51 protein-coding genes and 3 tRNA genes (1 of these 54 running past the window's edge) are annotated in these 57,671 nt (G+C 50.3%); 44 read left to right on the forward strand and 10 right to left on the reverse strand.

The features are described from left to right. The first annotated feature begins 482 nt into the window (after positions 1–482). Complete coding sequence (locus tag Hfont_RS10995; protein WP_112992471.1) at positions 483–4,370, forward strand: EAL domain-containing protein; 3,888 nt, start codon at positions 483–485, stop codon at positions 4,368–4,370. Between the two features lie 262 nt (positions 4,371–4,632). Here Hfont_RS10995 and Hfont_RS11000 read toward each other — a convergent pair whose 3' ends face one another. Further along, positions 4,633–6,036 carry a tyrosine-type recombinase/integrase gene (locus Hfont_RS11000; protein ID WP_112992472.1) on the reverse strand — a complete coding sequence of 468 codons (1,404 nt, stop codon included), beginning with the start codon at positions 6,034–6,036 and terminating at the stop codon, positions 4,633–4,635. Between the two features lie 543 nt (positions 6,037–6,579). On the opposite strand from Hfont_RS11000, the gene Hfont_RS11005 reads away from it, so the two are divergent. Together Hfont_RS11005 and oxlT are read left to right on the forward strand one after the other, a co-directional pair. Continuing rightward, positions 6,580–6,894 (forward strand): hypothetical protein, encoded by a 315-nt coding sequence (locus tag Hfont_RS11005; RefSeq protein WP_112992473.1) that lies wholly within the window; start codon positions 6,580–6,582, stop codon positions 6,892–6,894. Between the two features lie 232 nt (positions 6,895–7,126). Beyond that, entirely contained in the window at positions 7,127–8,443 is a 1,317-nt protein-coding gene (gene oxlT / locus Hfont_RS11010) for an oxalate/formate MFS antiporter (RefSeq protein ID WP_112992474.1), read from the forward strand. Between the two features lie 138 nt (positions 8,444–8,581). Here oxlT and bamE read toward each other — a convergent pair whose 3' ends face one another. Then, positions 8,582–9,049 carry an outer membrane protein assembly factor BamE domain-containing protein gene (gene bamE, locus Hfont_RS11015; protein ID WP_241523089.1) on the reverse strand — a complete coding sequence of 156 codons (468 nt, stop codon included), beginning with the start codon at positions 9,047–9,049 and terminating at the stop codon, positions 8,582–8,584. A gap of 193 nt (positions 9,050–9,242) precedes the next feature. Between bamE and rpsO the strand changes: the two genes are divergently transcribed. The 21 genes from rpsO to Hfont_RS11120 all read left to right on the forward strand — a co-directional run bounded on the left by rpsO (position 9,243) and on the right by Hfont_RS11120 (position 29,241). After that, complete coding sequence (gene rpsO, locus Hfont_RS11020) at positions 9,243–9,512, forward strand: 30S ribosomal protein S15 (RefSeq protein WP_112992476.1); 270 nt, start codon at positions 9,243–9,245, stop codon at positions 9,510–9,512. Between the two features lie 222 nt (positions 9,513–9,734). Continuing rightward, complete coding sequence (pnp, locus tag Hfont_RS11025; RefSeq protein ID WP_112992477.1) at positions 9,735–11,867, forward strand: polyribonucleotide nucleotidyltransferase; 2,133 nt, start codon at positions 9,735–9,737, stop codon at positions 11,865–11,867. A 153-nt stretch (positions 11,868–12,020) separates the two neighbouring features. Further along, complete coding sequence (gene tpiA / locus Hfont_RS11030) at positions 12,021–12,767, forward strand: triose-phosphate isomerase (RefSeq protein ID WP_112992478.1); 747 nt, start codon at positions 12,021–12,023, stop codon at positions 12,765–12,767. Positions 12,768–12,830: 63 nt separating this feature from the next. Continuing rightward, complete coding sequence (gene secG, locus Hfont_RS11035; RefSeq protein ID WP_112992479.1) at positions 12,831–13,229, forward strand: preprotein translocase subunit SecG; 399 nt, start codon at positions 12,831–12,833, stop codon at positions 13,227–13,229. Positions 13,230–13,336: 107 nt separating this feature from the next. Next, positions 13,337–13,421: transfer RNA gene (locus Hfont_RS11040), tRNA-Leu, on the forward strand. Between the two features lie 146 nt (positions 13,422–13,567). Next, complete coding sequence (locus Hfont_RS11045) at positions 13,568–13,927, forward strand: NADH-quinone oxidoreductase subunit A (RefSeq protein ID WP_112992480.1); 360 nt, start codon at positions 13,568–13,570, stop codon at positions 13,925–13,927. A gap of 3 nt (positions 13,928–13,930) precedes the next feature. Next, entirely contained in the window at positions 13,931–14,407 is a 477-nt protein-coding gene (locus Hfont_RS11050; RefSeq protein WP_012079319.1) for a NuoB/complex I 20 kDa subunit family protein, read from the forward strand. 17 nt (positions 14,408–14,424) lie between these two features. Further along, positions 14,425–15,021, forward strand: coding sequence for an NADH-quinone oxidoreductase subunit C (locus tag Hfont_RS11055; RefSeq protein WP_112992481.1), 597 nt, complete (start codon positions 14,425–14,427; stop codon positions 15,019–15,021). Continuing rightward, entirely contained in the window at positions 15,021–16,274 is a 1,254-nt protein-coding gene (locus Hfont_RS11060; protein ID WP_112992482.1) for an NADH-quinone oxidoreductase subunit D, read from the forward strand. Before Hfont_RS11055 ends, Hfont_RS11060 begins: the two co-directional genes overlap by 1 nt. Positions 16,275–16,301: 27 nt before the next feature. Further along, positions 16,302–16,781 (forward strand): NADH-quinone oxidoreductase subunit NuoE, encoded by a 480-nt coding sequence (gene nuoE, locus Hfont_RS11065; RefSeq protein ID WP_112992483.1) that lies wholly within the window; start codon positions 16,302–16,304, stop codon positions 16,779–16,781. Continuing rightward, the gene (nuoF, locus tag Hfont_RS11070) at positions 16,778–18,073 is read left to right on the forward strand and encodes an NADH-quinone oxidoreductase subunit NuoF (RefSeq protein ID WP_112992484.1); all 1,296 of its coding nucleotides are present in this window, start codon (positions 16,778–16,780) and stop codon (positions 18,071–18,073) included. Before nuoE ends, nuoF begins: the two co-directional genes overlap by 4 nt. 61 nt (positions 18,074–18,134) lie before the next feature. Continuing rightward, on the forward strand, positions 18,135–20,462 hold the full coding sequence (gene nuoG, locus Hfont_RS11075; protein WP_112992485.1) for an NADH-quinone oxidoreductase subunit NuoG: 2,328 nt from the start codon (positions 18,135–18,137) through the stop codon (positions 20,460–20,462). Further along, positions 20,462–21,535 (forward strand): NADH-quinone oxidoreductase subunit NuoH, encoded by a 1,074-nt coding sequence (nuoH, locus tag Hfont_RS11080; RefSeq protein ID WP_112992486.1) that lies wholly within the window; start codon positions 20,462–20,464, stop codon positions 21,533–21,535. The genes nuoG and nuoH overlap by 1 nt, the downstream gene beginning before the upstream one ends. Positions 21,536–21,567: 32 nt before the next feature. After that, the gene (gene nuoI / locus Hfont_RS11085; RefSeq protein WP_112992487.1) at positions 21,568–22,056 is read left to right on the forward strand and encodes an NADH-quinone oxidoreductase subunit NuoI; all 489 of its coding nucleotides are present in this window, start codon (positions 21,568–21,570) and stop codon (positions 22,054–22,056) included. A gap of 69 nt (positions 22,057–22,125) precedes the next feature. Next, positions 22,126–22,764, forward strand: a complete 639-nt coding sequence (locus Hfont_RS11090) for an NADH-quinone oxidoreductase subunit J (RefSeq protein WP_112992488.1) — start codon at positions 22,126–22,128, stop codon at positions 22,762–22,764. Between the two features lie 10 nt (positions 22,765–22,774). Continuing rightward, positions 22,775–23,083, forward strand: a complete 309-nt coding sequence (gene nuoK / locus Hfont_RS11095; protein WP_112992489.1) for an NADH-quinone oxidoreductase subunit NuoK — start codon at positions 22,775–22,777, stop codon at positions 23,081–23,083. Positions 23,084–23,111: 28 nt separating this feature from the next. After that, positions 23,112–25,208 (forward strand): NADH-quinone oxidoreductase subunit L, encoded by a 2,097-nt coding sequence (gene nuoL / locus Hfont_RS11100; protein WP_112992490.1) that lies wholly within the window; start codon positions 23,112–23,114, stop codon positions 25,206–25,208. A 27-nt stretch (positions 25,209–25,235) separates the two neighbouring features. Continuing rightward, positions 25,236–26,726 carry an NADH-quinone oxidoreductase subunit M gene (locus tag Hfont_RS11105; RefSeq protein WP_112992491.1) on the forward strand — a complete coding sequence of 497 codons (1,491 nt, stop codon included), beginning with the start codon at positions 25,236–25,238 and terminating at the stop codon, positions 26,724–26,726. Positions 26,727–26,774: 48 nt separating this feature from the next. After that, positions 26,775–28,259, forward strand: a complete 1,485-nt coding sequence (nuoN, locus tag Hfont_RS11110) for an NADH-quinone oxidoreductase subunit NuoN (RefSeq protein ID WP_112992492.1) — start codon at positions 26,775–26,777, stop codon at positions 28,257–28,259. 16 nt (positions 28,260–28,275) lie between these two features. Beyond that, positions 28,276–28,581, forward strand: coding sequence for a DUF2818 family protein (locus Hfont_RS11115; RefSeq protein ID WP_112992493.1), 306 nt, complete (start codon positions 28,276–28,278; stop codon positions 28,579–28,581). Positions 28,582–28,686: 105 nt separating this feature from the next. After that, positions 28,687–29,241: an NUDIX domain-containing protein gene (locus Hfont_RS11120; protein WP_112992494.1), complete on the forward strand. Its 555-nt coding sequence runs from the start codon at positions 28,687–28,689 to the stop codon at positions 29,239–29,241. Positions 29,242–29,322: 81 nt separating this feature from the next. On the opposite strand, the gene Hfont_RS11125 is transcribed toward Hfont_RS11120, so the two are convergent. Beyond that, on the reverse strand, positions 29,323–30,951 hold the full coding sequence (locus Hfont_RS11125) for an electron transfer flavoprotein-ubiquinone oxidoreductase (RefSeq protein WP_181666454.1): 1,629 nt from the start codon (positions 30,949–30,951) through the stop codon (positions 29,323–29,325). 231 nt (positions 30,952–31,182) lie between these two features. Here Hfont_RS11125 and Hfont_RS11130 point away from each other — a divergent pair, with 231 nt between their 5' ends. After that, a complete protein-coding gene (locus tag Hfont_RS11130; RefSeq protein WP_112992496.1) occupies positions 31,183–31,959 on the forward strand; it encodes an SDR family oxidoreductase in 777 nt (258 codons plus the stop codon). A gap of 8 nt (positions 31,960–31,967) precedes the next feature. Here the strand turns inward: Hfont_RS11130 and Hfont_RS11135 are convergent, their stop codons facing one another. Next, positions 31,968–32,549, reverse strand: coding sequence for a PAS and helix-turn-helix domain-containing protein (locus Hfont_RS11135; protein WP_162845922.1), 582 nt, complete (start codon positions 32,547–32,549; stop codon positions 31,968–31,970). Positions 32,550–32,694: 145 nt separating this feature from the next. On the opposite strand from Hfont_RS11135, the gene Hfont_RS11140 reads away from it, so the two are divergent. Both Hfont_RS11140 and Hfont_RS11145 read left to right on the forward strand, forming a co-directional pair. Then, on the forward strand, positions 32,695–33,393 hold the full coding sequence (locus Hfont_RS11140; protein WP_112992497.1) for a CoA transferase subunit A: 699 nt from the start codon (positions 32,695–32,697) through the stop codon (positions 33,391–33,393). Positions 33,394–33,466: 73 nt separating this feature from the next. Next, entirely contained in the window at positions 33,467–34,120 is a 654-nt protein-coding gene (locus Hfont_RS11145) for a CoA transferase subunit B (protein WP_112992498.1), read from the forward strand. Between the two features lie 86 nt (positions 34,121–34,206). Here Hfont_RS11145 and Hfont_RS11150 read toward each other — a convergent pair whose 3' ends face one another. Then, complete coding sequence (locus tag Hfont_RS11150; protein ID WP_112992499.1) at positions 34,207–35,001, reverse strand: 3-hydroxybutyrate dehydrogenase; 795 nt, start codon at positions 34,999–35,001, stop codon at positions 34,207–34,209. Between the two features lie 110 nt (positions 35,002–35,111). Here Hfont_RS11150 and Hfont_RS11155 point away from each other — a divergent pair, with 110 nt between their 5' ends. The 17 genes from Hfont_RS11155 (at position 35,112) to Hfont_RS11235 (ending at position 50,784) form a co-directional block, all read left to right on the forward strand. Then, on the forward strand, positions 35,112–35,978 hold the full coding sequence (locus tag Hfont_RS11155) for an alpha/beta fold hydrolase (protein ID WP_112992500.1): 867 nt from the start codon (positions 35,112–35,114) through the stop codon (positions 35,976–35,978). Positions 35,979–36,040: 62 nt separating this feature from the next. Then, complete coding sequence (locus Hfont_RS11160) at positions 36,041–36,391, forward strand: RidA family protein (RefSeq protein WP_112992501.1); 351 nt, start codon at positions 36,041–36,043, stop codon at positions 36,389–36,391. Between the two features lie 7 nt (positions 36,392–36,398). Then, positions 36,399–38,684, forward strand: a complete 2,286-nt coding sequence (locus Hfont_RS11165) for a RelA/SpoT family protein (RefSeq protein ID WP_112992502.1) — start codon at positions 36,399–36,401, stop codon at positions 38,682–38,684. Between the two features lie 121 nt (positions 38,685–38,805). Further along, positions 38,806–38,882, forward strand: a tRNA-Val gene (locus tag Hfont_RS11170). A gap of 220 nt (positions 38,883–39,102) precedes the next feature. Next, positions 39,103–41,010 (forward strand): threonine--tRNA ligase, encoded by a 1,908-nt coding sequence (gene thrS / locus Hfont_RS11175; protein ID WP_112992503.1) that lies wholly within the window; start codon positions 39,103–39,105, stop codon positions 41,008–41,010. 60 nt (positions 41,011–41,070) lie between these two features. Beyond that, positions 41,071–41,592, forward strand: coding sequence for a translation initiation factor IF-3 (gene infC, locus Hfont_RS11180; protein ID WP_112992504.1), 522 nt, complete (start codon positions 41,071–41,073; stop codon positions 41,590–41,592). Between the two features lie 163 nt (positions 41,593–41,755). After that, positions 41,756–41,953 (forward strand): 50S ribosomal protein L35, encoded by a 198-nt coding sequence (rpmI, locus tag Hfont_RS11185; protein ID WP_041296459.1) that lies wholly within the window; start codon positions 41,756–41,758, stop codon positions 41,951–41,953. A 26-nt stretch (positions 41,954–41,979) separates the two neighbouring features. After that, a complete protein-coding gene (rplT, locus tag Hfont_RS11190) occupies positions 41,980–42,339 on the forward strand; it encodes a 50S ribosomal protein L20 (RefSeq protein WP_112992505.1) in 360 nt (119 codons plus the stop codon). A 130-nt stretch (positions 42,340–42,469) separates the two neighbouring features. Next, on the forward strand, positions 42,470–43,486 hold the full coding sequence (gene pheS / locus Hfont_RS11195; RefSeq protein WP_112992506.1) for a phenylalanine--tRNA ligase subunit alpha: 1,017 nt from the start codon (positions 42,470–42,472) through the stop codon (positions 43,484–43,486). A 78-nt stretch (positions 43,487–43,564) separates the two neighbouring features. Then, on the forward strand, positions 43,565–45,994 hold the full coding sequence (gene pheT / locus Hfont_RS11200; protein WP_112992507.1) for a phenylalanine--tRNA ligase subunit beta: 2,430 nt from the start codon (positions 43,565–43,567) through the stop codon (positions 45,992–45,994). Between the two features lie 140 nt (positions 45,995–46,134). Further along, entirely contained in the window at positions 46,135–46,488 is a 354-nt protein-coding gene (locus Hfont_RS11205) for an integration host factor subunit alpha (protein ID WP_479680723.1), read from the forward strand. A 3-nt stretch (positions 46,489–46,491) separates the two neighbouring features. Continuing rightward, entirely contained in the window at positions 46,492–46,881 is a 390-nt protein-coding gene (locus Hfont_RS11210) for a MerR family transcriptional regulator (protein WP_112992509.1), read from the forward strand. A 78-nt stretch (positions 46,882–46,959) separates the two neighbouring features. Then, positions 46,960–47,036: transfer RNA gene (locus Hfont_RS11215), tRNA-Pro, on the forward strand. A gap of 397 nt (positions 47,037–47,433) precedes the next feature. Beyond that, the gene (gene modA, locus Hfont_RS11220) at positions 47,434–48,207 is read left to right on the forward strand and encodes a molybdate ABC transporter substrate-binding protein (protein ID WP_112992510.1); all 774 of its coding nucleotides are present in this window, start codon (positions 47,434–47,436) and stop codon (positions 48,205–48,207) included. 126 nt (positions 48,208–48,333) lie between these two features. Continuing rightward, positions 48,334–48,798: a nitrate reductase associated protein gene (locus Hfont_RS11225; protein WP_112992719.1), complete on the forward strand. Its 465-nt coding sequence runs from the start codon at positions 48,334–48,336 to the stop codon at positions 48,796–48,798. 391 nt (positions 48,799–49,189) lie between these two features. Further along, complete coding sequence (locus Hfont_RS11230; protein ID WP_112992511.1) at positions 49,190–50,323, forward strand: M14 family metallopeptidase; 1,134 nt, start codon at positions 49,190–49,192, stop codon at positions 50,321–50,323. Beyond that, complete coding sequence (locus Hfont_RS11235; protein WP_112992512.1) at positions 50,320–50,784, forward strand: CYTH domain-containing protein; 465 nt, start codon at positions 50,320–50,322, stop codon at positions 50,782–50,784. The genes Hfont_RS11230 and Hfont_RS11235 overlap by 4 nt, the downstream gene beginning before the upstream one ends. A 38-nt stretch (positions 50,785–50,822) precedes the next feature. Here Hfont_RS11235 and Hfont_RS11240 read toward each other — a convergent pair whose 3' ends face one another. The 5 genes from Hfont_RS11240 to Hfont_RS11260 all read right to left on the reverse strand — a co-directional run. Beyond that, positions 50,823–52,073, reverse strand: a complete 1,251-nt coding sequence (locus Hfont_RS11240) for a DUF2863 family protein (protein WP_112992513.1) — start codon at positions 52,071–52,073, stop codon at positions 50,823–50,825. 226 nt (positions 52,074–52,299) lie between these two features. Beyond that, positions 52,300–55,038, reverse strand: coding sequence for an aconitate hydratase AcnA (gene acnA, locus Hfont_RS11245; RefSeq protein WP_112992514.1), 2,739 nt, complete (start codon positions 55,036–55,038; stop codon positions 52,300–52,302). Between the two features lie 116 nt (positions 55,039–55,154). Further along, positions 55,155–55,664, reverse strand: a complete 510-nt coding sequence (locus Hfont_RS11250) for a hypothetical protein (protein WP_112992515.1) — start codon at positions 55,662–55,664, stop codon at positions 55,155–55,157. Positions 55,665–55,728: 64 nt separating this feature from the next. Continuing rightward, positions 55,729–56,694 carry an HpcH/HpaI aldolase/citrate lyase family protein gene (locus Hfont_RS11255; RefSeq protein ID WP_112992516.1) on the reverse strand — a complete coding sequence of 322 codons (966 nt, stop codon included), beginning with the start codon at positions 56,692–56,694 and terminating at the stop codon, positions 55,729–55,731. 83 nt (positions 56,695–56,777) lie between these two features. After that, on the reverse strand, positions 56,778–57,671 hold the 3' portion of the coding sequence (locus Hfont_RS11260; protein WP_112992517.1) for a malate dehydrogenase. 96 nt of this gene lie beyond the right edge of the window; the window shows 894 of its 990 coding nt (coding positions 97–990); the start codon falls outside the window, past its right edge — the gene reads right to left on this strand; its stop codon occupies positions 56,778–56,780.

Raw genomic sequence — 57,671 nt, forward strand, 5'->3', positions numbered from 1 at the left:
CACCCATTGCCATCTCTTGCACAGGAGCCGTTGTCTGCGGACAGACGTAGGCAGCCATTGCTATTCCTGAGGTCAGAACGGTCATGACCAGGAAGCAAGCAATTAAGCGGCAAAAAGATGAAAAGGAATGTCGGCGCATTTGACCTATTTATAAAACCTTTTGCAGTTTAGTGCAATTTATTTATATTCCACTGCTGGTGAATTATTTCGACTTGGTACTTGTCGCTTTACATGATTTGTAAGTAGATAATATACGTATGTATTATTCAGGGGCCTGCGTATGATGATTAAGCAACAGTTGCGTCTACCTACCTAAACTGGAGCGCGTTCACTCACTACTTCCGTTTCACAATTTTGAATCAGAAAACAAGCAAGATGTTGCATGCAGAATTTTTCTCCGAAGTTAGAGTAAGTAATTTACACATTACGGCACGCTCAAATATGATTTTAAAGAAATTCGTGCCAGCCCTCACGGTGCAGCAATGAGCGATACCGAAAAGAGATCGGCAAAAGATGAACTCCGAACAGATCTCGAATTAATTCAGATTGTCGGCCAAGTTGCTCGGATCGGCGGCTGGTCACTTTCCTTGCCGTCCCGAGATTTGTACTGGTCTCCTGAAGTCCGAGCCATTCATGAAGTGCCTCCGGACTACCAGCCTGCTCTCCAAAGTAGTATTGAATTCTATCCGCCTGCATACCAAAACCAAGTTGAAAAATGCGTTGAGGATTGCATCAAAAGCGGTACGCGGTTTGATTTTTCGGTGCCTATCATTACGGCCAAGGGAAGATCAATTTGGGTGCGGGCTATTGGTGAATGTAGACGAAATGAAAATGGAGAAGTTTCTAGACTTGAAGGTGCGTTTCAGGAAATCACAGATGAGTACGAGAAAAATCGTCGCCGCATAGAGAGTGAAGCAACGTTGTCAGCAGTATTTAGTCAATCGTATATGTTTCAGGGATTATTGAATCTCGAAGGCGTGCTAGTTGAGGTCAACGATATCGCAGTTTTTGGTTGCGGCTTTACTCGAGAACAAGTACTAGGGAAGAAATTCTGGGAATGTGGGTGGTGGAATCTAGATATCGAGATTGCGAAAAAAATAGAACAGATAGTGATTCGTGCGCTTCAAGGTGAAAATATCGTTGAAGAAATGGATTACTTTACGGGTAGTGGCGAGCGAAGATTAACTGAATTTTCTGCAGTACCAATTCGTAATTCAGAAGGCAGCATCATGCGAATACTTGCAAGCGGTATTGATGTTACCGCTCGCAAGAACACAGAGCTGGCCTTAAAGCAAAGTCAAGAGCGTTCCAGCTCGATTGCACGAGCAACCAACGACACGATCTGGGACTGGGATCTTCAGACTAACGCAATTTGGTGGAATGATGGCATCGAACGGCTCTTCGGTTTTTCACGAAGCGAAATCGAACCAACCATTGTTTCCTGGATCAGCCGAATTCATCCGGAGGATATTTCTTCCATCGAAGACAGCATCACAAAATTTATTAGTGAGGGTGCAACTGACGAAATCTGGTGTGGCGAATATCGTTTCTCCAAACACGATGGTAGTTATGCCAACGTATACGACCGAGGCTTTGTTCTACGCGATTCTAGCGGCAAAGGTATACGGATGGTTGGAGGGATGGTCGATGTTACGCCGCAAAGAATGGCAGAGGCCGAAACCCGTCGTTTGAACCGTGCGCTAAAAATGCTCAGTGCTTGCAGCGAAAAGTTGATTCGCACAACAAAGGAGCAAACACTTTTAGAAGAAATTTGCAAACTGTGTGCAGAGGTTGGAGACTATGATATGGCGTGGGTCGGCTATGCACAGGATGATGAGGAAAAATCCATTCTACCTGTGGCTCATTATGGTGATATGACTCACATTAGCCGTATAAAATTATCCTGGTCTGCCGAAAAACCAAATGGGCAAGGCCCCGGTGGACGTACTGTGCGCTTAGGCAAGGCAATTGCTGTTAGTGACGTTCGGGAAGATCCGACGTTTGAATTATGGCGCAATAGTATCGTAGCGGTCGGTTTCCTAAGTGCCGTTTTTTTGCCATTGATCAGTCAGGGAAAGGTATTCGGTTTGCTCGGCTTGTATGCAAGCGAGCCGCACAACATCAGCGATGACGAGATGAATATGCTGCAAGAAATGGCAGATAATCTCGCTTTTGGCGTCATGAATATTCGTGTTCGCCAAGAACAACAGCGACTTCAAACGGCTATTTTGAAGATTGCTACCAGTGTTTCAGCGCCCAGCGATACGACATTCTTTCATCAACTGGCCATCAGCATGACGGAAGCTCTTGATGCGCCCATTGGAGTAATCGCTGCGCTGAGCAAAGGTTCTTTTTCAACTGCACGTTCAATCGCACTAGTCATCGACGGCGAAATTGTAGAGAATCAGTCGTTTACGTTTCAATCCACGCCCTGCGAAGCTTCACTAACGCAAGATTGCAAATTGATATCCAGTGATCTAGCAACACTATATCCAAGCGCAACTCAATTTATAGCGATGGGAGCACAAGCCTACGTAGGAATCCCACTCCTTAGTAGCGGCGGAAATCTGTTGGGCCTGATGTTCGTACTTTACAGAGCAGCGTTGTCGGACGCTGAACTCATTGTTTCAACTCTTAAAATATTTGCCGCACGTGCATCAACGGAACTTGAAAGGTTAGAAGCAGATTCTCAGTTGCGTGAGCAGGCGTCCTTACTCGATAAGGCACATGATGCGATTCTTGTGCGTGATTTGGATCACCGTATTCTTTTCTGGAACAAGGGAGCGGAGCGGCTTTATGGTTGGACCGCAGCGGAAGCAGTCGGACAATTTGTGAATCGTCTACTTTATTTAGATGCCAGCTCATTCGATGTCGCAACTCGGAATGTGTTTGAGCAGGATGAATGGAATGGTGAGTTAAAGCATATAGACAGGGAAGGAAAAGAAATTTTTATTGAAGGTCATTGGACTTTGGTGCGGGATGATGAAGGCAAGCCAAAATCCATTTTAGCGATTAACACTGATATCACCCAGCGTAAAGAATCTGAGCGAGAAATTTACTCTTTGGCTTTTTATGACAGCCTTACGGGCTTGCCGAATAGACAGCTTTTGGTCAATCGCCTGCACCAAATTATGCTGGCCGGATCAAGAAGAGAAAATAACTGCGCCATATTTTTTATTGACCTTGATAATTTCAAGGCCATTAATGATACCCAAGGTCATGATGTGGGTGACCAGCTATTGAAGCAAGTTGCAGAACGACTCAGGGGATGTGTGCGAGAGAGTGATACGGTCTCGCGCATTGGTGGCGACGAGTTTGTGGTGGTCTTAAGTGATTTTTCTAATTATTCAGACGATGCTGCCAGACAGGCACAGTCTGTTGCGGACAATATTCTAAGTGCATTTAGTGAGCCTTTCGATCTGCAGGGCTATCTCCATTTAACTACTCCAAGTATCGGTGCCACTCTATTCAAAGACAACTCGATCACTGTTGATGAGTTGCTCAAACGCGCTGATCTAGCGATGTACGAAGCTAAAGCTGCGGGGCGAAACATTATTCGCTTTTATGATCCTGAAATGCAGGCGGCTGTGTCAAGGCGCGTCAAGATCGAAAAAGAACTACGTAGGGCATTGGAGCGTTCAGAATTTGTATTGCACTATCAACCCCAAGTAAATTTATCTACAGGAAAGGTGATTGGAGTAGAGGCTTTGATCCGTTGGCAGCACCCTGAGTTAGGGATGGTTCCTCCGAACTCTTTTATTCCTGTAGCCGAGGAAGTCGGATTGATCGTACCTATGGGTGAATGGGTACTTCGTACTGCTTGCGTCCAAATGAAAGCTTGGCATGATATGGGACTGGGTCAATTACGGATCGCAGTTAATCTATCTGCACGCCAGTTCTCTCATGGATGTATTGTGGAAATGGTTCGCAACACTCTGCAACAAAGCGGTCTTGAAGCTCAATATCTTGATCTGGAACTTACCGAAAGTTTGGTCATGACAGATGTAGAGAGCGCAATCGGAATTTTAGAAGAACTTAGTGGATTAGGCATACAACTTTCCATTGATGATTTTGGAACGGGTTATTCCAGTCTTGCTTATCTGAAGCGCTTTCCCATCGACGTACTTAAGATTGATCGCTCGTTTATTAAAAACATCCCGGAAAATGCTAACGAAGCCACTATCGCGCTTGCCATTATTTCGATGGCACACAGTCTTGGCATGAGAGTGCTGGCAGAGGGTGTAGAAACAGAGGCACAATGTGAATTCTTGGCAAAGAATAAGTGCGATGAAATACAAGGTTTCTTGTTTTCAAAGCCGCTGCCTTCTGAAGAATTAGAGGCCTTGATATTACTAGAATCACAGAAGTGATATCTCCAAATTATCGGCCTCTCATTGTTTGACGAAAGCTGATCAAACCGTACGACCCGAAAATCAGCCATCGCGCGCAGATTGATGCGCGTGTTTTTAAAGGTTTTCGTCGATGGTTGCTGATTTTCTACGTCGGTCTTTAACCTGGCTGAAAACTTGATGCGTGTAAGTGATTGTCTCTGTCTAGGTGGAGACTAACTTAAGATGAATATTCCTAGCGTCTTTGCCGCCACTTTGTGGATGGGCACTGGTTGCCTAAAATCTAAGTCTTCCGCATAACGATGGCGGTATCAGGCGCGGTCAGGATCAAAGCCAGACGGTCGCCGAGCAGTTGCCATGCTTCCCGTTTTTCCGTTGCGTAGTCATAGGTCTGGTACGTCCTGCGCAGTTTGTTCGGTTCGACGTGGTTTAGGCAACGCTCGATAACATCTGGCACTACTCCCAAGCTTTGCATCATGGTCGCGCCGGTTCTGCGAAGGTCATGAGGAACCCAATCCCCAGCAGATAAAATAAGCGCATTGGCTTTCTTGCTGCGGTTCGACATTGGCTTGCCACCTAGTGGTTTTTGACGGTCACGTATCTGCTTTGTAGTGGACTTTATGCAAACGTATGTTTCGTCGTCCTCACGCGGAAAACACCACGCACTTTTACCAGATAGTTGCTTCAATTTTTGGAAGTAGGGCAGGGCGAACGAGGACAGGTAGATGGTATGCGCCATCTTGTTTTTGGCGTTCTCTTTCGGGATTGTCCATATGCCGGCATCAAGATCGATATGTTCCCACCGAGCCTTGGTGACCTCGCCAATGCGACAGCAGGAGGACAGCATGATCCACATGCAAATTTCCGTGCGCTTCAGCAGGCTAGCATCTGGCAGCTTGGCGGCCAGTTCCTTGATTTCGTCAGCAGATAGCGTACGAGTGCGCTCGGCCCCGTCGTAGTCTTCAGACGTGATGCGCTTTGCTTCAAGGTGTTCCACCGGATTATCGTCGATGAGTTTTTTCCATGGCCTACGCTTCTCTGCCCATCGAAACATCTGCTTTAGGTCAGACAGCAGCATAACGGCCATGCGGTTGGAGCCGCGATTGACTACGCCTTCAAGGATGCTGCGTATATCCTTTTCTGTGAGCGATTTAAGTGCCTTGGTACCTATTTTTGGCAATACGTCACGGGCAAACAAACGCCGCAGCTCAGCGCCTTTGTCTTTGCGGTCAGTGGTGATAATCCATTCGTCAAAAAGGTCTTGAGTGGTTAGATTTTCCGCTTCCAGTTGCAGCTTGATCGCCGCCACTGCAGCTTCCCTTTCTTGCTTTTCTCTGGCAAGTCGGACAATCTCGTTTTGTACAAACTCTTTTGGATCTGTACTATTTTTTCGCCAGTCGTTCAATTCGACAGCAATGCGCCGTGCAGTCGCAAGCGTTAGTCGCGCATTGGCTTCTAGTTTATATAGTGTCGTTTCAAATTCCGGCAAGCTGGCGTCGTAATCACCCAGTGCCATATAAACGGATTTAGTACCTACCTTGTAGGTGTACATCCAGACACGCGAAACGCTCCCCGATTGACCCTTGCGAAACCGAAGTGATAACCCGTTGCCGTCCGATTTCGTTTCGTCGCTTTTGGTCGGACGGTACTTTTCAATCGCCGTAGTGGTTAGTTTTTGCGTGGCCATTTGCTGCCTTTATTATTATCTAACCGGAATATTGGTAAGAAATTGGTAAGAAGTTTTACATGGATTGTGCTGTACGTCAATAGACGAGTTTGGACAAAAAATAATGTAACTAATTGAATATTAAAGTAAAAATTATTTATATTTGGATTGTATTGGATGTTAAAAAACATCTTATTTCTTACCTACGAACCAAGGGGTAGTGGGTTCGATTCCTGCCAGCCGCACCAAAACAAGCAGTAAATTAACGGGTTAGCGCCACAAGCGCTAACCCGTTTTTCTTTGTCGAATGCTTTTAGTTAGGTGGCTTTATTTTTGTTGGCTGGTTAATAATCAAGCTGGTCCTCTGTAATCTGATGCGACAAGTCAAAAAACAAGCAAAAATCAGGAAGATATGCTGCGAACGAATATCAGTTAGCTGCAAAATCAATATCTGCTGAACGTGGTTCTGCAAATCGATCTATAATTCATTCATCCCAGTAATTATTCAGGCTGCTCTCTGCTCAAATAATTTGCTTTTGCGCAGTGTTGTCCTCATTACCTCTGATGAAATCGCGTCTTCTCGTTAATGTTTGGCTTGCCTTTGCCCTGCTGTTTGCGCAGCAGTTGGCGTTCGCCGATACGTTAACGAACATCAAGCGCGCGCAGGTTGATTATCAGTGCATGTATGATGATGGCGCTTGTTTCGATGGCGGTGCAGTTTCGCATTTGGTCTTCGACGATTTCGATAATGGTCTGACCACATCCTTCTCCTTACTGGAATTACCTAATCTTGCAATTGAACAGCCTCAAGCTTCGTTCACGCAATTTTTCTCTGCTGTTTCCCCGTATTACTTCTCTCGCGCCCCACCTCTCCTGTAGCAGGCATATGGTGAACGATGCGTGCGCTTGCGCGCATTGATTAGCCTCGCAGGTCAACGTCATCACAAAAACACGATGCACAACGAGTCAATATTCGTTGGATGATTTTGACCACGTCTGGTTAGTCCTACTGTTGCCTGCAGTCACAAATCACATTCGAAACAGATCGGCATGTCCATGACATTGCCTCGATCGTTTCCACGTTTTATGACTTCTTGAGAGGTAGTTAGAAATGAATAACAATCAAACAAGCGCATCGAATATTTCGAACGCAAAAGGTTACAAAAATCGGTGGGTGCAGCTCATCATCGGCATTATCTGTATGGGCCTGGTCGCCAACTTGCAATATGGCTGGACTCTGTTCGTTACGCCTATGGACAATGCGCACCACTGGGGTAAAGCGGCAATTCAACTCGCGTTTTCTATCTTTATCGTGACAGAAACCTGGTTGGTTCCTATCGAGGGCTACCTGGTTGATAAATTCGGCCCACGTCCGGTTGTCGCTGGCGGTGCCATCTGCGCTGGTCTCGGCTGGGTTCTGAACAGCTATGCAACGTCCTTGCCTATGCTGTACACCGCAGCTGTTATCTCGGGTATCGGCGCAGGTTGCGTCTACGGTACTTGCGTTGGTAATGCGTTGAAATGGTTCCCGGATCGTCGTGGTCTGGCTGCCGGCTTGACTGCTGCAGGCTTCGGCGCAGGCGCTGCGATCACCGTGATTCCAATCGCGAACATGATCAAAGAAGCAGGTTACGAACATACCTTCTTCACCTTCGGCATTATTCAAGGCGTAGCGATCTTCATTGCTGCTTTGCTGCTGGTTAAGCCAGTTGTTCCTAAAGGTGTGGTTGTTGCAAGAAATCTCGCAACTAAAGTTGATTACACGACCAAGCAAATGTTGAAAACCCCAGTATTCTGGGTTCTCTACGTGATGTTTGTTCTGGTGTCTTCGGGAGGTTTGATGGCAACGGCTCAACTCGGTCCGATCGCCAATGATTTCGGTATTGCTGCCTTGCCTATGACATTGTTCGGCGCAACCTTGCCACTGTTGACGATGACGCTGTCGATCGACAACGTTGCCAATGGCTTGACCCGTCCTTTGTGCGGTTTTGTTTCAGATAAAATCGGTCGCGAAAACACGATGTTCATCGTTTTCATCGGTGAAGGTTTAGCCTTGTTGGGCTTGATGCAGTTTGGTCATAACCCATATGCATTCATGGTATTTGCCGCCATGGTGTTCCTGTGCTGGGGCGAAATTTTCTCGATTTTCCCAGCAATCTGCGCAGATACCTTCGGTGGTAAATTTGCTGCGGGTAACTCGGGCACGTTGTACACCGCTAAAGGTACTTCTGCTTTGCTGGTTCCGTTTGCATCAGTCCTGGCGGCTGGCGGTAACTGGAATCGCGTGTTCATCGTTGCTGCGATTGTCACTGTGGGCGCAGGTTTGTCAGCCAAGTTCATCCTTGCCCCAATGCGCAAACGCATGATCGAAGACGGTGCAACTAAAGCTGCGGCAATGGAAGCGGGTAACCAACGCGTTGCAGCTTAATAAGATTGGGTTTTGCCCATGAAGTCTCCTGATCTTTCAGGAGACTCAATTTCTGCGAAGTGAGTTACCCCATACGAATGGGATAATCGAAAGGGTTGATGCCACAAGCATCAACCCTTTTTCTGTATGCGCGATGATTTACCAGCCGCCGAAGCCGAATTTTCCGTCACGATCAAAACGCAGGTCCGGCCCGTTTTCCATCTTGTTCACGATGCCATTGTTGTTGAAATGAACATGCATCACCGAATTCCAGACGCCGTTTTCCTTGTAGGGATAAGTCCATACTTCCAGTTGCAGGCGTGGCAAATAAGACGTTTCCGAAGGGTGGCCTATGGCGCGCACGACCTCGGTTTTGGTTGATATGCCTGGCTTAATGGTGGCGAATTTCTCCGTTGTCAGGACTTGCTCGTACGAAATCAGTCGGCCGTCATTGCTGAAGCGCGCCATATCTATGGCTTGCCCCCAGGGATTGCGGGAATATTCCAGCAGATAGCCGTTATTATCAGGAATACGCGCGGTTGGTCGTCCCAGTTTGGCGACAACCGATGCTTCTGGCTCGCCGACGTTGATTGGCGGCGGCATGAGTGAAGCACAGGCACTCAGCATGAGGAGCAATCCCCCTAATAATGCTGTTTGACTATATTTCATGCTGTTTTCCTCAAATAAATGCGCTAAGTGTTTGAATCGTCTCGGTCTTTCCGCTATACTCCGGGACTGGTCAATTTGACCTGTTTTATTAATCGTTGTTCACGGTGTGTGGGGTGAAGACTCTATGCATCGCATGTGAAAGGTAAGTCTCATGTCTCTCGAAAAAGCAAGCAAAGCCGCTATCGTCGCCGATAACGCACGTGGCCAAAATGATACCGGTTCACCGGAAGTGCAAGTCGCTCTGTTGACAGCACGTATCAACGAACTCAACGGTCATTTCAAAGCACACTCGAAGGATCACCATTCCCGTCGCGGTTTGATCATGATGGTCAACCGTCGCAAGAGCCTGTTGTCTTACCTCAAAAGTAAAGACGCGACTCGTTATCGTGATCTGATTGTAAAGCTCGGTCTGCGCAAGTAATTCATTGCGTTATTTTATCCGGCTTGCATAGAAAAATGCCTGCGTCAGTTTTCTGATGCGGGCATTTTGCCTTTTGGTAGTTTGCAGTCTCGTATTTTAGTAATGCATTGCACAGTAATTTTGAGTTGAGTAATAAAGCGAACCATCATCTTGATGGAACGTTTGTGGTGAGGTGAGCGACAGCGCCTGAAAATCTGTCGGTAAAATTAGAAAGGAACACCCGTGTTTAATAAAGTCACTAAAACTTTCCAGTATGGTCAACATACGGTCACGCTTGAAACCGGCGAAATCGCCCGTCAAGCTTCCGGTGCCGTACTCGTCTCGATCGAAGATACGGTCGTACTCGCAACGGTTGTCGCTCGCAAAGATGCAAAACCAGGTCAGGATTTCTTTCCATTGACCGTTGATTATGTAGAAAAAACCTACGCTGCCGGTCGCATCCCAGGCGGTTTCTTCAAACGTGAAGGTCGCCCTTCCGAAAAAGAAACACTGACATCGCGTCTGATCGATCGTCCGATTCGTCCGTTGTTCCCAGAAGGTTATTTGAACGAAGTGCAGATCATCATTCACGTGATGTCGGTCAATCCTGAGATTGATCCGGACATCGCTGCAATGATCGGTGCATCGGCTGCCTTGTCGGTTTCCGGCATTCCATTCGCAGGCCCGCTGGGTGCTGCTCGCGTCGGTTATATCGATGGTCAATACATATTGAACCCGACTTCGTCGCAACTGAAAACATCGCAAATGGATCTGGTCGTTGCCGGTACCGAAACAGCCGTGTTGATGGTTGAGTCTGAAGCACAACAATTGTCCGAAGAAGTCATGCTCGGCGCGGTTGTTTACGGTCACGATCAAATGAAAGCAGTCATCGATGCGATTCACGACTTGGTGCGTGATGGCGGCAAGCCAGAAGTGCAATGGGCGCCTCCAGCAAAGAACGAAGCATTGATCGCACGCGTAGCGCACTTTGCAGAAGCAAAATTGCGCGCTGCTTACCAAACCAAAGACAAGCAGGCACGTACTGCCAAGTTGAAAGATGCGTTTGCAGAAGTCAATGTTGAACTCACTGCGGAAGCTGTTTCGGTCGGTGGCGTTGCACCTGATTCTGCTGAAGTCGGCAACATCCTGTTCGATCTGGAAGCAAAAATCGTTCGTTCGCAGATTCTCGAAGGCGAACCACGTATCGATGGTCGCGACACACGTACCGTGCGTCCAATAACGATCCGTACCGGCGTCTTGCCACGCACTCACGGTTCGGCATTGTTCACTCGTGGTGAAACACAAGCCTTGGTTATCGCAACCTTGGGTACTGCACGCGACGAACAAAAGATCGATGCATTGATGGGCGAATACTCGGATCGCTTCATGCTGCACTACAACATGCCTCCGTTCGCTACTGGTGAAACCGGTCGTGTCGGTACGCCTAAACGTCGCGAAATCGGTCACGGCCGTTTGGCTAAACGTGCTCTGGTTGCTGCATTGCCAGCGCCTGAAGATTTCAGCTACTCGGTACGCCTGGTTTCGGAAATCACAGAATCCAACGGTTCGTCATCAATGGCTTCAGTTTGCGGCGGCTGCCTGGCATTGATCGATGCTGGCGTTCCTATGCAAGGGCACGTGGCTGGTATCGCTATGGGCTTGATCAAGGACGGCGGTAAGTTTGCAGTCTTGAGCGATATCCTCGGTGACGAAGATCATCTCGGCGACATGGACTTTAAAGTGGCTGGTACCGCAAACGGTATTACCGCTTTGCAAATGGATATCAAAATTCAGGGCATCACCAAAGAAATCATGCAGGTCGCTTTGGCGCAAGCTAAAGAAGGCCGTATCCATATCCTCGGCGAAATGGAAAAGGCTGTTCCTAGCGGCACAACTGGTGAATTGTCTGATTTCGCACCACGCCTGATCACCATCAAGATCAATCCGGAAAAAATCCGTGACGTGATCGGCAAAGGCGGCGCAGTCATTCGCGCATTGACCGAAGAAACCGGTACCCAAATCGACATCAGCGATGAAGGCGTGGTCACCATCGCTTCCGTCGACGCAGCTGCCGGCCAGGAAGCAAAACGTCGCATCGAAGAACTGACAGCTTCAGTTGAAGTTGGCAAGGTCTACGAAGGCACGGTTCTGAAATTGCTGGATTTCGGCGCGATTGTTCAAGTCATGCCAGGCAAAGATGGTTTGTTGCACATCAGTCAAATCGCTAACGAACGCGTCAATGCAGTTGCTGATTACTTGAAAGAAGGTCAACAAGTTCGCGTTAAAGTTCTGGAAACAGACGACCGCGGCCGTTTGAAGTTGTCGATGAAAGCTGCAGTATCAGAAGAAAGCCCTGAAGCGGCAGCGCAAGAGTAAGCACTCTGAATCAGGCTTGCCTGAATTTAGTAATAAAAACCGCTCATTGCGCAGGCATTGAGCGGTTTTTTATTGACCTCGGTCAAGCATCTAGTTTGACCGTGTTCGTCGCAAAGAGCTAGAATAGCGGGTTATTAGAATCCTGGGTTTCATATGCGCCGCAAACTCGTCGCAGGCAACTGGAAAATGAATGGCAGTATTGCTGCCAATGCTCTTTTGCTAGCGGAAATTAAAGCCGAGTTTGGCAATGCTGCATGTGATGCTGCAGTATGCGTTCCGGCACCTTATCTTGCACAATGCCAAGCCTTGTTATCGGATAGTGCGATTGCACTTGGTGCGCAAGATTTGTCGATACATGAAGCGGGTGCTTATACCGGCGAAGTGTCGGCAACCATGTTGCTGGAATTTGCTTGTCGCTATGTGATTGTCGGTCACTCGGAACGTCGCGCTTATTTCGGCGAAACTGATGAGCTGGTGGCACAAAAAACAGCGCGGGCCTTACGTGCAGGACTTGTTCCTATCGTCTGTGTTGGTGAAACATTGGCGCAGCGCGAAGCAGGGCAGACAGATGCAATCGTAGGTCAGCAAATCGATGCGGTGTTGTCATTGATTGCAGAAAATGACCTGGCGAAAATAGTGGTGGCATACGAGCCGGTTTGGGCAATTGGAACCGGCAAGACTGCAACGCCAGAAATGGCACAGGAAGTCCATGCCATGTTGCGCAAGCGCTTATCTGCAAAGAATACGCAAGCTGCAACGGAAGTGAAGATTTTGTACGGCGGTAGCATGAAGCCCGAGAATGCGAAAGAGTTGCTCGCCATGCCGGATATCGATGGTGGCTTGATAGGCGGAGCAGCATTGAAAGCAGCGGATTTTCTTTCGATTATCTGCGCAGCGTAAGTGCTAAAAAAGTATTAAGAAGCGCTAAGCTTTATTACGAATTACCTAAGACTGGAAATTGAAATGAATAGTTTGCATACCATCATCGTCGTTGTTCAAGTGCTGTCCGCATTGACTATCATCGGCCTCGTATTGCTGCAACATGGCAAGGGTGCCGATATGGGCGCGTCCTTCGGTTCGGGTGCATCCGGCAGTTTGTTCGGTGCGACTGGATCGTCGAACTTCCTGTCGAAGTTCACGGGTGTTGCAGCAGCTATTTTCTTTGCTGCGACTTTGGGTCTGGCATTTATCAGCAACAAGCCTGCAGAAACCAGTGCCGGCGTGATGGAAAACTTGCCTGTGTCGGCGGTTCCTGGTGCTGAAGCAACTGCGCCGGCAGCATCAACTGCGACGCCTGCAACAGTACCTGCGACACCTGCATCGTCGAGTGGAACTGGCCAATCAAATCAGATTCCGAAGTAAGTACGTGTAATTACGTATGAATGTGCGTATAAGAGCTGTTTTCTTCTTGTTCTTATGCAATTGCGCATTGAATAAATGTTTCAAAGCAGGTTAAAATATTGGTCTTGGCCGACGTGGTGAAATTGGTAGACACGCTATCTTGAGGGGGTAGTGGCGAAAGCTGTGCGAGTTCGAGTCTCGCCGTCGGCACCAAACAAATTAAGGCCAGCTAGGAATGCCTAAGCTGGCTTTTTATCGGAAATTGAAGTTTGAAATTTATCGATAAGCGCATCGTATTTAGTATTTGATTCAACGTATTTTTGCCAGCCAATTAATCGTTCAACTTAAGCCAGCTAATCGTGAACCTCGAAAATTACTTCCCCGTTTTACTCTTTATTCTGGTCGGTATCGGTGTCGGTGTCGCACCGCAGATATTGGGTCGCATTCTCGGTCCGCATAATCCGGACGATCAAAAACTTTCCCCGTACGAGTGTGGTTTCGAGGCATTTGAAGATGCGCGCATGAAGTTCGATGTGCGTTACTATCTCGTCGCCATTTTGTTCATTCTGTTTGACCTTGAGGTGGCGTTTCTTGTCCCTTGGGCGGCGGCAATGCGCGAAGTAGGGATGCTTGGATTTTGGGCAATGATGATTTTCCTTGGAGTGCTGACCATCGGTCTGGTGTTCGAATGGAAAAAAGGCGCGCTGGATTGGGAGTAAGTCATGGCAATTGAAGGCGTATTGAATGAAGGCTTCGTTACGACGACAGCCGATAAACTGATCAACTGGACGCGTACCGGTTCGATGTGGCCGATGACCTTTGGTCTCGCATGCTGTGCAGTAGAAATGATGCACGCAGGTGCTTCGCGTTACGATCTGGATCGCTTTGGTGTGGTTTTCCGTCCGTCGCCGCGTCAGTCTGATGTGATGATTGTTGCTGGTACTTTGTGCAACAAGATGGCGCCGGCTTTGCGTAAAGTCTACGATCAAATGGCAGAGCCTCGTTGGGTAATCTCGATGGGTTCGTGTGCCAATGGTGGTGGTTACTACCATTACTCTTACTCTGTTGTGCGCGGTTGTGATCGCATTGTTCCGGTCGATGTCTATGTTCCGGGTTGTCCTCCAACCGCTGAAGCATTGTTGTACGGGATCATGCAGTTGCAAAACAAGATCCGTCGTACCAACACGATCGCTCGCTAAGAGACTGAATAGTTAATATGACGATCAAACTTGAACTCCTCGAAGCTGCTCTGCGCAACGCGCTGGGCGAACAGCTTCAAAGTCTGTCGCTGGCATTAGGCGAAGCTACCATTGTTGTGAAGTCGCATGACTACCTGTCCGCAATGCGTGTCTTGCGTGATCATGCTGATTTGCGTTTTGAAGAATTGATTGATTTGTGCGGCGTCGATTACTCGACGTATGGCGATGGTGTGTGGGAAGGTCCGCGCTTCGCTGTCGTTTCGCACTTGTTGTCGATCAAGCATAACTGGCGTGTGCGTGTGCGTGTATTCGCGCCGGACGATGAAATGCCTGTCGTTGCATCGATGATCGATATCTGGCCTACAGCTAACTGGTATGAGCGTGAAGCGTTCGACTTCTTCGGCATCCTGTTCGAAGGTCATAACGATTTGCGTCGCATTTTGACCGACTATGGTTTTATCGGTCATCCATTCCGCAAGGATTTCCCAGTCTCCGGTTACGTTGAAATGCGTTACGACCCTGAGCAAAAACGGGTGATTTACCAGCCCGTCACGATCGATCCGCGCGAAATCGTTCCGCGCGTGATCCGTGAAGAACAATACGGGATGAAATAATGGCTGAGATCAAGAACTACACCCTTAACTTCGGTCCACAGCATCCTGCGGCGCATGGTGTGTTGCGCCTGGTTCTGGAGCTGGACGGCGAAGTGATTCAACGTGCCGATCCGCATATTGGATTGTTGCACCGCGCTACTGAAAAACTCGCTGAGCAAAAAACGTATCTGCAATCTGTTCCTTACATGGATCGTCTCGACTACGTGTCGATGATGTGTAACGAACATGCATATGTCATGTCGATTGAGAAGATGCTCAATATCGAAGTGCCTTTGCGTGCGCAGTACATCCGCGTCATGTTCGATGAAATCACCCGTATCCTGAATCACCTGATGTGGCTCGGCGCGCATGCGCTCGACGTTGGTGCGATGGGCGTGTTCCTGTATGCGTTCCGCGAACGTGAAGATTTAATGGATTGCTACGAGGCGGTTTCTGGCGCGCGTATGCATGCTGCTTATTATCGTCCGGGTGGCGTTTATCGCGATCTGCCGGATGCTATGCCGCAGCACAAGGCGTCGATCATCCGCAATGCAAAAGCCATCAGCCAATTGAATGAAAACCGTCAAGGCTCCTTGCTTGATTTCATTGAAGACTTTACCAATCGTTTCCCGACTTATGTCGATGAATACGAAACCTTGTTGACCGATAACCGTATCTGGAAACAACGTTTGGTTGGTATCGGTGTGGTCTCGCCTGAGCGCGCGATGGCGATGGGCTTTACCGGTGCAATGTTGCGTGGTTCAGGCGTCGAATGGGATTTGCGCAAGAAACAACCGTACGAAGTGTACGACCTGATGGATTTTGATATTCCGGTTGGTACCAATGGCGATTGCTACGATCGTTATCTGGTGCGCGTCGAAGAGATGCGTCAGTCGAATCGCATCATCAAGCAGTGCGTTGAATGGCTGCGTAATAATCCGGGTCCTGTGATGACGAACAACCACAAGGTTGCGCCGCCGTCACGCGTGGGCATGAAGTCGAACATGGAAGATTTGATTCATCATTTCAAACTCTTCACTGAAGGTTTCCACGTGCCGGCAGGTGAGGCGTATGCTGCGGTCGAACATCCGAAGGGTGAGTTCGGTGTCTATCTGATTTCCGATGGCGCGAACAAACCTTACCGTATGAAGATTCGTGCACCGGGCTTCCCGCACTTGCAAGGTTTGGACGAGATGGCCAAGGGCCACATGATTGCCGATGCAGTAACCATCATCGGTACGCAAGATATTGTGTTTGGTGAAATTGACCGCTAATCGCGGCTCAATAATTGAGGCATAGACATGCTGTTATCAGAACAAACGTATAAAAGAATCGACCGCGAGGTCGCCAAGTTCCCTGCAGATCAAAAGCAGTCTGCGGTCATGGCCGCACTGCAAATTGCTCAGGATGAAACCCGTTGGCTGCCGCCTGAAGTCATGCAAGATGTTGCTGACTATCTGGGAATGCCGGCGATCGCCGTGCAAGAGGTTGCGACCTTCTACAATATGTACAACACCAAACCGGTCGGCAAGTTCAAGATTTCGGTATGTACAAATCTCCCGTGCCAATTGTCCGGTGGTGAGAAGGCTGCGCATTACCTGAAGCACAAGCTTGGTATCGATTATCGTGAAACGACGACAGATGATTTATTCACGCTGGTTGAAGGTGAATGCATGGGCGCTTGTGGTGATGCGCCTGTCATGCTGGTCAATAACAAACGCATGTGCAGCTTTATGTCGGATGACAAAATCGACGCACTGGTAGAGGAATTGAAGAAATGACCAGTCTGCATAATCGTCATATCAAACCATTGATTTTGGCCGGCCTCACCGGTGATAACTGGGGCCTGGAAGAGTACGTCAAGCGCGGTGGGTATGCATCTCTGAAGCGTATCTTGAGCGAAGGCATGACGTCTGAGCAGGTGATTGCTGAAGTCAAGGCATCGACGCTGCGCGGCCGTGGTGGTGCAGGTTTCCCTAGCGGCTTGAAGTGGAGCTTCATGCCCAAGAATTACGCAGGCCAAAAGTATCTGGTTTGTAATTCCGATGAAGGCGAACCAGGCACATTCAAGGATCGGGATATCCTTCGCTACAATCCGCACGCAGTGATTGAGGGTATGACTATCGCTGCTTATGCAATGGGCGTCAGCGTAGGCTACAACTATATTCATGGCGAAATTTTCGCTGAGTATGATCGCTTTGAAGAAGCGCTTGAGCAGGCACGCGCTGCAGGTTTCCTCGGTGATCGTATTCTGGGTACTGACTACAGCTTCCAGTTGCACGCATTCCATGGTTTTGGCGCTTACATCTGCGGCGAAGAAACCGCTTTGCTGGAATCGCTCGAAGGAAAAAAAGGTCAGCCGCGCTTCAAGCCGCCTTTCCCTGCGAGCTATGGCCTGTACGGCAAGCCAACCACGATCAATAATACCGAGACCTTTGCTGCGGTGCCTTTCATTTTCCAAGTGGGCGCTGAAGCGTATGCAGCACTTGGTAAGCCTAACAACGGCGGCACTAAAATCTTTTCGGTGTCTGGCGACGTAGAGCGTCCTGGCAATTACGAAATTCCGTTGGGTACTCCATTTGCAGAGTTGTTGAAACTGGCCGGTGGTGTGCGCGGCGGTAAAAAACTTAAAGCAGTTATTCCTGGCGGTTCGTCAGTGCCAGTCGTCAAGGGTGATCTGATGATGGCGACTGACATGGACTACGATTCGGTCGCCAAGGCAGGTTCGATGCTGGGTTCTGGTGCCGTCATCGTGATGGATGAAACACGTTGCATGGTCAAGGCGCTCTTGCGATTGTCCTACTTCTATTTTGAAGAATCCTGCGGTCAGTGCACACCGTGCCGTGAAGGTACTGGTTGGTTGTATCGCATGGTGCATCGTATCGAGAATGGTCAAGGCCGCCCTGAGGATCTGGACATGCTGAACTCGATCGCCGACAACATTCAGGGTCGCACAATTTGCGCACTCGGTGATGCAGCTGCGATGCCGGTACGCGCAATGATTCAGCAGTTCCGTGAAGAGTTTGAATATCACATTGAGCATAAACATTGCTTGGTGCCCGCTTACATTTAGCCGATCACTTGGTTAGCGTAATAAACCTAGTGAGAACACTGAAGTCAACAAAAGCAAAGCCATGGTTGAAATCGAAATAGACGGTAAAAAAGTTGAAGTGCAAGAGGGCAGCATGGTAATGGATGCTGCCAATAAACTCGGCACCTACATCCCGCACTTCTGCTACCACAAAAAATTGTCCATCGCGGCGAACTGCCGTATGTGCCTGGTCGAGGTTGAAAAAGCACCGAAGCCATTGCCAGCCTGCGCGACACCAGTTGCACAAGGCATGATCGTTCGCTCGAATAGCGAAAAAGCGGTCAAGGCGCAAAAAGGCGTGATGGAATTCCTGTTGATTAACCATCCGCTTGATTGCCCGATTTGCGATCAAGGTGGTGAGTGCCAATTGCAGGATCTGGCAGTCGGTTATGGTGATTCTTCTTCGCGTTACGAAGAAGAAAAACGCGTCGTTGCACCGAAAGATGTCGGTCCGCTGATCTCGATGCAAGAGATGAGCCGCTGCATTCATTGCACGCGTTGCGTACGTTTCGGCCAGGAAGTTGCCGGCGTGATGGAATTCGGCATGCTGGGTCGTGGTGAGCACGCAGAAATCACATCGTTTGTCGGTAAAACTGTTGACTCCGAATTGTCGGGCAACATGATCGACCTGTGCCCGGTTGGCGCACTGACATCGAAACCTTTCCGTTACAGCGCTCGTACCTGGGAATTGTCGCGTCGCAAATCAGTCAGTCCACATGACAGTCTGGGTGCAAACCTGACCGTTCAAGTGAAAGCCGGCAAAGTCATGCGCGTGCTGCCATTGGAAAACGACGACGTCAACGAATGCTGGATCTCGGATAAAGATCGTTTCGCTTACGAAGGTTTGAACAGCGAAGATCGTTTGACGACTCCAATGATCAAGCAAGACGGCAAATGGCAAGAAACCGATTGGCAAACTGCGCTGGAATACGTTGCGCACGGTTTGCGTAACATCAAGCATGAACACGGTGCTGATGCGATCGCTGCAGTAGCGACGCCAAGCTCGACACTGGAAGAATTGAATCTGTTGCAAAAACTCGTGCGCGGCATGGGTTCAAACAACGTCGATTTCCGTCTGCGTCAAGCTGATGCAGCATTGGACGCATCGATCACGCCTTGGTTGGGCATGTCGATCAATGAATTCGCTGCGTTGAAACGCGCATTCGTGATCGGTTCCTTCCTGCGTAAAGATCATCCATTGCTGGCTGCGCGTCTGCGTCAAGCTGTCAAGCAAGGTGCAAGCGTCAGCATCTTGCACGCAACAGACGACGATCTGTTGATGCCGGTGGCGAACAAGATGATCAAGGCACCATCCGACTGGTTGGCAGCATTGTCTGAAGTCGTGGCAGCAGTTGCGCAAGCTAAAGGCATTGCTGCTCCAACGGGCTTTGACAATATTCAAGCATCTGCAGAAGCCAAACAAGTCGCGGCTAGCCTGTTGTCCGGCGAACCAAAAGCAGTCTTGCTCGGCAACGCAATCTTGCAACATCCGCAAGCAGCGCAATTGCACGCTGCAGCACAATGGATCGCACAAAACACCGATGCAAAATTTGGTTTCCTGACCGAAGCAGCAAACAGTGTTGGTGGTTATCTGGCAGGCGCAAACGGTGTTGCTGCTGCGCAGATTTTTGCGCAACCACGCAAAGCATTCTTGCTGTTGAACGCAGAACCAGAATTGGATGCTTACAATCCGCAAGCGGCACGTCGTGCTCTGGATCAGGCTGAAATGGTTGTTGCCATGTCGCCATACAAACACGGTATGGATTTCGCCGATGTCTTGTTGCCGATTGCTCCGTTCTCGGAAACTTCCGGCACCTTCGTCAATTGCGAAGGGCGTGCACAAAGCTTCAACGGTACCGTCAAGCCATTGGGTGATACACGTCCGGCATGGAAAGTCCTGCGCGTATTGGGCAACCTGGCTGGTCTGTCAGGTTTTGAATACGAAACATCGGAAGCGATTCGCAACGAAATCCTGGGCAGCAACGCTCCAGCCGACGCGAATCTGACTGCACGTTTGAACAACATCAGCAAAGTAGCGCCGCAAGCAGCAGTTGCAGTGCCTTCCTTGTCCCTGGAACGTGTGGCAGATGTATCGATTTATTCAACCGATGCGATCGTTCGTCGTGCTCCTGCATTGCAGGAAACCAGCGATGCAGCTGCACCTAAAGCGTGGTTGTCGGCTGATCTGGCTGCCAAGCTGGGTGTTGCTGCGGGCGATCAAGTCAAAGTAAAACAAGGCGAGGGTAGTGCAGTGCTGGTCGCAGCGATTGCTTCTAACTTGCCAGTGAATGTGGTGCGCGTTGCTGCCGGTCGTCAAGAGACAGCTGGCTTGGGCGCGATGTTTGGTTCTATCAGCGTGGAGAAAGCGTAATGGATCAATTGTTGGCATCCATCCACGCAACGGGTCACTCGTTCCTCGGCTATTACTGGCCGCTGGTGTGGAATCTGGTAAAAATTATTGCAGTTGTCGCGCCATTGATGGGTGCAGTCGCTTATTTGACTTTGTGGGAACGTAAAGTCATCGGCTGGATGCACGTTCGTCATGGCCCCAACCGTACCGGTCCTGCAGGTTTGCTGCAACCGATCGCTGACGGCGTCAAACTCTTGTTGAAAGAGATCGTTGTCCCGGCAAAATCAAGCAAGGCTTTGTTTCTGATTGCTCCTGTCATGACCATCATGCCGGCCTTGGCCGCATGGGCTGTGATTCCATTCGGACCTGATGCTGCATTGGCTAACGTCAATGCCGGCCTGCTGTTCGTCATGGCAATTACTTCGCTGGAAGTCTATGGTGTGATCGTGGCAGGTTGGGCATCCAACTCCAAGTATGCGTTTCTCGGTGCGATGCGTGCTTCGGCACAAATGATTTCGTATGAAATTGCGATGGGCTTCGTGCTGGTCATCATTTTGATGGTGTCGGGCAGCTTGAACTTGTCTGAAATCGTGGCGCAGCAAACTACGGGGAATGGCGCCAACATGGGCTTGACTTTCCTGTCGTGGAATTGGTTGCCTCTGTTGCCGATGTTCGTCATCTATATCATCTCCGGTACGGCTGAATTGAATCGCCACCCGTTTGACGTGGTTGAGGGCGAATCGGAGATCGTTGCCGGTCACATGGTTGAATATTCGGGTATGTCATTCGCGATGTTCTTCCTGGCTGAATACGCCAACATGTGGCTGATTTCGATCATGGCAACGTTGATGTTCCTGGGCGGCTGGTCGTCACCTATCGATATGGCTCCGTTCACATGGGTTCCAGGCTGGATCTGGCTCGGTGCGAAGACATGGTTCGTTGTGACTCTGTTCATCTGGTTCCGTGCATCGTTCCCACGCTATCGCTACGATCAAATCATGCGCCTGGGTTGGAAAGTATTCATTCCATTGACTTTGGTTTATCTGTTGATCGTCGCGATCTGGATGAAAACCTCGTGGAATATCTGGAATTAATGCAGCAAGGCTGAGCAAAGAGGGAAGCCAAGATGGAAGCAATTAAGGATTTTTTCGGTAGTTTGATGTTGCGTGAACTGCTCAAGGGTATGGCCTTGACAGGACGCTACATGTTTGCGCGCAAGATTACCGTGCAGTTCCCGGAAGAGAAGACGCCGCAGTCTCCACGTTTCCGTGGTTTGCACGCATTGCGTCGCTACCCGAACGGTGAAGAACGTTGCATCGCCTGCAAACTGTGTGAAGCAGTCTGCCCGGCAATGGCAATCACGATCGAATCGGAGCAACGTGACGACGGCAGCCGTCGTACTACACGTTACGACATCGATTTGACCAAATGCATTTTCTGCGGTTTCTGCGAAGAATCCTGCCCGGTCGATTCGATTGTCGAAACACACATTTTCGAATACCACGGTGAAAAACGCGGCGATTTGTACTACACGAAAGAAATGTTGCTGGCCGTTGGTGATCGCTACGAATCTGAAATTGCAGCTGCACGTACCGCCGACGCGGCCTATCGTTGATTTAATAGTATTGGCAGTTGCTTAACGCACTGACTTTTTGCTGACTTTTTGCTGATTTTTTGACTGCTTATGGAATTTACAACTGTATTGTTTTACGTGTTCTCAGCGATTCTTGTATTCGCTGCCATACGTGTCATCACTGATTCCAATCCGGTTCATGCGGCATTGTTTCTTGTGTTGTCATTCTGTACCGCAGCCGCGCTGTGGATGTTGCTCAAGGCTGAGTTCCTCTCCATCGTACTGGTGCTGGTGTATGTCGGCGCGGTGATGGTGCTGTTCCTGTTCGTTGTGATGATGGTCGACATCAAACTAAGCAAGGTACGTGAAGGTTTCTGGGGTTACCTGCCTTTGGCCGCAACGATCGGTGTGGTGATCGTGCTGGAAATGGCAGCCGTTCTGTTCCGCGGTTTCTGGAAGTCGCATACACAAGTGCCGGAAGGCGCTGCAATGATCGGAAACACCAAGGAATTGGGCAAACTGATCTACACCGAATATCTGTATGCATTTGAAATTGCTGCGTTAATCCTGCTGGTCGGCATGGTTGCAGCAGTTGCATTGACTATGCGCAAACGCAAGGACAGCAAGTATTTCTCTCCTGGCGATGCAGTCAAAGTCAAATCGGGCGATCGTTTGCGCATCGTGAAGATGAAGGCTGTTTCGACTCGCGACGATCAAACACCAGCTGCTCCTGCAGCAGAACAAAAATAAGGGGAGTGTTGTGGAGTTATCGCTCGTACATTACCTGATTCTCGGCGCGATCCTGTTCGCGATCTCGATAGTCGGTATTTTTCTGAATCGTAAAAACATCATCATCTTGCTGATGGCGATCGAATTGATGCTGTTGGCTGTGAATATGAATTTTGTCGCGTTCTCCTATTTCCTGGGTGACGCAGCAGGCCAAATTTTTGTTTTCTTCATCTTGACGGTAGCCGCTGCTGAAGCTGCAATTGGTCTTGCCATTCTGGTTTCCATGTTCCGTGCACTGGATACCATCAATGCCGAAGATCTTGACAGCCTCAAAGGCTAATTCCGAACAATAACGATAAGGTTCACTCATGGCGGGGCAACTTAACCCTAACCTCTTGCTGATCGTACCGCTGGCACCACTTGCCGGCTCCATGATTGCAGGTCTGTTTGGTACAAAATTTTTCGGTAACATCATTGGTCGCAAGACGTCGCATACTGTGACGATACTTGGCGTGCTGATCGCTTTCATCCTGTCGCTGCACACGATGTCGCTGGTGCTCGATGGCGCTACCTTCAACGATAATCTGTATACATGGATGACCGTTGCCGGCATCAAGCTGGAGGTCGGCTTCCTGGTCGACAGCCTGACAGCCATGATGATGTGCGTAGTGACATTCGTGTCGCTGATGGTGCACATCTACACTATCGGCTACATGGAAGAAGACGAAGGCTATAACCGCTTCTTCTCGTACATCTCGCTGTTCACGTTTGCGATGTTGATGCTCGTCATGAGTAACAACTTCCTGCAACTGTTCTTCGGTTGGGAAGCAGTGGGCCTGGTTTCGTATCTGCTGATCGGCTTCTGGTACACCAAACCGACCGCGATTTTCGCGAACATGAAAGCCTTCCTGGTCAACCGCGTGGGTGACTTCGGTTTCATTCTCGGTATTGGCTTGTTGCTGGCTTACGCTGGTTCGATGGACTACGCAGAAGTCTTCGCGAAGAAAGAACAACTCGCTACCTTGACCTTGCCTGGTACCGACTGGATGTTGCTGACCGTTGCCTGTATCTGCCTGTTCATCGGCGCGATGGGTAAATCGGCTCAGTTCCCGCTGCACGTATGGCTGCCTGATTCGATGGAAGGTCCTACCCCGATTTCCGCACTGATTCACGCAGCGACTATGGTTACCGCAGGTATCTTCATGGTGGCACGTATGTCACCACTGTTTGAACTGTCGGATACGGCCTTGTCTTTCATCCTGATCATCGGTTCGATCACTGCGTTGTTCATGGGCTTCTTGGGCATCATTCAGAACGATATCAAGCGCGTGGTTGCGTACTCGACTTTGTCGCAGCTTGGTTACATGACGGTTGCATTGGGTGCATCGGCGTACTCGGTTGCCGTGTTCCATCTGATGACACATGCATTCTTTAAAGCTTTGTTGTTCCTTGGTGCCGGTTCGGTCATCATTGGTATGCATCACGATCAAGACATCCGCAACATGGGTGGTTTGCGTAAATACATGCCGATAACATGGATCACATCCTTGCTGGGTTCGCTGGCACTGATTGGTACGCCACTGTTCTCCGGCTTTTATTCAAAAGACAGCATCATTGAAGCAGTGCATGCGACGCATATTACCGGCGCAGGCTTTGCCAATTTTGCAGTGCTGGCGGGTGTATTCGTGACGGCGTTCTACTCCTTCCGCATGTACTTCCTGGTATTCCATGGTGAAGAACGTTTCGGCAAGGCGCATGCACATCACGATGATCACGCACATGCTGCTACTGCTGCGCATGATGATCATGCACACGCCGGGCATCATGTCGAACAGGAAGACGAGCATGATGAACACCACGGTTTGGCTCCAGGTCAAAAACCGCACGAGTCGCCATGGGTAGTGACCTTGCCGCTGATTCTGTTGGCGATTCCTTCGGTCATCATCGGTTACTTTGCGATCGAACCTATGTTGCACGGCAGCTTCTTCAACGGCGTCATTGCGGTTGGTGAATCGCACGGCGCAATGGAAAGCCTGCATGAAGAATTCCACGGTGCGATGGCGATGGCGATCCACGGTTTGATGACCATGCCTTTCTGGTTGGCTCTGGCTGGTGTGGCAAGTGCGTATTACTGCTACATGATCAATCCACGTGTACCTGCATGGTTCTTCAAGCATTTCCACGCATTGCATACTCTGCTGGACAACAAGTACTACATGGACAAGTTCAACGACTTTTTCTGGGCAGGTGGCGCACGTTTGCTGGGCGGCGGTTTGTCAAAAGTTGGCGACAAGACACTGATCGATGGATTGATTGTGAACGGTAGTGCAAAGGTTGTCGGATGGTTCTCAGGCATCGTTCGTACCTTGCAGACCGGTTACATTTATCACTACGCATTTGTCATGATTCTCGGCGTGCTGGGTTTCCTGATTTATTTCTTGCCGTTCCCATCGTTCGCCCAATAAGTTAGCGAAGTAAAGCAAATAAAAATCATGATGCAGTCAACATTTCCCCTTCTTAGTCTCGCGATCTGGTTGCCAGTCGCGTTCGGTATCTTCGTTCTGGCCTTCGGCCGTGACGATAGTCCAAACGTTGCACGTACCGTATCGTTGATCGGCGCAATTGCCAGTTTCCTGGTGACGTTGCCGCTGGTTTCCCAATTCAACAATGCTGCGCACGGCATGCAGTTCGTCGAAAAATTCAAGTGGATCGATATTTTCAATATCAACTATTCGCTTGGCGTTGACGGTCTGTCGATGTGGTTTGTCGTGTTGACCGCTTTCATCACGATCCTGGTCGTGATCTCGGCTTGGGAAGTAATCGAAAAGCGCGTTGCCCAATACATGGGCGCATTCCTGATCTTGTCGGGTCTGATGATCGGTGTGTTCTGTGCGCTCGACGGCTTGCTGTTCTATGTATTCTTTGAATCGACACTGATCCCGATGTTCATCATCATCGGTGTCTGGGGTGGTGCAAATCGCGTCTACGCATCGATCAAGTTCTTCCTCTATACATTCTTCGGTTCCTTGCTGATGCTGGTGGCTTTGCTGTACCTGTACTTCAAGTCCGGTCACAGCTTTGACATCCTGGCATGGCATACATTGCCGCTGCCTATGGATGCGCAGATCCTGATCTTCCTTGCCTTCCTGATGGCATTCGCAGTCAAGGTTCCAATGTGGCCTGTCCATACATGGTTGCCTGATGCTCACGTTGAAGCGCCTACCGGTGGTTCAGTCGTGCTGGCTGCAATCATGTTGAAATTGGGCGCATACGGCTTCCTGCGTTTCTCGTTGCCGATTACACCTGATGCCAGCCATTATCTGTCCGGTTTCATGATCACCTTGTCGTTAATCGCGGTGATCTACATCGGTCTGGTCGCTCTGGTGCAGACCGATATGAAAAAGCTGGTTGCTTATTCGTCGATTGCACACATGGGCTTCGTGACACTCGGCTTCTTCATGTTTAACGACATGGCAGTGCAGGGCGGTATCGTACAAATGATTTCGCACGGCTTCGTATCCGGCGCGATGTTCCTGTGTATCGGTGTGTTGTATGACCGTATGCATACTCGTAACATCGCCGACTACGGCGGAGTTGTGAACAAGATGCCTAAGTTCGCTGCTTTCTTTATCCTGTTCTCGATGGGTAATGCCGGCTTGCCAGCAACTTCCGGCTTCGTCGGTGAGTTCATGGTGATCCTGGGCGCAGTCAAGTTCAATTTCTGGATTGGTATGCTGGCCGCGACCGCGCTGATTCTTGGTGCTGCTTATTCCCTGTGGCTGGCCAAGCGTGTGATTTTCGGTGAAGTGTCGAATCATCACGTCGAGGAACTGACAGATATTAACAAGCGTGAATTCCTGATGTTGGGCGTGCTGGCGATTGCTGTATTGGCAATGGGCCTGTATCCGGCGCCTTTCACCGATGCGATGCAAACTTCGGTTACCGACTTGCTGAAGCACGTCTCGATTTCGAAACTTAATTAATAAACGGCTCCGCAATCGCGCAACTGAACGCACACTAACTGCGACAAAATGAATAATTTGAATCTGATATCCGTCCTTCCTGAAATATTCCTGGCAACTGCGATTTGCGCAATTTTGCTGATTGATTTGTTTCTGTCGGATGCGAAACGCTACATCACTTATGTGTTGTCGCTGGCGACATTGATCGTTTGCGCTGCACTTAGCCTGTGTGACTTCAATGCCGGTGCAACGGTCTATGGTTTTGGCAACATGGTCGTCTCCGATCCTATGTCCAGCCTGCTGAAGGTCTGCACTTGTATCGCGATTGGCCTGACATTTATCTATTCGCGCCAGTATCTGGAAGACCGTCAAATGGTGAATGGTCGTCTGGGTGGTGAGTTCTATATTCTGTCGCTGTTTACCCTGCTGGGTCAGATGGTCATGATCTCGGCCAACAACTTCCTGATCGTCTATCTTGGTCTGGAAATGATGTCTCTGGCTTTGTACGCCTTGGTTGCTTTCCGTCGCGAGAATACCGCAGCGATCGAAGCAGCGATGAAGTACTTTGTATTGGGCGCTTTGGCCTCTGGCTTCCTGCTGTACGGCATCTCGATGTTGTACGGTGCGACCGGTTCGCTCGACATGACTGAAGTTGCACGCGTTATTTCTACCGGTGCAGTCAACAAACCTGTATTGATTTTCGGTCTGGTGTTTGTGGTTTCCGGCCTGGCATTCAAACTCGGTGCTGTTCCTTTCCACATGTGGGTACCTGACGTTTATCAAGGTGCGCCAACTGCCGTGACCCTGATGTTGGGTGGCGCCCCAAAACTGGCCGCCTTCGCGATCACGATCCGTCTGTTGGTGGAAACGTTGCCTGCCTTGGTCATCGATTGGCAGCAAATGCTGACCATCCTTGCCGTGCTGTCGATGGCGATCGGTAACATTACCGCGATCATGCAAACCAATATCAAGCGCATGCTGGCGTATTCGACCATCTCGCAAATCGGTTTCATCCTGTTGGGTATCTTGTCTGGCGTGGTAGTTGGTGCCGATGGTTCGACAACCAATGGTTATAGCGCTGCGATGTTCTATGTCATCACGTATGTGTTGACGACGCTGGGTATGTTCGGCGTCATCATGTTGTTGTCGCGTGCCGGCTTCGAGGCTGACAATATCGACGACTTCAAAGGTTTGAACCAACGCAGCCCATGGTTTGCACTGGTCACCTTGATGTTGATGTTCTCGCTGGCTGGTGTACCACCAGTGGTTGGTTTCTACGCGAAATTGTCAGTGTTGCAGGCTGTCCTGAGTACTGGTCAAATCTGGCTCGCAATTGTCGCTGTTCTGTTCTCGCTGATTGGTGCTTTCTATTATCTGCGCGTAGTCAAAGTCATGTACTTTGACGAGCCTATCGATAATTCGAAAATCGTTATCAACAAGGACATGAGCGTGGCATTGAGCATTAATGGCGCTTCCTTGCTGCTGCTAGGCTTGGTACCGGGCCCTTTGATGACAGCGTGCGCTGCTGCTATCGTCAAGACGCTGGCGTCCTGATGACTGCTTGCTGAGAGTGGATGTTTCCTTAGCAAGCTGGTTCGTAATTCTGTTGGCGCTGTTCAGCGCCAACCTTCCTTTCTTCAATGAACGCCTGTTCGCGCTTGTTCCCCTTCCTTCGGGGTTCAAGCCGATATGGTTGCGTCTGATCGAACTCTTCGTTCTGTATCTTGTGGTTGGCCTCGTCGCGCGTGGTTTGGAATCGCGTATTGGCAGCGTTTTCCCGCAAGGCTGGGAATTCTTTGCCGTGACCGGTTGTCTATTTCTGGTATTGGCTTATCCAGGCTTTGTCATGCGTTATATGCGCAGACGGCATCATTGATAGGGCGCTTGCATCACGCTTGCTGCGCTTCAGTTCGTTTTTCTTTTTCACTCTGTTCTGCGTTCAATTTACTATTTCTGTCCGGCCTGATTTCGGAGCTTAAGTATGGATAATCATTTAAAAGAAATCCGCATCGACAGCACACTGGCCTACGATGGTTCTTTCCTGAAAGTGCAGCGCGATACGGTGCGATTGCCGAATGGGCAGCCAACTACGCGCGAGTACATCAAGCATCCCGGCGCGGTGGTGATTCTTCCCTTGCTGGACGATGGCAGTGTGTTGATGGAGCGTCAATTTCGCTATCCGATCAATCGCGTATTCATTGAATTTCCTGCCGGGAAAATCGATCCGGGTGAGGAACCATTGGCGTGCGCCAAGCGTGAATTGCTGGAAGAGACGGGCTATACGGCGACTGACTGGCAATTCGTTTGCACGATACATAATGCGATCGCATATTCAGATGAGCACCTTGATCTGTATCTGGCGCGAGGTTTGGTCGAAGGCGAACGCAAGCTGGACGATGAAGAGTTTCTTGATACCTTCAAGGCGACACCAGACGATTTACTGACCTGGATCAGGGAAGGCAAGATTACCGATGTGAAGACGGTGATCGGCGCATTCTGGCTGGAGAAAATTTTGAACGGTACGTGGACGCTTTAGTACGGAAGCTTTAATATCATTTCACGAAAAAATTATCGTAAAAAAAGCCGCATAGCGGCTTTTTTGTTTTGCATATTCGGATTACATATTCGGATAGTTCGGCCCACCGCCACCTTCAGGCGTCACCCACACGATGTTTTGCGTAGGATCCTTGATGTCGCAGGTTTTGCAATGCACGCAATTTTGCGCATTGATTTGCAGCCTGTCTTCACCTGCATCGGTTTTGACAAACTCGTACACCGCTGCTGGACAGTAACGTGCCTCTGGCCCTGCATACCGTGCCAGATTAATGTCGACCGGGACGCTGGCATCTTTCAAGGTCAAATGGATAGGCTGGTCTTCGACATGGTTGGTGTTGGAGATGAATACCGATGACAGTCTATCGAAGGTCAGCGTATTGTCCGGTTTCGGATACGCGATCGGTTGGAATTCTGCAGCAGGGCGCAGACAGGTGTGATCCGCATGCGTATTGCGCAAGGTCCATGGTGCTTTGCCGCGCAAGATTAATTGGTCGATACCCACCATCAGTGCACCAGTGTACAAACCTTTGCTCATCCATGGTTTGAAGTTGCGCGCGACGTGCAGCTCTTCATGCAACCATGATTTTTCGAATGCCTGTGGATAGTCGCTCAGTTCATCGTACTGACGACCACCTTGCAGGGCCGCAAATGCCGCGTCTGCCGCCATCATGCCGCTCTTGATTGCAGCATGGCTGCCTTTGATACGACTTGCGTTTAGAAAGCCTGCGTCGCAGCCTATCAATGCGCCGCCGGCGAACACCAACTTGGGCAAGGATTGCAAACCGCCGGCAGTGATCGCGCGTGCACCGTAGGAAACACGTTTGCCACCTTTGAAAAATTTGCTGATTTCAGGATGCGTTTTGTAGCGCTGGAATTCTTCAAACGGCGACAGGTACGGATTGTCGTAAGCGAGGCCGACGACGTAACCAACGGCGACCTGATTGTTTTCCAGATGATATAAAAATGAACCGCCGTAAGTATCGTTGGCGAGCGGCCAGCCGGCGGTATGAATCACCAGGCCGGGTTGATGCAAGGCCGGATCGATTTCCCATAATTCCTTGATGCCGATCGCGTAGCTTTGTGGTGCCTTGTCTTTGTTCAGATCGAATTTTTCCAGCAACTGCTTGCCGAGATGACCGCGCGCACCTTCGGCAAACAAAGTGTATTTCGCGTGCAGTTCCATACCAAGCTGGAAGGCGGCAGTAGGAATGCCGGCGCGATCTACGCCCATATTGCCGGTCGCGACACCACGCACCGATCCGTCGTCGTTGTAGAGGATTTCTGCAGCCGGGAAGCCCGGGAAAACTTCCACACCGAGTGCTTCGGCTTGCTGACCCAGCCAGCGTACGACATTCGCCAGTGACACGACGTAATTGCCATGATTCTGAAAGCAGGCTGGCAACATGAAGTTAGGCGTTTTGTATGCCTTGCTTTCAGTCAGGAACAAGAAACGATCTTCGCTTACCGCTGTGTTGAGCGGTGCGCCCAGTTCTTTCCAGTTCGGCAGTAATTCGGTCAGCGCTTGCGGGTCCATCACTGCGCCGGAAAGTATGTGTGCGCCTAGTTCGCCGCCTTTTTCCAGAACGCAGACTGACACTTCATGATTTTGTTCTGCTGCAAGTTGCTTGAGTCGAATGGAGGCAGCAAGGCCGGCCGGTCCGCCACCGACGATCACGACGTCGTATTCCATCGCTTCGCGTGGGCCGTATTGTTCGAGCAGGCTGGATGCTGTGGATGCGTTTGTTGTCATGGGTAAAAACAGTCAAATTATCTGCGGGCGAAACCGTCATTGTCCCCGGTTTCTCAGTGTATGCGAAGTGCAAAAACACGCATTGCTGCGCTTTCGTGTAATCATAACGCCTCTAACGTCACTTTTCATTTTCAGTGCGTTAATTAATCAAGAGAAAGTCAGGAGAAATTCGTGGGCATTGAAGTTAATTTTGAAGGCAAAGTCGCCCTGATCACAGGTGCCTCCAGCGGACTTGGCGCGCGTTTCGCGAAAGTGCTGGCGATGGCAGGAGCGCAAGTGGTGCTGGCTGCTCGCCGTGTGGACAGGCTCAAGGAATTACGTGCCGAGATCGAAGCCGAAGGCGGCGCGGCGCATGTCGTGACGCTGGATGTCACTGATTATGCAAGCATCAAATCGGCGATTGCGCATGCAGAAACGGAAGCTGGTGCAATCGATATTCTGGTTAACAATGCTGGTGTTTCCGGTAGCGGTCGTCTGGTCGATGTGACGCCGGAAGAATACGCATTTGTGATGGATACCAATCAACGCGGTGCCTTCTTCGTTGCACAGGAAGTTGCCAAGCGCATGATCGCACGCTACAAAGGCGACGCGCGCAAGCAGCATCGCATAGTCAACATCGCATCAGTAGCTGGTTTGCGCGTCGTACCGGAACTTGGCTTGTACAGCATGAGCAAAGCATCTGTCGTGCACATGACCAAATCGATGGCGGTGGAATGGGGCAAGTTCGGCATCAACGTCAATGCAATCTGCCCGGGATATATCGGTACCGAGATGAACCTCGATTACCTCGGCAGTGAACAGGGCCAGCAATTGATCAATGCTTTGCCGCGCAAACGTGTCGGCAAGCCGGAAGACCTGGATGGTTTGCTGCTACTGTTGGCCGCGGAAGAATCGCATTTCATCAATGGCGCGATCATGACGGCGGATGACGGAATGAGTATTGCCTGATTCGCCGTTTACATTTCTGCTTTTTCAATTTGTCGCGATACACCCAGCAAGCGATTAATCAACTCGCTGGCCGTGGTCGCGGCAAATTTTCGCATCAATCTTGCCCTGTGCATTTCTACTGTACGCGGGCTTAATCCAATCTGACGTGCAATCGTTTTGCTGGTTTTTCCATCGACCAGCATTGCGGCGATTTCTCGTTCGCGCGGTGTTAGTTCTGCCGTAACCGGTCTTTTCTCGCTTAAATCCTCAAAGGTCCAGATTCCTGCCGCATGCGGATCGTCTGGCACTAACGCGCGACCACTGACATGACACCAGAATAACTGGCCGTCGGCCCGTTTCATGATGCGTTCGTCGGAATAATGTCCTTTGACATTCATGATGGGAACGATACGTGCACCTGTGCGCTCGAACTCTGCGTAGCTGGGGTACAGGATGGCAAACGACTGTCCGCTGAGAGCATCTTTGGCGTAACCGAACATGGTTGCCAGCGCATCATTGCTGGCGTGAATCACGCGATGCTGCGAAATGCACATGCCCACAGGCGCATACTGAAAAATGCTTTCATAATCGATTCTTGCTGATGTCATCATGCAATGCCTCGTGTTCAGATTTGTCCGGACTGATGGTGGTGTGCTAGTAGTTCTACGGTATTGTGACGATATCCGCATCGCCTTATGCTGACAGATACACTTCGCTTGCTTTCACCCGGTTTACTCTACACAAAGAAGGGTAACTATGAATAAAGTTTATCCCGATGCAGCAACGGCGCTGGCCGATATCGTCCAGGATGGGCAAACCATTGCCGTTGGCGGTTTTGGCCTGTGCGGCATCCCGGAAGCACTGATTGCTGCACTACGCGATTCCGGCGTCAAAAACCTGACGGCAATTTCCAATAATGCCGGCATCGACGATGCTGGTTTGGGCCAGCTGCTGATGACGCGGCAGATCAAGAAAATGATTGCGTCCTACGTCGGCGAAAATAAAGAGTTTGAACGGCAATATCTGGCAGGCGAACTGGAAGTCGAATTTACGCCGCAAGGCACACTGGCAGAAAAGCTGCGCGCTGGCGGTTCTGGCATACCCGCATTTTTTACCAAAACAGGTGTAGGTACGATAGTCGCAGAGGGCAAAGACATACGCGAATTTGATGGCGAGCAATATGTGATGGAGCGTGCATTGATTGCCGACGTCGCGATTGTCAAAGCGTACAAGGCTGACAAGGCCGGCAATCTGGTGTATCGACACACCGCACGTAACTTCAACCCGAACGCAGCGATGTCGGGAAAAATCACAGTGGTTGAAGTGGAGGAGCTGGTAGAGATAGGCGAAATCGATCCTGATCATGTACACACACCCGGCATCTTCATTCATCGCATTGTGCTAAACGCACATCCTGAAAAACGCATAGAACAGCGCACACTACGAGCAAGTTGATGTGCGTGTTTGTTGAGCAGTGATCAGTACAAATCTGAATTCAAAAATAATTGAAGCATAGGTGGAGAGCGAGATGGCCTGGACACGAGATGAAATGGCAGCACGTGCAGCGAAGGAATTACATGATGGCGCGTACGTCAATCTGGGGATAGGCTTGCCTACGCTGGTGGCAAATTTTGTCCCCGCAGATATTCATGTCTGGCTGCAGTCGGAAAATGGTTTGCTGGGCATAGGTCCGTTTCCAACCAACGATGAAGTTGATCCGGATTTGATCAATGCCGGCAAGCAGACCGTGACCTCATTACCTGGCTCATCGTATTTCAATTCTGCAGATTCATTCGGCATGATACGCGGCGGCAAAATCGACATTGCTTTGCTGGGTGCAATGCAAGTGTCGGAAAAGGGCGATCTTGCCAACTGGATGATTCCGGGCAAGATGATTAAAGGCATGGGCGGTGCAATGGATCTTGTGGCGGGCGTTAAACGTATCGTCGTGTTGATGGAGCATGTCGCGCGCGGCAAAGACGGTTCTATCTCGCACAAAATTTTATCTTCATGTAATTTGCCACTGACCGGTGTAAGCGTGGTTGATCGCATCATCACGGATCTGGGAGTGATCGATATCACTCCGAATGGATTGCGTTTAGTCGAGTTGGCGACTGGTGTGACGAAAGAAGAAGTAATTGCGAATACCGGTGCGCCGCTGGATATCAGCGCGCTGCATTAATCGCAGGAAAAATCAAAGCAGATTGCGGCTGAAAATTCTTGAAGAGTGCCGGTTAAAATTTTTAAACGGTACGAGTTCTTGAATATTTATTGTGCAGTCCATCCTCCATCCATACTCCACGCGACACCACGGACCTGACTCGCGCCTTCGCTGCACAAAAATACTGCCAACGTGCCTAGTTGTTCCGGCGTGACAAATTCTCCCGATGGTTGTTTTTCGGCCAGCAAACCTTTCTTGGCATCGTCATTGGATATGCCTTCATTGGCTGCGCGTGCATCGACCTGTTTTTGTACCAGCGGCGTCAGCACCCAGCCCGGGCAGATTGCATTGCAGGTCACTCCGGTTTGCGCAGTTTCCAGCGCTGTCACTTTGGTGAAGCCGACGATGCCATGCTTGGCGGCGACATACGCTGATTTTTGCGCAGATCCGACCAAACCATGGGCGGATGCAATGTTGATGATGCGACCCCAGTTTTTCTGTTTCATCGCTGGCAACGCTAGGCGTGTTGTGTGGAATGCGGAAGTGAGATTGATCGCGATGATTGCATCCCATTTTTCGACAGGGAAATCTTCAATGTTCGCTACATGCTGGATGCCGGCGTTGTTGACGAGGATATCGACGCCGCCGAATTTGTCGCTGGTGGCTTGCATCATGGCGACGATTTCCTCTGGCTTGGACATATCGGCATTGTGATAAATCGTTTTGACATTGAAGTCTTTTTCGATTGTAGTCTGCAAGGCCTTGATTTCAGCTGTATCGCCAAAACCATTCAACACGATATGCGCGCCTTGTTGCGCCAATGCACGTGCAATACCCAGGCCGATACCGGATGTGGAACCGGTGACCAAGGCCGTTTTACCTTGAAGGGAAGTGTTTTGCATGATGCGCCTTTCAGTCTGAAGTCCAGCTGCTGTGATCTTTGACAAGATTTTACGGGTAACATCCATAGCTTAACACCCGTAAAATGCGGCATACCCTAGATGCGATCACTATGACACAAGCTCAAATCAAAACCGTGCAATGTCTTTCTCCCGTTGGCCTGCACCAGATGGCGTACAAGGAATGGGGCGATGCAGCTAATCCCAATGTCTTGGTGTGCGTGCATGGTCTGACGCGTGTATCGGATGATTTCGATGCGTTAGCGAAAGCGCTGGCGAACGATTATCGCGTGATCTGTCCGGACGTAGTGGGGCGCGGACGGTCGGATCACTTGCGCGATCCGCAGTTTTATCAGGTGCCGCAATATGTCAGCGATATGGTGACGCTGATTGCACGCCTGGATGTTGTATCCGTGAACTGGTTTGGCACGTCTATGGGTGGCGTGATCGGCATGGGATTGGCATCGTTGCCCGGCAATCCGGTACACAAATTGCTACTCAACGATATAGGCCCTTCAATTGATGCAGAAGCATTGGCGCGCATAGGCGAATATGTTGGACAGAAAGTGCAGTTTGGCACTTTCGATGAAGCATGGCAGTACGTGCGTGCAATCTCGCTGTCGTTCGGTACGCATAGCGATGAGCAATGGCGCAAGTTGGCATCCGATGTGATGCGTCAGAATGCAGAAGGGAAATGGACTTTTGTGTATGACCCGGGGCTGGCTTTGCCATTCAAGGCAGCGACTTCGCAGAGCGCGCAACTGGATGAGCAGCGTTTGTGGGCGGCTTATGATGCGATTCGCTGTCCTACGCTGGTAGTACGCGGCGCGGACTCGGATTTGCTGTCGCGGGAAACCGCTACGGCGATGTCGCAGCGCGGGCCGAAGGCGAAAGTGGTGGAAATTGCAGGTGTTGGCCATGCGCCGACTTTCCTCAGCGAAACGCAGATCGCGATCGCGAAAGATTTCTTTCTCGCTTGACTCTTGTTGAACGCGCATTGATACCCAATGTGTATTCGAATATTTAATAAAATTAGAACATCATGAACATCACACGCTTGCATATAGGGGATACGCTGTCGGAAGTAGCTATCCATAACGGCACGGTATACTTGGCTGGACAAATTGCGGAAGACACGACGCAAAATATTCAGGGTCAGACACGCGAAGTGTTGGGCCATATTGATCGTCTGTTGGCAGAATCCGGCAGCGATAAAACCCGCATTCTGTCGTGTCAGATTTTTATTGCCGACGTTAATGATTTCGACGGCATGAATGCAGCGTGGAATGAATGGGTACCAGAAGGGCATACGCCGCCGCGGGCAACCGTCGGAGCGATCTTTCCGGATTCGAAGCGCTTGATTGAAATAATTGTGGTTGCAGCATCTTCCTAGGTTCAACATGGTTTCCGTAGCATCGTCACAAAGTGACACACAAGAGCTTCTTCGCTCCGGTTTGACAGAACACGACAGTGCCCGCGTGATGGATGCGCTTGCATTCGTCAAACCGTTTTATACCGGCAAAACGGTTTCTGCCGGACAAGATGCCTTTGAGAGCGAACAGGATGCTTTCGAGTTTGCGCAAGGCGTCGCAACGGTTCTGTCACAACTGGAAACAGATGCTGATACGCGTATTGCCGCCTTGCTATTTGAACTGGCAACCATCAATCCGGCTGCGGCCGACAAGATACAAGAGCTTTTCGGCAAGGAAGTCGACGACCTGGTTGCCGGTGTGCGTCAGTTGATGCGCTTGCATGAAGTAACTTTTGTGCAGCACGAAGCCGCTCGCGGGAAAAATGCTGCGCAGGAAGCGGCGTCGCAACTGGAAGTTGTGCGCAAGATGTTGCTGGCAATGGCGACCGATATGCGCGTGGTATTGGTTCGTCTCGGTACGCGCGTCACGACCTTGCGATATTTTGCCGATAACAAATTACAGAACGAACGCTCTAAGCAATATGCGCGCGAGACATTTGATCTCTACGCGCCACTGGCGAATCGACTCGGTGTCTGGCAACTGAAATGGGAACTGGAAGATTTGTCTTTCCGTTTCCTGCAGCCGGAAGCCTATAAACGCATCGCGTCATTACTGGAAGAAAAACGCGTAGAGCGCGAAGCCTTCGTCGAGAATTCGATCAAGCGTCTGCAATCGGAAATGGCAGCTGCCGGTATCAAGGCAGAAGTATTCGGCCGCCCAAAACATATCTTCAGTATCTGGAGCAAGTTGCGCGGCAAGGAAATTGAGTTCTCCGATTTGTATGATGTGCGTGCATTCAGGGTCATCGTCGATGATGTCAAAACCTGCTACACGGTGCTCGGTATCGTGCACAACATCTGGACGCCGATACCGTCAGAGTTCGATGATTACATTTCACGCCCCAAAGCCAACGGTTATCAATCGCTGCATACCATCGTTATCGCAGAAGACGGCCGGCCTCTGGAAGTGCAGGTGCGTACCAACGATATGCATGACTTCGCCGAGTACGGCGTTGCTGCGCACTGGCGCTACAAGGAAGCGGGCGGGTCGAATTTTTCCGGTCAAAAATACGATGAAAAAATCGCATGGCTACGTCAGTTGCTGGCGTGGAAAAGCGAAGTCGTTGACACCGTCGTTGGACAGGAAGATGTGCATCGTGACTGGGTAGAAAAACTCAAGTCCGCCACCCTGGACGATCGTATCTATGTGTTGACGCCACAAGCGCGCGTGATCGAGTTGCCGAATGGTGCGACGCCGATCGATTTTGCATATCACTTGCACAGCGACGTCGGGCACCGTTGCCGCGGTGCACGCGTGGATGGCACTCTGGTACCTCTGAATACCGTTTTGAAAAACGGTCAAACCGTAGACATCATTACTGCCAAAGGCGTCAGTACTGTTACAGGTACGGTAGGTCCGTCGCGCGACTGGCTTGCGCCGGGTTATGCAGCGAGTTCGCGTACACGTGCCAAGGTGCGTGCATGGTTCAATGCAATTGACCAGCAGGAAACGCTTTCCACCGGTCGCGGCTTGATTGAAAAAACCTTGCAGCGCGAAGGCAAGACAGCAGTCAATCTGGAGGAACTTGCGCACAAGTTGGGTTTCACCAAACTCGATGATTTATTCCTCGCAGTAGGCAAGGATGAGTTCAGCCTGCGCACCGTCGAACAGGCTTTGCATGCGGACGAGGCGAGTGCCGCCAAGCAGGCCGAGCTGGAAGACGTTGTTATTCCACGCAAGAGCCGCGCATCGAGCGTGGTGCAGGGCGCCAAGTCTGGCGTGTTGGTGGTGGGCACCGACGGTCTGATGACGCAACTCGCAAAATGCTGCAAACCGGCGCCGCCAGATCCTATCGTCGGTTTTGTGACGCGCGGCAAAGGTGTGTCGATACATCGCGCCGGTTGCCGGAATTTTTCCGAGATGCGGCGCAAGGCGCCCGAGCGTGTGATTCAAACAGCGTGGGGCGGTCCGGAATCGTCGACTGTTTATCCTGTGGATATTTTCGTGCTGGCGGGCGACAGGCAGGGCTTGTTGCGCGATATCTCGGATATCTTTTTGCGCGAAAAAATCAATGTCATTGGTGTCAGCACGCAAAGTGTAAAAGGACAGGCGCGCATGGCATTTACTGCGGAGATCGGTTCAACCGCGCAATTGCAGAAGGCGTTAACGGTGATACGCGAAGTCAATGGCGTACTGGAAGCCAAGCGTCATTGATAGGCGTCTGGAATTTTTATCGCAAATGGATATGCAAAATCGCGGTTCCGAATGATTTTTAAAACAACTTCATTTAGGGGCTAGCTAAGAAGATAATTTTCCGCTATAATTTCGCTTCTTTAGGCGCGTAGCTCAGCTGGTTAGAGCACTACCTTGACATGGTAGGGGTCGTTGGTTCGAGTCCAATCGTGCCTACCAACGAAAAATTGGTAAAACCTGTAAGAGCGAGAAAGGCAAACCCGGTTATGACACCGCGAACGACAACCACACTGGTTTCCGAGCGACGCTAAGTCGGGTTCTTTTTCGTCATTACCATTTGAAAAAGCGCGGCTAGCCCGCGCTTTTTTTTCGTCCGCATTTTTTGTTGTTCAATTAATCTAGTGTCAGCATGCAAGCCCCCGCTGAAACGGAGAGCCAAATGATTACAGTCCGCCTTCCCGATGGTTCGCAACGCGAATTCGATTCCCCTGTCACCGTAGCGCAAGTCGCGGCCAATATCGGTACCGGTCTTGCCAAGGCGGCACTCGCCGGCAAGGTCAACGGCAATGTGGTCGATACTTCGTATCTGATCGAGCAAGACAGCGATCTGGCCATCATTACCGACAAGGATGCGGATGGCCTGGATGTGATCCGTCACTCGACCGCGCATTTGCTGGCATACGCGGTCAAGGAGCTGTTTCCTGATGCGCAAGTGACGATTGGTCCGGTCATCGACAACGGCTTCTATTACGATTTTTCGTACAAGCGTCCGTTCACACCAGAAGATTTGCTGGCGATCGAAAAGAAAATGACCGAGCTGGCGAAAAAAGACGAGCCGGTTACCCGTAAAGTTTTGCCGCGCGACGAAGCGGTTGAGTACTTCAAATCAATCGGTGAAGCCTACAAGGCAGAAATCATCGCGTCGATCCCAGCGGATCAGGCTGTCTCGCTGTATAGCGAAGGAAAATTTACCGATTTGTGCCGCGGGCCACACGTACCATCGACTGGCAAGCTGAAAGTATTCAAGCTGATGAAATTGGCCGGCGCGTACTGGCGTGGTGACTCCAAGAATGAAATGCTGCAGCGTATCTACGGCACTGCATGGGCGAAGAAGGAAGAGCAGGACGCTTATCTGAACATGCTGGAAGAGGCCGAGAAGCGCGATCACCGCAAGCTGGGTCGCGCGCTGGATCTATTCCATTTTCAAGAAGAGGCGCCAGGCTTGATTTTCTGGCATCCAAAAGGGTGGACAGTCTGGCAGCAAGTCGAGCAATACATGCGCCGCGTCTATCAAGACAATGGTTACCAGGAAGTCAAGGCGCCGCAGATTCTCGATCGCAGCCTGTGGGAGAAATCCGGCCACTGGGAAAACTACAAAGAAAACATGTTCACGACCGAGTCGGAAAACCGCTCGTATGCGTTGAAGCCTATGAATTGCCCGGGTCACGTGCAGATTTTCGCGTCGGATTTGCGTTCGTATCGCGAGCTGCCATTGCGCTATGGCGAATTCGGCCAATGCCATCGCAATGAGCCGTCCGGTTCGCTACACGGCATGATGCGTGTGCGCGGCTTTACGCAGGATGATGGCCATATCTTCTGTACCGAAGACCAGATTCTGGATGAGTGCGTTGCCTTTACTGCATTGTTGCAAAAGGTTTATCTCAATTTCGGTTTTACTGATGTTGTTTATAAAGTGGCAACGCGTCCTGAAAAACGCGTGGGCACCGATGATGCTTGGGATAAAGCCGAGGCAGCGCTGATTGCGTCGCTGGATCGTTCGGGCTGCACCTACGAGATTTCGCCGGGCGAGGGTGCGTTCTATGGTCCTAAGATCGAATACACATTGAAGGATGCGATTGGCCGTATGTGGCAATGCGGCACGATTCAGGTCGATTTTTCGATGCCGGCGCGTCTGGGTGCGGAATATGTCGCTGAAGACAATACCAAGAAGATCCCGGTCATGTTGCACCGTGCGATCCTGGGTTCCTTCGAGCGCTTTATCGGTATGCTGATCGAAAATCACGCTGGCGCCTTGCCTTTATGGCTGGCCCCGGTCCAAATCGCAGTGCTGAACATCTCCGACGCACAAGCCGATTACGCGCAAGCTGTTGCACAAAACCTGAAGAAACAAGGGTTTAGAGTACATGTTGATTTGCGTAATGAGAAAATAACCTATAAAATACGCGAGCATTCCGTTCAGAAGCTGCCGTACATCATCGTTATTGGTGATAAAGAACGGGACGCAGGTACAGTGGCCGTGCGAGCGCGGGGCAATGTCGATCTGGGTGTCATGCCTATCGATTTATTGGTGGAGCGCCTCAATAATGAGGTTGAAGCCAAAGCCTGAGGGATCAAACCCATAGCGCAAGAGCACGGCTTAATTATTTGATTTTAAAAGGAAATTGCAATAGCTACTGATAAGTCGCATCGGATCAACGGTGAAATTACAGCGCCTGAGCTGCGTTTGAGTGGTGTCGAAAACGAGGCACTTGGTATCGTTAGTCTGGCAGATGCCTTCCGCATGGCGGAAGAAGCTAATGTCGATCTGGTAGAGATTGCGCCAACTGCGCAACCGCCAGTCGCACGCCTGATGGACTACGGCAAGTTTAAATACCAGGAACAGAAGAAGGCGCACGAAGCCAAACTGAAACAGAAAATTGTTTTGGTCAAGGAAGTCAAATTCCGCCCTGGCACCGATGATGGCGATTACAACATCAAGCTGCGCAATTTGATCAAATTCCTGGACGATGGTGATAAAACCAAAATCACGCTGCGTTTTCGCGGTCGTGAAATGGCGCACCAGGACATCGGTTTCCGCATGTTGGAACGCTTGAAGGCCGATTTGGAACCATACGGCCAAGTTGAGCAGTTTCCAAAGATGGAAGGCCGTCAGATGATCATGGTTCTGTCGCCGAAGAAGAAGAAGTAATAGAATTTCGTACGAGTCGTTCGGCAACGAACGACTTGAACAAAATAGCAGTGGACTCGATTCCACTGCATAACAAGTGAGAGTAGGCATCCAAGTGTAGCGAAATTGCTGCCACCTGCAATCATGTTAAAAATGGAGCTGTCCCCTAAGGACAGATAGTGTCATGCCTAAAATGAAAACGAAAAGCAGCGCCAAAAAGCGCTTTCGTGTACGTCCAGGTGGAACCGTCAAGCGCGGTCAAGCTTTCAAACGTCATATTCTGACCAAGAAAACCACAAAAAATAAACGTCAATTGCGTGGAGCTGTGGGTGTTCATGACACCAACATGAATTCCGTACGCGCAATGATGCCGAACGCTTAACCTCACTCAATTAATCAGGAGCAATCATGCCTAGAGTAAAACGTGGGGTCACAGCACGGGCCCGTCATAAAAAGATCCTCGATAAAGCCAAAGGCTATCGTGGTCGTCGCAGCAAGGTCTACCGTATTGCCAAGCAAGCAGTTATGCGCGCTGGTCAATATGCATACCGCGATCGTCGTAACAAGAAACGTGTTTTCCGCGCACTGTGGATCACCCGTATCAATGCAGCATCGCGTGAACATGGCCTTACATACAGCGTGTTCATGAACGGTCTGAAACGCGCATCTATCGAGCTGGACCGTAAAGTCTTGGCTGATATGGCTGTGATGGACAAACCAGCATTCGCGGCTATCGTGAATCAGGTGAAAACAACCATCGCTGCTTAAGTTGTGATCGTATGCACTGTCTTCGGACGGTGCAGCAATATCCGAGAGCGGGGCAGGGTTCATACCTATGTCCCGTTTTTATTTTTGCACGGCCTTTTCGGCTTCCTTGCTAAGGACGAAAACAAACCGCATGAATCCCCTAGAACAACTTGTAACGCAAGCCCAGACCGATTTCGCCGCCGCAGATGATGCCGCCGCGCTGGAAAACGCGAAAGCGAAGTATCTCGGTAAAACGGGACAGATCACTGAACAGATGAAGAGCCTGGGCAAGCTTGCGCCGGATGAGCGCAAGACACAGGGCGCTGTCATCAATTCTGCAAAAGAAAAGATCGAAGCTGCGCTGACAGCACGTCGCGATGCCTTGTCCAATGCACAGATGGAATCCCGCCTGAATGCGGAAGCCATCGATATCACCTTGCCGGGACGTGGTCGCGGCACTGGCGGCATTCACCCTGTCATGCGTACCTGGCAGCGCGTGGAAGAAATTTTCGGTTCAATCGGTTTCGACGTGGCAGACGGCCCCGAGATCGAAAACGACTGGACCAATTTCACCGCATTGAACAGCCCGGAAAACCATCCGGCGCGTTCGATGCAGGATACCTTTTACATCGAAGGCAACGATACGCAAGGTAAACCCTTACTGCTGCGTACGCATACCAGTCCGATGCAAGTGCGCTATGCACGCATGAACAAACCACCGATTCGCGTGATCGCACCTGGCCGTACATATCGCGTCGATAGCGATGCAACCCATTCGCCTATGTTCCATCAGGTCGAAGGTTTGTGGATAGACGAGAACATCAGCTTCGCCGACTTGAAGGGCGTGTATCTGAATTTCGTCAAAGCGTTCTTCGAAACCGACGATCTGCAAGTGCGCTTCCGCCCATCGTATTTCCCGTTCACCGAACCATCGGCCGAGATCGATATTGCCTTCGGCAGTGGTCCGTTAAAAGGCCGCTGGCTGGAAGTATCCGGTGCCGGCCAGGTGCATCCAAACGTGATGCGCAATATGGAATTTGATCCTGAGCAATTCATCGGCTTTGCGTTTGGCTCCGGCCTCGAACGTCTGACGATGCTGCGTTACGGCATCAACGATCTGCGCCTGTTCTACGAAGGCGATTTGCGTTTCCTGAAACAATTCAACTAGCAGTAACAAGGCAGGGCATGCTGAACAAGCGCGTGCTCTGATTTCTTTGTGGTGTCTGTGGCAAAAGGTTTTTAAATCATGCAATTTTCCGAAAGCTGGCTCCGTACGATGGTCGATCCGAACATGACGTCGGACGAATTGGCGCACATGTTGACGATGTCTGGTCTGGAAGTCGAAGAAGTCGAACCAGTCGCGCCTCCATTCTCCAATGTTGTCGTCGCCGAAGTACGTGAGATCGCCAAACATCCGAACGCTGATCGCTTGAACGTCTGCAAGGTTGATGCCGGCACCGGAACCTTGTTGAACATCGTTTGCGGTGCGCCTAATGTACGCGCCGGTATGAAAGTCGTTTGTGCATTGGCTGGTGCGATATTGCCTCCGGGCGAAGACGGCAAACCTTTCGAAATCAAGGTCGGCGAATTGCGCGGCGTGGAATCGCAAGGCATGTTGTGTTCGGCAAAAGAATTGAAATTGTCGGACGAGCAGGGTGGCTTGATGGACCTGCCATCGGATGCGCCTATCGGTCAGAATTTCCGTGATTACTATCAACTCAATGATTTGAAATTCACGATCAAGCTGACACCGAACAAGGCCGATTGCCTGTCGGTTCTTGGCGTTGCGCGTGAAGTATCGGCATTGACTGGTACACCATTGAAAGCACCGACGTACCAAACAGTTGCCGCGACGATCAAAGATGTATTGCCAGTGACTGTTTCCGCGCCGGATTTATGCGGTCGTTTTTCCGGACGTATCATTCGCGGCTTGAATGCAAAAGCGAATACGCCGGACTGGATGAAACAACGTCTGGAACGTAGCGGCCAACGGCCAATATCTGCATTGGTCGATATCTCTAATTACGTCATGCTCGAGCTGGGTCGTCCAACGCACGTGTTCGATCTGGATAAGATCCACGGCGGCTTGACTGTACGTTGGGGTAAAAAAGACGAATCGCTGAAGCTCTTGAACGGCAACACGGTTGCCGTCGACGAGTGGATAGGCGTGATCGCTGACGACCAGCAAATCGAATCACTGGCCGGCATCATGGGTGGCGACGCAACTGCAGTATCGCTCGATACGCAAGACATTTATCTGGAAGCCGCATTCTGGTATCCAAATGCAATCCAGGGCCGTGCACGTCGCTTTAATTTCTCTACCGATGCCGCACATCGCTTTGAACGCGGCGTCGACTTTGCAACCACGGTTGAACACATCGAACGCATTACTGCATTGATCGTCGAGATCTGCGGTCGAAAAGATAAAACAGCCGTTGGCCCGATCGACGACCATATCGTCAATCTGCCGAAACGCGATCCTGTCAGTGTGCGCACCGCGCGCGCAGTCAAGGTCATTGGCGTGGCCTTGACCGATGCACAGATCGCCGACATCTTTACGCGTCTGGCTTTGCCATTTACGCAAAAAGAAGGCGTGTTCTCGGTAACGCCACCGTCCTATCGTTTCGATATCGAAATCGAAGAAGATCTGATCGAAGAAATCGCACGTGTCTACGGCTTTGAGAATATTCCAGCCTTGCCACCAGTCGCAGCGAATGCGATGCGTATTCCGCTTGAGAACACACGTTCACTGTTCACGATACGTCGCCAATTGGCTGACTCCGATTATCAGGAAGTCGTCAATTTCAGTTTCGTTGAGCAAGCATGGGAAGCCGATTTCGCCGGCAATGCAAATCCAATCAAATTGCTGAATCCGATTGCCAGCCAGATGAGCGTGATGCGCTCATCGATAATCGGCAATCTGATCGCGAATGTGCGCTACAACCTGAACCGCAAGGTCAGTCGTATTCGCCTGTTTGAAATCGGCGCGGTTTATTTGCGCAATAACATCGAGCAGGATGGTCCATTGTCGGTTGCCGGTTACGACCAGCCTAAACGCGTTGCTGCGATTGCGTATGGCCCTATTACCGAAGAACAGTGGGGCCTAGACTCGCGCAACGTCGATTACTTCGATGTCAAAGCCGATCTGGAATCCTTGTTTGCGCCGAAGGCAGTTACTTTTACCAAAGTTGAACATCCTGCTTTGCATCCTGGCCGTTCGGCCAATATTTTGCTTGACGGCAAAGTCGTCGGCTTTATTGGTGAGTTGCATCCGCGTTGGCAGCAAAAGTACGATTTGCCATTGGCACCGGTTTTATTTGAAGTTGATGCAAGTGCTTTGCAGCAAGTTGATGTGCCTGCTTACAAGGAAATTTCGAAATTCCCTGCGGTAACACGCGATCTCGCTTTGGTAGTAAAACAGACAGTACCAACGCAAGCTTTAATTGATGCTTTTGTTGCTGAAAAGCATGAAAATGCTATCTGCAATATTCTGCAAGTGGTTGTTTTATTTGATGAATATCGCGGCAAGGGATTGGAAGCTGACGAAAAAAGCCTTGCTTTCCGCTTCACCTTGCAAGATACTCAAGCTACCCTGCAAGATGATTTGGTCGACGCCGCCATGGCTGCATTTGTAGCTGCAGCCGCTACAAAACACGGCGCCAAATTACGTGCATAAGCAGCTATATCCCTGAGCCAAGACTCAATTGAGAACAAAGCTGATACGAAGGCTAATACGCAGCAGTGAATATACCGAATATGAATGATGTGAATTCCGCTGAGCTCCAATCCGTGTTGGCAGCCGACCTGAACCGCGCAATGCTGGAAGCGCAGGTTCGTTCGCAGGCGGAAAAGAATTTGCCAACGCTGACCAAGGCTGAATTGGCTGAGTTGCTGTTCGAGCAAGTTGGCTTGAACAAGCGTGAAGCCAAAGACATGGTTGAGACCTTCTTTGATGAAATTCGTAACGCATTGGAACGTGGTGAAGCTGTAAAGTTATCTGGTTTCGGTAACTTTCAATTGCGCGACAAACCGCAACGTCCTGGCCGCAATCCAAAAACCGGTGAAGAAATTCCTATCACCGCGCGTCGCGTTGTCACCTTCCACGCCAGCCAAAAACTCAAAGGCATGGTCGATACTTCCAGCCAAGAATCGTTTGTCCACACAAGCTGATAGATGAACGAACGGATCAATAAACCTGAATTGGCCCCATTGCCGCCGATTCCAGCCAAACGCTACTTTACGATCGGTGAAGTCAGCGAGTTGTGCGGTGTCAAACCACACGTGTTGCGCTATTGGGAGCAAGAGTTTACACAATTGAAGCCAGTCAAGCGACGCGGCAACCGACGCTATTACCAGCATCATGAAGTGCTGCTGATACGCCGCATACGCGAGCTGCTGTACGAACAAGGCTTCACCATCAGTGGTGCACGCAACAAACTCGAAAGCCGCATTCTGGATGCCCGTGGCGATGACGAGCTGCCACTGGATGGCGTAACGATAGATCCGAATGCCATGCTGGCGATCCGCAATGAGTTGATGGAAATTCTGACTCTGCTCAAGTAAATCCAGTTTGCCCGGCATGCGTTTCGCATTTTTGCATGACAAAAACACAGCTTTGCTCTGTTATAATTTCGGGCTAGTCGGGGCGTAGCGCAGCCTGGTAGCGTACTTGCATGGGGTGCAAGGGGTCGAGTGTTCGAATCACTCCGTCCCGACCAAATAAATCAAAGGGTTACAGTAAACCGGCTGCAACCCTTTTTTATTTTCTAATTCTTGTGCCCTTCATGTGCCCCTAATTTGTTGGTGGCTTATCCATCTCAAGTGACTCAATAGTGCAAGTAATCAACTTTATTTATAAAGCTTCGTTCCTCCTATCAAAGGCATGGTCTATAAGGCTACCCTTTGTACGCTGATACATTGCGAGATAACCTTTTCAAAATACGTGTATAATAAAAACAGAGCTGAGGAAACTCGCTCGGGTTTTGCACTTTCCACTATAGGACTGGCGATACCTTCATAATTAGCCTGCTTCCATATCGGACGCAGGCTTTTTTGTTTTTTGGAAACGAAACTGTAACCAGAACGTGTGCTTGAATCATATTCATTGCAAGGCTCATGGTGACAATTCATGGAATTTCTTCTCAAACAGATATGGCGTCTTCGTCGATGGATAAAGTATTGCCGGTGATCGTCGCTGCAGGGAGCTTGTGCATGGTGATGGATGAAATTATCCGGGCGTACCATGCGCAGGGCGGAAGCGCATTTTCTGTAAAATACGGTCCGTCTGGCAAGTTACGACAAGAGATAGAGGCCGGTGCAAAAGTCGATGTGTTTGCTTCAGCTTCAACCGAACATACACAAGCGCTGACACAACAAGAATTATTGGGGCCTTCTCAGATATTTACGCATAACGATCTTTGCGTGATTGCGAGACCGGAACTGAATTTGAGCACTGGTAATATGCTGGAGGTTTTGAGCAAGCCTTCGGTGCGGGTGGCGACGTCTACTCCGGTAAGTGATCCTATGGGGGATTACACCTGGCAGTTCTTCGAGAAGGCAGAGAAGAAGTATGCCGGCTTCTATCAGTTACTGGATGCAAAGGCGCGTAAGCTGTCGGGTACCAGTGTGCCGGCTGCGGGTGAAAAACTACCCTACATTACGGCGTTTGAAGATGACAAGGCTGATGCTTACATCATGTACTGCACTAATGCCGTAATTACAAAAAGAGCCTTGCCACATTTGAATGTGGTGCGTATTCCTGATGATCTTAATGTGCGCAGTGACTACGGTATTGCTGCCGATTTGCATTCGGCTTTTGGGAAAGATTTTGTGCGTTTCATTATGCAGACACCGGCACAGAATATTTTGAAGAAACACGGTTTCGGTTAATGCATGATTGGCTCATGTCATCAATCGCGTATTCAATACCTTGGTAAATTTTTATATCTGTAAAGCTGAAAAAATAATGAAACTAAGCAGGATGAACAAATATTTTCTTTGGAATCGCGTCTGATCATGCAGGGGCTTTTCGAATTTGAGCAGGATGGCCGTTATCCCTTGCGCCGCATTCCGATGATCATGCGTTCCAATCTGGATGCATGCGGAATAAAAATTTCACTGACTGCATGGATTACCTTGAGCCGTGACGAGCGGGAAGAACTGGTTGCCATGCCGTGCGCGTCAGAGTCACAGAGAGATCTTTATCGCAAACGTCTTGCGGCAATGCTGGCGCAGCACGCGGATAATCCGGATGCCGTGATTGAGTTTGTGGCGATAGACGCAGCACCGGCATGGAAGAACAGCGCAGCCTTGCCACAAAATATGAGCGCATCTCTGCAAGAGCTTGGATTGCCTTTACCTGACGTAAGGCAATGGGCAGCATTGAATGAGCTGCAACGATTTGCGATGATCAAGCTCACGCGTTCAGGACACAAGAATGCCAATCTTTTACCTGCGATGAAAGAGTTTGGCTTGATCTGAAAGAAGTTTTTCAATGAAGAAATAGCGTGGAGCAAGCTTCCGTTTTTCCTACACATTGTTAAGCGCTAGTCCGATATCGGTGATGTGAAGTGTTAGATAACATTCGCTTCACTATCACCGGAGCCGGCGGTTCGAAAATATACCGGCACCAATTTCTTGTATTGCATCTACCGCATTACATTCTCCGCACTACCTCGACATCATGTCTTCGGACGCAGCAATGTCAGCGCTCCAGGCAATAAATTCCGCCAGATTATTTCCCTTTCTACAGATAAATTTCAGTGCCTGTAATCTGACTACACGGCAAGCGCGTGACAAGCATGTCGCTACGTGCTTTCATTGATTTACGCTATCCTGTCGGCAATGATCAGCTTCATCTTCCGGAAAAATAATGTCCATTAAAATCAGCTCCCATTTCGATGCGGGTGCGATCGATATCGTACGTGCAGAAACTGCACAGACTATCGAACTCAAACTGCGTAAAGATACTCATGCAGATATTGCGCAATGGTTTTACTTTCGCTTGCAAGGGGCACGTGGTGAACGTTGCACGATGCGATTCTTGAATGCAGGTGAAGCAACTTATCCTGATGGCTGGAAAGATTATCAGGCAGTCGCCAGCTACGATCGCAAGAACTGGTTTCGTGTGTCGACGGTTTTCGATGGCAGCGTGATGACGATTTCACACACGCCGCAATTCGACAGTGTGTACTACGCATACTTTGAACCGTATTCATGGGAGCGTCATCTGGACTTGCTGGGAAGAGCACAAGCATCGTCACTAGCACATACTGAAGATCTCGGTTCTACCGTCGAAGGACGTGATTTGAATGTACTGGTGATTGGTGATCCTGCCGCACGCAAAAAAGTCTGGGTGATCGCACGTCAGCATCCGGGGGAAGCGATGGCGGAATGGTTTGCGGAAGGGATGGTCGATGCATTGCTGGATACTGCTAATCCGGTTGCGCAAAAGCTGTTGAAGCATACCGTATTTTACATCGTTCCGAATATGAATCCTGACGGTGCACTCAACGGTAACTTGCGCACCAATGCCGCAGGTGCAAACCTGAATCGCGAATGGATGGCGCCGACATTGGAGAGCAGTCCCGAAGTGTTTCACGTTAAAAATAAAATTCATGAAACCGGCTGCGATCTGTTTCTGGATATTCATGGTGACGAAGGTTTGCCTTATGTATTTGTCGCCGGTAGCGAAATGCTGGAAGGCTTTACCCAGCAGCAGGCTGATGAGCAACAGGCATTCATCACGCAGTTCCTGCGTGCTAGCGAGGATTTCCAAACGGAAGTCGGTTACGACAGTGGAAAATATCGGGCAGACATGCTGAAGCTGGCATCCAAATACATAGGCCATACATTTAAATGCGTATCGCTGACGCTGGAAATGCCGTTCAAGGACAATGCGCATTCACCAGATCCCAAGGTCGGGTGGAATGGCGCTCGTAGCGCGCAGCTGGGTCGGCAGATGCTGCAGCCGATTTTGCATAACGTCGAACGTGGTGCGCGATGAGTGTTGAGATCGAAAGAAAATTCCTGGTCCTCGGATCAGGATGGAAAGCGCTAGGGCAAGGTGTCGCAATCCGTCAGGGATATCTATCGACAAATCCGGATCGCGTTGTGCGTGTGCGTATCGAAGATGACGCCGCGACCTTGACAATCAAGGGACGCACGAACGGCATCACACGCGGCGAATGGGAATACGCGATTCCGTTGGCGGAAGCCGATCAGTTATTGAATGATTTATGCGAACGGCCCTTGATCGAAAAGACCCGTACCCGCATTCTGCACGAAGGCATGGTGTGGGAAGTCGATGAATTCTTTGGTGACAATCTGGGTCTGGTCGTGGCCGAGATAGAACTGGACAGCGAAGAACAAGCGTTTTCCAGGCCGGACTGGATAGCAGAAGAAGTGACGGACGACGCGCGCTATTTCAACGCGAATCTGTTACGTCATCCGTTCTCGGCTTGGTGAAAAATACGGCGCAGTGAACACCGCGCCGGTCAGTAGTCTCAATGCAAATGAGTGGAACCGGTTGGCGCATCTTCCGGCATTTCTGCATGCACCAGTTCTGCATCCATGTCGGGAAAGAGCGGTGCACCGCAATCATCGCAAAATTCCATCGCAAACAATTCGGTATGGCGTTTCACATTCGTCACGCCACATTCCTCCAGCAGCGCGAGAATTTCTTCTATTGGTGATTTGCGTTCTACATCGGCAGAAATGACAGGATCGACTGGCACATCAATTTCCCGATACTGTAATTCTTCATCGTCTTCCTGCCCATATAGCGGCCATACGATGCCGTAAATTACATCAAGGTTTTCTGCTAGTGCAAAGCTGACGCGATATTCATCGACGCGTGATTCGGCGGATTCTTCTCCAAAGCTGCCGATAATGGCTTGCAGTTCATTTGGTTCGACGTCCAGTGTGTAAGTCAAATAATGCACGGCAGCACGTATGGAGGCTGGGCGGATTTGCTTGTCGCCTTCGCGGCATGCAACGAAGTAGGCCTCCGGCAACAGCAGCTCTATGCCGCAACCCGGCAACAGGCGGGTGATGTTCGGCATGGCTTGCGTATTCCATTGCGACAAGGCTTCATCGCGCTCGGCCAGATTTGCCGATGCCTGCCAGCGAAATAATGGTTCATCTGCGGCGGCGGTTACCACGGCCAATAGATAACGCGTATCGGCGAGGAAGGGCGCGGTTTCCGGCTGCTGAGCAGCTTGCTTCAATGCGCTACCTTTCAATGCTGCTTGTGCCATGCGTTGCGTGAATGCGAAGGTTTCTGCATGGCTGCGCGGCAACTGGTCGATAGAAAACAAATTTGGTGACATCGCCATTTTTGTACCTGGCGCCAATACGTGCGCCTGCAGATGTGTGGATAAAGTCGCCGCCACATCCGCCGGGATTGGGCCTGAGGCAATAGTAAAGCGCGTCCACGCCAGGATGGGCATGGCGACCAGAAGTGCGTCGTAAGTGATGCCATCGTATTCGATCTGGCACGATTCGCTGGCAGCTTCTGCACATTCCATCAATGCATCGTAGGCAGCCGATTCCAGTTTGAACAAGTGGTCTAGCGCAGCATCGACGACGTCTTGATGATTACCCTTCAACAGCTTTCGTAACAGGGTATCCAGCTGGCGTTCCCAGTTGCGCTCTTCCAGTCGACTGGCGGCTTGAATAATTGCTTGTGCAAGCGTAGCCAATCGCTGACTGTCAGCTGACAGTTTATGGTTTGTATTTTTTGATGGACGACGCATGAAGGAATGATCTGAAGAAGGCGATGGAATTTGTATTGTAGTGGATTACGTGCATCCCAAACGTCTGTGTCAAATTTAGATCGTCGTATCTTGCTTATATAGCTTTGATGCGCAGGCCACACGGTTTGGTTCGGCAACAACCAATAAAAAAGCCACATGCAATATGCATGTGGCTTTTGTCTGAGGCTGGCTTGTGTAACCTCGTTTTGAAGCTACACGATAGTCATCAGGCGGCCAGCAATTGACGCAGAACGAAAGGCAGAATGCCACCGTGCTTGTAGTAATCGACCTCGATCGGGGTATCGATACGCAACAGAACTTTGACGTCTTGCGATTGACCGTTTGCACGATGAATCACCAGAGTCACTTCTTGTTGCGGACGCAGATTACCTTCCAGACCTTTCAGGTCAAAGGTTTCTGCACCGGTGATGCCCAGCGTGGTGACGCTGTCGTCGCCCAGGAACTGCAATGGCAATACACCCATGCCGACCAGATTGGAGCGGTGAATACGTTCGTAGGAACGTGCGATCACTGCCTTGACTCCCAGCAATTGCGTACCTTTTGCAGCCCAGTCACGTGAGGAGCCTGTGCCGTATTCTTCACCAGCAAACACCATGGTCGGTGTGCCTTGATCGACGTAACGCATCGCAGCATCGTAGATCGACATTTCTTCACCTGTCGGCTGGAAGCGTGTGATGCCGCCTTCGACACGCGAACCATCCGGTTTGATCGGGATCATCAGATTTTTGATGCGGACGTTGGCGAAGGTGCCGCGCATCATGATTTCGTGATTGCCGCGACGTGAACCGTAGGAATTGAAATCTGCTTTCAACACGCCTTTTGCGGTCAGGTATTTACCGGCTGGGCTGGTGTCCTTGATCGAACCTGCAGGCGAGATGTGATCGGTGGTGATTGAGTCGCCGAATACGCCGAGCGCACGTGCGCCGGTGATGCCGGTGGCAGCAGCTTTCGGTTCCATCGTGAAGTCATCGAAGAATGGTGGTTCGGCGATATAGGTCGAATTTGGCCAGTCATAGACTTGACCTTCAGCTACGCCCTTGATGCCTTCCCACAATTTGCCTGGTGCGGTTTTGACCTGGGCGTAGTTGTCCTTGAATACTTTGGCGTTCATCGCAAACTTCATCAGCTTGGAAACTTCCTGTGAAGTTGGCCAGATGTCGCCCAGATAAACGTCGCGCATCTTGCCATCGGCACCTTTGCCGCGACCGACTGGTTCCGTCATCAGGTCGCGTGTCATGTTGCCGGCGATTGCGTAGGCGACAACCAGCGGTGGCGATGCCAGAAAGTTGGAGCGAATGTTTGGATGAATACGTGCTTCAAAGTTGCGGTTGCCCGACAACACGGCCGACGCGACGATATCGTTTTGCACGATGGCTTCATTCATCGCCGGTGTCAGATCGCCAGCGTTACCTATACAGGTTGTGCAACCGTAGGCGGTGACACCGAAGCCGAGTTTTTCCAGGTAGGGCAGCAGGCCGGCAGCTTGCAAGTATTCGGTCACGACACGTGAGCCAGGAGCGAGCGAAGTTTTGATATGCGGCGAAACTTTCAAGCCCGCTTCTACTGCTTTTTTCGCCAGCAAACCTGCGGTCAGCAAGACGCTAGGGTTGGAAGTGTTGGTGCAAGAAGTAATCGCGGCAATCAGTACGTCGCCGTTTTTGACTTTGACGCCGTCGCTGTTGGTGTAGGTTGCATCCAGATCTTCCGGTTTTTTATTGAAACCGTTTTCCGATACCGGTTTGGCAAACAGTTCTGCGAAATTTTGTTTGACGTTGCCGATTTCAATGCGATCTTGCGGACGTTTCGGGCCGGCCAATGATGGCGCGACGGAGCCGAGGTCAAGTGCGACGACGTGGGTGTAATCGATTTCGCCGGATTTTGGAACACCGTACAAACCTTGGGCTTTGAAGTAATTTTCAAACGCATCGATTTCTGCTTTGGTGCGGCCTGTGCCTTTGAAGTAATCGATGGTGGCATCGTCGACCGGGAAGAAGCCCATCGTTGCGCCGTATTCCGGTGCCATGTTGGCGATGGTGGCGCGGTCGGTCAGCGACAGCGATTCTGTGCCTTCGCCAAAGAATTCGACAAACTTGCCGACGACTTTTTCCTTGCGCAGCAATTCGGTGATGGTGAGCACCAGATCGGTTGCGGTCACACCTTCACGCAACTGGCCGGTCAGATTCACGCCAACCACGTCAGGCGTCAGGAAATAAACCGGTTGGCCCAGCATGCCGGCTTCGGCTTCGATACCGCCTACGCCCCAGCCAACGACACCGATGCCGTTAATCATCGTGGTGTGCGAATCGGTACCAACCAGTGTGTCCGGATAGTAGACGTCGGTCTTGCCGCCGTCATTGCGTTTGTGTACGCCGCGCGCCAGGTATTCCAGATTTACCTGATGCACGATGCCGAAGCCTGGTGGCACCACGCCGAAAGTATCAAACGCTTGCATGCCCCATTTCATGAACTGATAGCGCTCGTTGTTGCGCTGGAATTCCAGTTTCATGTTCAGGTCGAGTGCTTTCTTTTCACGGAAATGGTCGATCTGGATCGAGTGATCGACCACCAGATCGACCGGTACCAGCGGTTCGATGTTCTTTGGGTTTTTGCCCAGTTTGCTGGCGACATTGCGCATCGCAGCCAGATCGGCCAGCAATGGCACACCGGTGAAATCCTGCAATACCACGCGTGCGACGACGAAAGGAATTTCATCCGTGCGTACGGCTGTCGGCGACCAGTTGGCCAGTTGATGGATGTGTTCTTCGGTTACTTTTTTGCCGTCGCAATTGCGTAGCACCGATTCCAGCACGATGCGAATCGAGATCGGCAAGCGGGAAACATTCACGCCAAGTTTTTTACCCAATGCAGGCAGTGAATAAAACGTGCCTTTTTTTGAACCTGAAATATTGAATTCCTTAAGTGTATTCAATGTGTTGCGCGACATGATTTTTCTCCTTGATACAAAATAACCGATACGAAAATTACTTAATGCTTGAAATACGATTCGATGCTGCCATCTCGATGCTACGGTTCATTTATGACAGTATCGTTTTCAACTGTTTAACTTTTTGTTTTGGCGGCAAATGCTTTGGCCTGTTCAGGATCTCTGCATTCGTTAGCCAGTTGCTGGCCTTTTTTAGAATCGAGCAACATGGCTTTGGTTGGGATGTTGATCCATACCAGAGCATCTTTACGATTCTCGAAACGATTGGCGCCTGTGCTGGTGCCGATTCTGCGCAGACGATGAACTTTGTCTTTCCAGCGGATGGCCATGTATTTGTCATCGCCAGCATTGGAGTAGGTTGTAATCTTGTTGCCGAGTTCGCAATTGAAATGCGTAACAGTCGAACCTTCGATATTGGCTTCGCCAAGATCTTCGTTTTCATCGTCATTGGCGCTTGCACCAGCAACTGCAGGTGCTACTTTTTCTTCAACGTCTTTTTTGCTGGTTTTCTTTACTGGTTTTTTTGTAGCTTCTTTTTTAGGAGCGGCATTGCTTGATTGCGCGAAAGCAGGATTGAGCATCGAAGACATGCTGGCCAGCAGTAAGATATAAAACAGTTTCTTCATTCCAAATCTCCAATAAATTTTGATGATTCGTTTGCATCGTCATCTGTTGCAAACGAACAGGTATTTATAAAATAGTGCGTGCCGAATCGGGTAAGGCTAAGCCGCTAGCTTGTGCGCGCTGCAGTATCGTCCAGTAATAACGGTAGCTGGCGCGATCATGCAATTTACCATTGTGCTGGATCGGGCCCCATTGCACCGCTTGCGCTTGTGACAGGATGGCGGCTGCTTCGTTCACTTCAGAAAGCTGTGGTGCAAACGATGCCAGAATCGGCTTGATCTGGCCCGGGTGAATGCTCCACATCCGGGTGTAGGCAAACTCTGCCGCGGCACGATGTGCGTCGCTGGCGACAACCGAGGTGTCGCTGATTTCTGTTGTAACGTTATGCGATGGCGTCTTGCCGTGCGCGTGGCAGGCTGCTGCAATTTCCAGTTTCGCGCGCGCCAGCAGAGGGTGCGTAAATTGTCCAGGCGAACGCATCGCGCTGCCGGGAATCGCACCGTAATGTGCGGAAACAAAATCCATGATGCCGAAGGACAGACATTCGACTTGCGGCAGCGCAGCGATTGCGTAGGCATCTTTCAATGCGCCATGTGTCTCGATCAATACGTGTACAGGCAAGTCGCTACGACCATTTGCATGGCGATTGATCAGGCTGATTGCATTTTCCACGTCGGCGACGCTATCGACTTTTGGAACCACTAGATAAGCCAGTCGCTGAGCTGCGTGTTGCAGGATGATTTTTATATCTTGTTCGAAAAATTCACTGGTGATGTCGTGTACCCGCGCACCGATACGGCCGAACGGATTTTCTTCACCGGCAATCAAAGTGCCGATCAAATGTGCATGCGCTTGTTCATTGCCATGCGCCGCGCCATCTTCGCAATCGAAAGTGATGTCGAACACAGGTCCCAGTTCTTTTTGCAATGCGAGCGATTTGCGCATCAGTTTTTCTGAGCCTGCATAGTGATCGCAGACCGGAATCGAAACTGGTGGCAAAGTGCCTTGAAAGAGAACTTCTGAAGGATGCATGAATAGTGAGTAAATTCGCGCTGGCTAAATGGCTGGCTGCAGGGAAGGGCAAATGATCGCGTCGATCATTTGCCCATGGCTCATCAAGCCAGAAGGTGTTTGACGCCTTCGCGTTCTTCCGTCAATTCCTTCAATGTCAGATTGATGCGCTCTTGTGAGAATGCATCGATGTCCAGACCTTGAACGATTTTGTATTCGCCATTTTCTGTCGTCACAGGGAAACCGAACATGGTGTCTTTCGGAATGCCGTACGAACCATCGGATGGAATACCCATCGTGACCCATTTGCCGTTGGTGCCGAGTACCCAATCGCGCACGTGATCGATCGCTGCGTTGGCTGCGGAGGCTGCCGACGACACGCCGCGTGCTTCGATAATGGCAGTACCGCGTTTGGCGACGGTAGGCAGGAAGGTATCTTTGTTCCATGCATCGTCGTTGATGCTTTCTTTTACCGATTTGCCATCGATGGTGGCGAAGCGGTAGTCGGCGTACATGGTTGGCGAGTGATTGCCCCAGACTGCGAGTTTTTCAATCGATGCAACTGGTTTGCCGGTTTTCGCTGCGATTTGCGACAAGGCGCGGTTGTGATCCAGACGCAGCATGGCGGTGAAGTTTTTCGCAGGCAGATTTGGTGCCGATTTCATTGCAATGTAAGCATTGGTATTGGCCGGGTTGCCGACCACCAGAACTTTGACGTTGCGCGATGCAACTGCATCCAGCGCTTTGCCTTGTACTGTGAAAATCTGCGCATTCGCTTCCAGCAGATCCTTGCGTTCCATGCCGGCGCTACGTGGACGGGCACCGACCAGCAAGGCGATATCTGCATCCTTGAATGCGGTCATTGGATCGCTGTGAGCGGAGACGCCAGCCAGCAATGGGAATGCGCAATCGTCGATTTCCATAATCACGCCTTTGAGGGCGTTTTGTGCTTTTTCGTTATCGATTTCCAGCAATTGCAAAATGACTGGTTGGTCTTT

The sequence above is a fragment of the Herminiimonas fonticola genome (genome assembly GCF_003293745.1).
GTDB lineage: Bacteria > Pseudomonadota > Gammaproteobacteria > Burkholderiales > Burkholderiaceae_D > Oxalicibacterium > Oxalicibacterium fonticola.

What these genes read in the sequence shown, in the direction of transcription:
- Hfont_RS10995 (WP_112992471.1), top strand. Translation starts at nt 483, where the DNA reads ATGAGCGATACCGAAAAGAGATCGGCAAAAGATGAACTCCGAACAGAT.
- Hfont_RS11000 (WP_112992472.1), bottom strand. Translation starts at nt 6,036, where the DNA reads ATGGCCACGCAAAAACTAACCACTACGGCGATTGAAAAGTACCGTCCG.
- Hfont_RS11005 (WP_112992473.1), top strand. Translation starts at nt 6,580, where the DNA reads ATGAAATCGCGTCTTCTCGTTAATGTTTGGCTTGCCTTTGCCCTGCTG.
- oxlT (WP_112992474.1), top strand. Translation starts at nt 7,127, where the DNA reads ATGAATAACAATCAAACAAGCGCATCGAATATTTCGAACGCAAAAGGT.
- bamE (WP_241523089.1), bottom strand. Translation starts at nt 9,049, where the DNA reads ATGCTGAGTGCCTGTGCTTCACTCATGCCGCCGCCAATCAACGTCGGC.
- rpsO (WP_112992476.1), top strand. Translation starts at nt 9,243, where the DNA reads ATGTCTCTCGAAAAAGCAAGCAAAGCCGCTATCGTCGCCGATAACGCA.
- tpiA (WP_112992478.1), top strand. Translation starts at nt 12,021, where the DNA reads ATGCGCCGCAAACTCGTCGCAGGCAACTGGAAAATGAATGGCAGTATT.
- secG (WP_112992479.1), top strand. Translation starts at nt 12,831, where the DNA reads ATGAATAGTTTGCATACCATCATCGTCGTTGTTCAAGTGCTGTCCGCA.
- Hfont_RS11050 (WP_012079319.1), top strand. Translation starts at nt 13,931, where the DNA reads ATGGCAATTGAAGGCGTATTGAATGAAGGCTTCGTTACGACGACAGCC.
- Hfont_RS11055 (WP_112992481.1), top strand. Translation starts at nt 14,425, where the DNA reads ATGACGATCAAACTTGAACTCCTCGAAGCTGCTCTGCGCAACGCGCTG.
- Hfont_RS11060 (WP_112992482.1), top strand. Translation starts at nt 15,021, where the DNA reads ATGGCTGAGATCAAGAACTACACCCTTAACTTCGGTCCACAGCATCCT.
- nuoE (WP_112992483.1), top strand. Translation starts at nt 16,302, where the DNA reads ATGCTGTTATCAGAACAAACGTATAAAAGAATCGACCGCGAGGTCGCC.
- nuoF (WP_112992484.1), top strand. Translation starts at nt 16,778, where the DNA reads ATGACCAGTCTGCATAATCGTCATATCAAACCATTGATTTTGGCCGGC.
- nuoG (WP_112992485.1), top strand. Translation starts at nt 18,135, where the DNA reads ATGGTTGAAATCGAAATAGACGGTAAAAAAGTTGAAGTGCAAGAGGGC.
- nuoH (WP_112992486.1), top strand. Translation starts at nt 20,462, where the DNA reads ATGGATCAATTGTTGGCATCCATCCACGCAACGGGTCACTCGTTCCTC.
- nuoI (WP_112992487.1), top strand. Translation starts at nt 21,568, where the DNA reads ATGGAAGCAATTAAGGATTTTTTCGGTAGTTTGATGTTGCGTGAACTG.
- Hfont_RS11090 (WP_112992488.1), top strand. Translation starts at nt 22,126, where the DNA reads ATGGAATTTACAACTGTATTGTTTTACGTGTTCTCAGCGATTCTTGTA.
- nuoL (WP_112992490.1), top strand. Translation starts at nt 23,112, where the DNA reads ATGGCGGGGCAACTTAACCCTAACCTCTTGCTGATCGTACCGCTGGCA.
- Hfont_RS11105 (WP_112992491.1), top strand. Translation starts at nt 25,236, where the DNA reads ATGATGCAGTCAACATTTCCCCTTCTTAGTCTCGCGATCTGGTTGCCA.
- nuoN (WP_112992492.1), top strand. Translation starts at nt 26,775, where the DNA reads ATGAATAATTTGAATCTGATATCCGTCCTTCCTGAAATATTCCTGGCA.
- Hfont_RS11120 (WP_112992494.1), top strand. Translation starts at nt 28,687, where the DNA reads ATGGATAATCATTTAAAAGAAATCCGCATCGACAGCACACTGGCCTAC.
- Hfont_RS11125 (WP_181666454.1), bottom strand. Translation starts at nt 30,951, where the DNA reads ATGGAATACGACGTCGTGATCGTCGGTGGCGGACCGGCCGGCCTTGCT.
- Hfont_RS11135 (WP_162845922.1), bottom strand. Translation starts at nt 32,549, where the DNA reads ATGATGACATCAGCAAGAATCGATTATGAAAGCATTTTTCAGTATGCG.
- Hfont_RS11140 (WP_112992497.1), top strand. Translation starts at nt 32,695, where the DNA reads ATGAATAAAGTTTATCCCGATGCAGCAACGGCGCTGGCCGATATCGTC.
- Hfont_RS11145 (WP_112992498.1), top strand. Translation starts at nt 33,467, where the DNA reads ATGGCCTGGACACGAGATGAAATGGCAGCACGTGCAGCGAAGGAATTA.
- Hfont_RS11150 (WP_112992499.1), bottom strand. Translation starts at nt 35,001, where the DNA reads ATGCAAAACACTTCCCTTCAAGGTAAAACGGCCTTGGTCACCGGTTCC.
- Hfont_RS11155 (WP_112992500.1), top strand. Translation starts at nt 35,112, where the DNA reads ATGACACAAGCTCAAATCAAAACCGTGCAATGTCTTTCTCCCGTTGGC.
- Hfont_RS11160 (WP_112992501.1), top strand. Translation starts at nt 36,041, where the DNA reads ATGAACATCACACGCTTGCATATAGGGGATACGCTGTCGGAAGTAGCT.
- Hfont_RS11165 (WP_112992502.1), top strand. Translation starts at nt 36,399, where the DNA reads ATGGTTTCCGTAGCATCGTCACAAAGTGACACACAAGAGCTTCTTCGC.
- thrS (WP_112992503.1), top strand. Translation starts at nt 39,103, where the DNA reads ATGATTACAGTCCGCCTTCCCGATGGTTCGCAACGCGAATTCGATTCC.
- rpmI (WP_041296459.1), top strand. Translation starts at nt 41,756, where the DNA reads ATGCCTAAAATGAAAACGAAAAGCAGCGCCAAAAAGCGCTTTCGTGTA.
- rplT (WP_112992505.1), top strand. Translation starts at nt 41,980, where the DNA reads ATGCCTAGAGTAAAACGTGGGGTCACAGCACGGGCCCGTCATAAAAAG.
- pheS (WP_112992506.1), top strand. Translation starts at nt 42,470, where the DNA reads ATGAATCCCCTAGAACAACTTGTAACGCAAGCCCAGACCGATTTCGCC.
- pheT (WP_112992507.1), top strand. Translation starts at nt 43,565, where the DNA reads ATGCAATTTTCCGAAAGCTGGCTCCGTACGATGGTCGATCCGAACATG.
- Hfont_RS11205 (WP_479680723.1), top strand. Translation starts at nt 46,135, where the DNA reads ATGCTGGAAGCGCAGGTTCGTTCGCAGGCGGAAAAGAATTTGCCAACG.
- Hfont_RS11210 (WP_112992509.1), top strand. Translation starts at nt 46,492, where the DNA reads ATGAACGAACGGATCAATAAACCTGAATTGGCCCCATTGCCGCCGATT.
- modA (WP_112992510.1), top strand. Translation starts at nt 47,434, where the DNA reads ATGGTGACAATTCATGGAATTTCTTCTCAAACAGATATGGCGTCTTCG.
- Hfont_RS11225 (WP_112992719.1), top strand. Translation starts at nt 48,334, where the DNA reads ATGCAGGGGCTTTTCGAATTTGAGCAGGATGGCCGTTATCCCTTGCGC.
- Hfont_RS11230 (WP_112992511.1), top strand. Translation starts at nt 49,190, where the DNA reads ATGTCCATTAAAATCAGCTCCCATTTCGATGCGGGTGCGATCGATATC.
- Hfont_RS11235 (WP_112992512.1), top strand. Translation starts at nt 50,320, where the DNA reads ATGAGTGTTGAGATCGAAAGAAAATTCCTGGTCCTCGGATCAGGATGG.
- Hfont_RS11240 (WP_112992513.1), bottom strand. Translation starts at nt 52,073, where the DNA reads ATGCGTCGTCCATCAAAAAATACAAACCATAAACTGTCAGCTGACAGT.
- acnA (WP_112992514.1), bottom strand. Translation starts at nt 55,038, where the DNA reads ATGTCGCGCAACACATTGAATACACTTAAGGAATTCAATATTTCAGGT.
- Hfont_RS11250 (WP_112992515.1), bottom strand. Translation starts at nt 55,664, where the DNA reads ATGAAGAAACTGTTTTATATCTTACTGCTGGCCAGCATGTCTTCGATG.
- Hfont_RS11255 (WP_112992516.1), bottom strand. Translation starts at nt 56,694, where the DNA reads ATGCATCCTTCAGAAGTTCTCTTTCAAGGCACTTTGCCACCAGTTTCG.